This window comes from Neobacillus vireti (assembly GCF_036962345.1).
Classification (GTDB): Bacteria; Bacillota; Bacilli; order Bacillales; family Cytobacillaceae; genus Neobacillus; species Neobacillus vireti_A.
The window spans coordinates 452,533-510,203 of sequence record NZ_JBALNB010000007.1; the positions used below are offsets into that span (position 1 = coordinate 452,533).

55 protein-coding genes and 2 pseudogenes (2 of these 57 only partly in view) are annotated in these 57,671 nt (G+C 38.5%); 45 read left to right on the plus strand and 12 right to left on the minus strand.

The window, feature by feature from the left end:
• A protein-coding gene (locus V7108_RS09700; protein ID WP_335568050.1) for a cell wall hydrolase crosses the window boundary here: on the plus strand, positions 1 to 376 show its 3' portion. It extends 68 nt beyond the left edge of the window; only the last 376 of its 444 coding nucleotides appear in the window; its start codon lies off the left edge, out of view; its stop codon occupies positions 374 to 376.
• 77 nt (positions 377 to 453) lie between these two features.
• The gene (locus V7108_RS09705) at positions 454 to 1,230 is read left to right on the plus strand and encodes an arylamine N-acetyltransferase family protein (protein WP_335568051.1); all 777 of its coding nucleotides are present in this window, start codon (positions 454 to 456) and stop codon (positions 1,228 to 1,230) included.
• 87 nt (positions 1,231 to 1,317) lie between these two features.
• On the opposite strand, the gene V7108_RS09710 is transcribed toward V7108_RS09705, so the two are convergent.
• Positions 1,318 to 1,461 (minus strand): BA3454 family stress response protein, encoded by a 144-nt coding sequence (locus V7108_RS09710; RefSeq protein WP_335568052.1) that lies wholly within the window; start codon positions 1,459 to 1,461, stop codon positions 1,318 to 1,320.
• Positions 1,462 to 1,614: 153 nt separating this feature from the next.
• On the opposite strand from V7108_RS09710, the gene V7108_RS09715 reads away from it, so the two are divergent.
• A complete protein-coding gene (locus V7108_RS09715; protein ID WP_335520425.1) occupies positions 1,615 to 1,809 on the plus strand; it encodes a YbxH family protein in 195 nt (64 codons plus the stop codon).
• 74 nt (positions 1,810 to 1,883) lie between these two features.
• Positions 1,884 to 4,457 carry a helicase-related protein gene (locus V7108_RS09720; protein ID WP_335568053.1) on the plus strand — a complete coding sequence of 858 codons (2,574 nt, stop codon included), beginning with the start codon at positions 1,884 to 1,886 and terminating at the stop codon, positions 4,455 to 4,457.
• A 108-nt stretch (positions 4,458 to 4,565) separates the two neighbouring features.
• Here the strand turns inward: V7108_RS09720 and V7108_RS09725 are convergent, their stop codons facing one another.
• Entirely contained in the window at positions 4,566 to 6,002 is a 1,437-nt protein-coding gene (locus V7108_RS09725; RefSeq protein ID WP_335568054.1) for a purine-cytosine permease family protein, read from the minus strand.
• A gap of 505 nt (positions 6,003 to 6,507) precedes the next feature.
• On the opposite strand from V7108_RS09725, the gene V7108_RS09730 reads away from it, so the two are divergent.
• The 3 genes from V7108_RS09730 (at position 6,508) to V7108_RS09740 (ending at position 11,781) form a co-directional block, all read left to right on the plus strand.
• Positions 6,508 to 7,551 (plus strand): ATP synthase beta subunit C-terminal domain-containing protein, encoded by a 1,044-nt coding sequence (locus tag V7108_RS09730; protein WP_335568055.1) that lies wholly within the window; start codon positions 6,508 to 6,510, stop codon positions 7,549 to 7,551.
• Between the two features lie 286 nt (positions 7,552 to 7,837).
• Positions 7,838 to 9,181: a 3' terminal RNA ribose 2'-O-methyltransferase Hen1 gene (locus V7108_RS09735; RefSeq protein WP_335568056.1), complete on the plus strand. Its 1,344-nt coding sequence runs from the start codon at positions 7,838 to 7,840 to the stop codon at positions 9,179 to 9,181.
• Positions 9,181 to 11,781 carry a polynucleotide kinase-phosphatase gene (locus V7108_RS09740; RefSeq protein ID WP_335568057.1) on the plus strand — a complete coding sequence of 867 codons (2,601 nt, stop codon included), beginning with the start codon at positions 9,181 to 9,183 and terminating at the stop codon, positions 11,779 to 11,781. Before V7108_RS09735 ends, V7108_RS09740 begins: the two co-directional genes overlap by 1 nt.
• Positions 11,782 to 11,912: 131 nt before the next feature.
• Here the strand turns inward: V7108_RS09740 and V7108_RS09745 are convergent, their stop codons facing one another.
• Positions 11,913 to 12,218, minus strand: coding sequence for a monooxygenase (locus V7108_RS09745; protein WP_335568058.1), 306 nt, complete (start codon positions 12,216 to 12,218; stop codon positions 11,913 to 11,915).
• A gap of 303 nt (positions 12,219 to 12,521) precedes the next feature.
• On the opposite strand from V7108_RS09745, the gene V7108_RS09750 reads away from it, so the two are divergent.
• The 3 genes from V7108_RS09750 (at position 12,522) to V7108_RS09760 (ending at position 15,977) form a co-directional block, all read left to right on the plus strand.
• Positions 12,522 to 13,787 carry a glycosyl hydrolase family 18 protein gene (locus V7108_RS09750; RefSeq protein WP_335568059.1) on the plus strand — a complete coding sequence of 422 codons (1,266 nt, stop codon included), beginning with the start codon at positions 12,522 to 12,524 and terminating at the stop codon, positions 13,785 to 13,787.
• Positions 13,788 to 13,935: 148 nt separating this feature from the next.
• A complete protein-coding gene (gene dacB / locus V7108_RS09755) occupies positions 13,936 to 15,399 on the plus strand; it encodes a D-alanyl-D-alanine carboxypeptidase/D-alanyl-D-alanine endopeptidase (RefSeq protein WP_420489174.1) in 1,464 nt (487 codons plus the stop codon).
• A gap of 143 nt (positions 15,400 to 15,542) precedes the next feature.
• A complete protein-coding gene (locus tag V7108_RS09760; RefSeq protein WP_335513452.1) occupies positions 15,543 to 15,977 on the plus strand; it encodes a CBS domain-containing protein in 435 nt (144 codons plus the stop codon).
• Positions 15,978 to 16,091: 114 nt separating this feature from the next.
• On the opposite strand, the gene V7108_RS09765 is transcribed toward V7108_RS09760, so the two are convergent.
• From V7108_RS09765 to V7108_RS09775, 3 genes are all read right to left on the minus strand, one after another.
• Positions 16,092 to 16,250 carry a hypothetical protein gene (locus V7108_RS09765; RefSeq protein WP_335568061.1) on the minus strand — a complete coding sequence of 53 codons (159 nt, stop codon included), beginning with the start codon at positions 16,248 to 16,250 and terminating at the stop codon, positions 16,092 to 16,094.
• 53 nt (positions 16,251 to 16,303) lie between these two features.
• A complete protein-coding gene (locus tag V7108_RS09770; RefSeq protein WP_335513456.1) occupies positions 16,304 to 16,990 on the minus strand; it encodes a DUF421 domain-containing protein in 687 nt (228 codons plus the stop codon).
• Positions 16,991 to 17,118: 128 nt separating this feature from the next.
• Positions 17,119 to 17,619: an HIT family protein gene (locus V7108_RS09775; RefSeq protein WP_335568062.1), complete on the minus strand. Its 501-nt coding sequence runs from the start codon at positions 17,617 to 17,619 to the stop codon at positions 17,119 to 17,121.
• A 110-nt stretch (positions 17,620 to 17,729) separates the two neighbouring features.
• Between V7108_RS09775 and V7108_RS09780 the strand changes: the two genes are divergently transcribed.
• On the plus strand, positions 17,730 to 18,563 hold the full coding sequence (locus tag V7108_RS09780; protein WP_335568063.1) for a deoxyribonuclease IV: 834 nt from the start codon (positions 17,730 to 17,732) through the stop codon (positions 18,561 to 18,563).
• Positions 18,564 to 18,625: 62 nt separating this feature from the next.
• Complete coding sequence (locus V7108_RS09785; protein ID WP_335513462.1) at positions 18,626 to 19,351, plus strand: CBS domain-containing protein; 726 nt, start codon at positions 18,626 to 18,628, stop codon at positions 19,349 to 19,351.
• Positions 19,352 to 19,546: 195 nt separating this feature from the next.
• Here the strand turns inward: V7108_RS09785 and V7108_RS09790 are convergent, their stop codons facing one another.
• The 3 genes from V7108_RS09790 to V7108_RS09800 all read right to left on the minus strand — a co-directional run bounded on the left by V7108_RS09790 (position 19,547) and on the right by V7108_RS09800 (position 21,668).
• Positions 19,547 to 20,275, minus strand: a complete 729-nt coding sequence (locus tag V7108_RS09790) for a hypothetical protein (RefSeq protein WP_335568064.1) — start codon at positions 20,273 to 20,275, stop codon at positions 19,547 to 19,549.
• Positions 20,276 to 20,830: 555 nt separating this feature from the next.
• Complete coding sequence (locus V7108_RS09795; RefSeq protein ID WP_335568065.1) at positions 20,831 to 21,256, minus strand: acyl-CoA thioesterase; 426 nt, start codon at positions 21,254 to 21,256, stop codon at positions 20,831 to 20,833.
• Between the two features lie 22 nt (positions 21,257 to 21,278).
• A complete protein-coding gene (locus V7108_RS09800; RefSeq protein WP_335568066.1) occupies positions 21,279 to 21,668 on the minus strand; it encodes an SRPBCC family protein in 390 nt (129 codons plus the stop codon).
• Positions 21,669 to 21,974: 306 nt separating this feature from the next.
• Here V7108_RS09800 and V7108_RS09805 point away from each other — a divergent pair, with 306 nt between their 5' ends.
• Positions 21,975 to 23,219: a multidrug effflux MFS transporter gene (locus V7108_RS09805; protein ID WP_335568067.1), complete on the plus strand. Its 1,245-nt coding sequence runs from the start codon at positions 21,975 to 21,977 to the stop codon at positions 23,217 to 23,219.
• A gap of 144 nt (positions 23,220 to 23,363) precedes the next feature.
• Positions 23,364 to 24,881, plus strand: coding sequence for a M1 family metallopeptidase (locus V7108_RS09810; RefSeq protein WP_335568068.1), 1,518 nt, complete (start codon positions 23,364 to 23,366; stop codon positions 24,879 to 24,881).
• 83 nt (positions 24,882 to 24,964) lie between these two features.
• Here V7108_RS09810 and V7108_RS09815 read toward each other — a convergent pair whose 3' ends face one another.
• On the minus strand, positions 24,965 to 25,681 hold the full coding sequence (locus V7108_RS09815; protein ID WP_335568069.1) for a CPBP family intramembrane glutamic endopeptidase: 717 nt from the start codon (positions 25,679 to 25,681) through the stop codon (positions 24,965 to 24,967).
• Positions 25,682 to 25,936: 255 nt separating this feature from the next.
• Here V7108_RS09815 and V7108_RS09820 point away from each other — a divergent pair, with 255 nt between their 5' ends.
• The 3 genes from V7108_RS09820 to cls all read left to right on the plus strand — a co-directional run bounded on the left by V7108_RS09820 (position 25,937) and on the right by cls (position 28,857).
• Positions 25,937 to 26,581 carry an SDR family oxidoreductase gene (locus V7108_RS09820; RefSeq protein ID WP_335568070.1) on the plus strand — a complete coding sequence of 215 codons (645 nt, stop codon included), beginning with the start codon at positions 25,937 to 25,939 and terminating at the stop codon, positions 26,579 to 26,581.
• Between the two features lie 183 nt (positions 26,582 to 26,764).
• Positions 26,765 to 27,370 (plus strand): DedA family protein, encoded by a 606-nt coding sequence (locus V7108_RS09825; protein WP_335568071.1) that lies wholly within the window; start codon positions 26,765 to 26,767, stop codon positions 27,368 to 27,370.
• A 38-nt stretch (positions 27,371 to 27,408) separates the two neighbouring features.
• Positions 27,409 to 28,857, plus strand: a complete 1,449-nt coding sequence (cls, locus tag V7108_RS09830) for a cardiolipin synthase (RefSeq protein WP_335568072.1) — start codon at positions 27,409 to 27,411, stop codon at positions 28,855 to 28,857.
• A 152-nt stretch (positions 28,858 to 29,009) separates the two neighbouring features.
• On the opposite strand, the gene V7108_RS09835 is transcribed toward cls, so the two are convergent.
• A complete protein-coding gene (locus V7108_RS09835; protein WP_335519833.1) occupies positions 29,010 to 29,318 on the minus strand; it encodes a hypothetical protein in 309 nt (102 codons plus the stop codon).
• A 1,205-nt stretch (positions 29,319 to 30,523) separates the two neighbouring features.
• The gene (locus V7108_RS09840; RefSeq protein WP_335568073.1) at positions 30,524 to 31,279 is read right to left on the minus strand and encodes a 2-phosphosulfolactate phosphatase; all 756 of its coding nucleotides are present in this window, start codon (positions 31,277 to 31,279) and stop codon (positions 30,524 to 30,526) included.
• 647 nt (positions 31,280 to 31,926) lie between these two features.
• On the opposite strand from V7108_RS09840, the pseudogene V7108_RS09845 reads away from it, so the two are divergent.
• The 28 genes and pseudogenes from V7108_RS09845 to V7108_RS09970 form a co-directional block, all read left to right on the plus strand.
• Positions 31,927 to 32,139, plus strand: a pseudogene (locus tag V7108_RS09845) (sigma 54-interacting transcriptional regulator); the annotation flags it as partial.
• 87 nt (positions 32,140 to 32,226) lie between these two features.
• Positions 32,227 to 32,463: a helix-turn-helix domain-containing protein gene (locus V7108_RS09850; RefSeq protein WP_335568074.1), complete on the plus strand. Its 237-nt coding sequence runs from the start codon at positions 32,227 to 32,229 to the stop codon at positions 32,461 to 32,463.
• 321 nt (positions 32,464 to 32,784) lie between these two features.
• Positions 32,785 to 33,939: a thiolase family protein gene (locus V7108_RS09855; RefSeq protein ID WP_335568075.1), complete on the plus strand. Its 1,155-nt coding sequence runs from the start codon at positions 32,785 to 32,787 to the stop codon at positions 33,937 to 33,939.
• Positions 33,940 to 33,977: 38 nt separating this feature from the next.
• Positions 33,978 to 34,748 carry a 3-hydroxyacyl-CoA dehydrogenase gene (locus tag V7108_RS09860; protein ID WP_335568076.1) on the plus strand — a complete coding sequence of 257 codons (771 nt, stop codon included), beginning with the start codon at positions 33,978 to 33,980 and terminating at the stop codon, positions 34,746 to 34,748.
• Positions 34,749 to 34,900: 152 nt separating this feature from the next.
• Positions 34,901 to 35,686 (plus strand): enoyl-CoA hydratase/isomerase family protein, encoded by a 786-nt coding sequence (locus V7108_RS09865; protein WP_335568077.1) that lies wholly within the window; start codon positions 34,901 to 34,903, stop codon positions 35,684 to 35,686.
• A 75-nt stretch (positions 35,687 to 35,761) separates the two neighbouring features.
• The gene (locus V7108_RS09870) at positions 35,762 to 36,991 is read left to right on the plus strand and encodes an acyl-CoA dehydrogenase family protein (protein ID WP_335568078.1); all 1,230 of its coding nucleotides are present in this window, start codon (positions 35,762 to 35,764) and stop codon (positions 36,989 to 36,991) included.
• Positions 36,992 to 37,005: 14 nt separating this feature from the next.
• Positions 37,006 to 37,506 (plus strand): flavin reductase family protein, encoded by a 501-nt coding sequence (locus tag V7108_RS09875; protein WP_335568079.1) that lies wholly within the window; start codon positions 37,006 to 37,008, stop codon positions 37,504 to 37,506.
• A gap of 59 nt (positions 37,507 to 37,565) precedes the next feature.
• The gene (locus V7108_RS09880; protein ID WP_335568080.1) at positions 37,566 to 38,114 is read left to right on the plus strand and encodes an NADPH-dependent FMN reductase; all 549 of its coding nucleotides are present in this window, start codon (positions 37,566 to 37,568) and stop codon (positions 38,112 to 38,114) included.
• Between the two features lie 62 nt (positions 38,115 to 38,176).
• The gene (locus V7108_RS26880; RefSeq protein WP_420489181.1) at positions 38,177 to 38,362 is read left to right on the plus strand and encodes a riboflavin kinase; all 186 of its coding nucleotides are present in this window, start codon (positions 38,177 to 38,179) and stop codon (positions 38,360 to 38,362) included.
• 241 nt (positions 38,363 to 38,603) lie between these two features.
• Positions 38,604 to 39,671, plus strand: a complete 1,068-nt coding sequence (locus V7108_RS09885; RefSeq protein WP_335568081.1) for an LLM class flavin-dependent oxidoreductase — start codon at positions 38,604 to 38,606, stop codon at positions 39,669 to 39,671.
• A gap of 33 nt (positions 39,672 to 39,704) precedes the next feature.
• Entirely contained in the window at positions 39,705 to 40,502 is a 798-nt protein-coding gene (locus tag V7108_RS09890; RefSeq protein ID WP_335568082.1) for an alpha/beta fold hydrolase, read from the plus strand.
• A gap of 159 nt (positions 40,503 to 40,661) precedes the next feature.
• On the plus strand, positions 40,662 to 41,870 hold the full coding sequence (locus tag V7108_RS09895; protein WP_335513577.1) for an acyl-CoA dehydrogenase family protein: 1,209 nt from the start codon (positions 40,662 to 40,664) through the stop codon (positions 41,868 to 41,870).
• Positions 41,871 to 41,912: 42 nt separating this feature from the next.
• The gene (locus tag V7108_RS09900; RefSeq protein WP_335568083.1) at positions 41,913 to 42,674 is read left to right on the plus strand and encodes an SDR family NAD(P)-dependent oxidoreductase; all 762 of its coding nucleotides are present in this window, start codon (positions 41,913 to 41,915) and stop codon (positions 42,672 to 42,674) included.
• A 61-nt stretch (positions 42,675 to 42,735) separates the two neighbouring features.
• On the plus strand, positions 42,736 to 43,902 hold the full coding sequence (locus V7108_RS09905) for a CaiB/BaiF CoA transferase family protein (protein WP_335513573.1): 1,167 nt from the start codon (positions 42,736 to 42,738) through the stop codon (positions 43,900 to 43,902).
• Positions 43,903 to 44,513: 611 nt separating this feature from the next.
• The gene (locus V7108_RS09910) at positions 44,514 to 45,581 is read left to right on the plus strand and encodes an LLM class flavin-dependent oxidoreductase (RefSeq protein WP_335513571.1); all 1,068 of its coding nucleotides are present in this window, start codon (positions 44,514 to 44,516) and stop codon (positions 45,579 to 45,581) included.
• A gap of 93 nt (positions 45,582 to 45,674) precedes the next feature.
• Complete coding sequence (locus V7108_RS09915; protein WP_335568084.1) at positions 45,675 to 46,079, plus strand: nuclear transport factor 2 family protein; 405 nt, start codon at positions 45,675 to 45,677, stop codon at positions 46,077 to 46,079.
• Between the two features lie 142 nt (positions 46,080 to 46,221).
• Positions 46,222 to 47,391, plus strand: coding sequence for a thiolase C-terminal domain-containing protein (locus tag V7108_RS09920; RefSeq protein ID WP_335568085.1), 1,170 nt, complete (start codon positions 46,222 to 46,224; stop codon positions 47,389 to 47,391).
• A 54-nt stretch (positions 47,392 to 47,445) separates the two neighbouring features.
• A complete protein-coding gene (locus V7108_RS09925) occupies positions 47,446 to 47,871 on the plus strand; it encodes a Zn-ribbon domain-containing OB-fold protein (RefSeq protein ID WP_335568086.1) in 426 nt (141 codons plus the stop codon).
• Between the two features lie 76 nt (positions 47,872 to 47,947).
• Complete coding sequence (locus V7108_RS09930) at positions 47,948 to 49,531, plus strand: AMP-binding protein (RefSeq protein WP_335568087.1); 1,584 nt, start codon at positions 47,948 to 47,950, stop codon at positions 49,529 to 49,531.
• Positions 49,532 to 49,561: 30 nt separating this feature from the next.
• Complete coding sequence (locus V7108_RS09935; RefSeq protein ID WP_335568088.1) at positions 49,562 to 51,148, plus strand: AMP-binding protein; 1,587 nt, start codon at positions 49,562 to 49,564, stop codon at positions 51,146 to 51,148.
• 121 nt (positions 51,149 to 51,269) lie between these two features.
• Positions 51,270 to 51,647: a Rieske (2Fe-2S) protein gene (locus V7108_RS09940; protein WP_335568089.1), complete on the plus strand. Its 378-nt coding sequence runs from the start codon at positions 51,270 to 51,272 to the stop codon at positions 51,645 to 51,647.
• 123 nt (positions 51,648 to 51,770) lie between these two features.
• Positions 51,771 to 52,901 carry an amidohydrolase family protein gene (locus V7108_RS09945; protein WP_335568090.1) on the plus strand — a complete coding sequence of 377 codons (1,131 nt, stop codon included), beginning with the start codon at positions 51,771 to 51,773 and terminating at the stop codon, positions 52,899 to 52,901.
• 192 nt (positions 52,902 to 53,093) lie between these two features.
• Positions 53,094 to 53,321, plus strand: a pseudogene (locus V7108_RS26885) (thiolase C-terminal domain-containing protein); the annotation flags it as partial.
• 161 nt (positions 53,322 to 53,482) lie between these two features.
• Positions 53,483 to 53,620 (plus strand): hypothetical protein, encoded by a 138-nt coding sequence (locus tag V7108_RS26890; RefSeq protein ID WP_420489182.1) that lies wholly within the window; start codon positions 53,483 to 53,485, stop codon positions 53,618 to 53,620.
• Positions 53,621 to 53,914: 294 nt separating this feature from the next.
• On the plus strand, positions 53,915 to 55,273 hold the full coding sequence (locus V7108_RS09955) for an MFS transporter (protein ID WP_335568092.1): 1,359 nt from the start codon (positions 53,915 to 53,917) through the stop codon (positions 55,271 to 55,273).
• Between the two features lie 426 nt (positions 55,274 to 55,699).
• Complete coding sequence (locus tag V7108_RS09960) at positions 55,700 to 56,113, plus strand: nuclear transport factor 2 family protein (RefSeq protein WP_335568093.1); 414 nt, start codon at positions 55,700 to 55,702, stop codon at positions 56,111 to 56,113.
• A gap of 32 nt (positions 56,114 to 56,145) precedes the next feature.
• Positions 56,146 to 56,559, plus strand: a complete 414-nt coding sequence (locus V7108_RS09965; protein WP_335568094.1) for a nuclear transport factor 2 family protein — start codon at positions 56,146 to 56,148, stop codon at positions 56,557 to 56,559.
• Positions 56,560 to 56,695: 136 nt separating this feature from the next.
• Positions 56,696 to 57,671, plus strand: the 5' portion of a protein-coding gene (locus tag V7108_RS09970; RefSeq protein WP_335568095.1) for an AMP-binding protein. Its footprint extends 584 nt past the window's final position; 976 of the gene's 1,560 nt are visible here — the first part of the coding sequence; it begins with the start codon at positions 56,696 to 56,698; its stop codon lies off the right edge, out of view.

Genomic DNA, 57,671 nt, shown 5'->3' on the forward strand with positions numbered 1-57,671 from the left:
AGGCGAAGGAAAACTAGGGATGTTAATGGTTGGAAATGTCATCGTTAATCGTGTTAAAGCAGATTGTTTAGACTTTAAAGATGTAAGAAACGTTAACGATGTTATCTTTCAAGTCCAAGGAGGAAATTTTTCCTTTGAAGCTGTTCAAAAAGGAAATGTATTTTACCAAAGAGCGAGATCGGCTGAAAAGAGATTAGCCAAACAGAATTTGGATTATTGGAGAGAACACCCATCAAAATACTCCCTTTGGTATTTTAATCCATATGCTCCATGCCCTCCAACCTGGTATGGCCAACCTCATTCCGGACAGTTTAAACAGCATTGTTATTATGAGCCAAAAGCTAATACATGTGATAGTGTTTATAAGGGAGCTTAAGCTTACTCGTTGAGTAGGCTTTTTTACATATATGTGCAAGTGTGCCCAAACAATAATGAAATAAGGAGGCGGGAGGATTGAACAATTTAAACTTACTATTCCGTAGAAGAATAGGAATCCAAGAATATGAGGTCATTACCTTTGAAAAATTAGACAAGGTTCTTGAAAAGACAGCCAAAGCTATTCCATTTGAGAATTTGTGTATTATGGAAAATAGATCAACTGAAATCACAAAAGAAAGGATAATGAGTAAGATCCTCGAACAAAATGAAGGTGGACTTTGTTATGAATTAAATGCTATCCTTTACCTTTTTTTAAAGGAAAACAACTTTAGCTCCACGTTAATCCGAGCGGTGGTATATGACCATATGAAGCAACAATGGAGTGTAACTGGGAATACCCATGTTGCAAATCTTTTAACATTTGATGGTCAGGTATATCTAGTCGATACGGGTTTTGGGGGTAATTTGCCTTTAAAGCCGGTTCCTTTAAACGGGAAGACGGTAGAATCTAAAACTGGTGAATTTAGAGTGGTTCAAACTGATAGTGAACATGGTGATTACATTTTGTACATGAAGTTAAAGCATAAAGATGAGGATTGGAAAATCGGATACGCTTTTCGTTCTAATGAAGGATTTCATGATATAACGAATTTAAATGAAGTCCAAAAAATCATCATTGAACATCCAGGATCAGCATTTAATAAGAAGCCATTAATAACTAAAATCACAGACAAAGGGAACATCATTTTAACAGATTCCTCGTTTACTGAATGGAAGGATGGAAAAATGATAAAGGAAGAGATTGATGAAAAGAGATTCAGTAAATTAAGAAAAGGATATTTTAATCTATAATCTTTAAACTATAGAGCATTTCTTTGTGAAAAGGAATGCTCTATAACTTAGTATGTACATAAAGCAAGTAATGAGAAGTTTTAGCAATTATAAATGTTTAATTGCCCATTGTTTCATAACTTGTTCTTTTGCTATTTGGTAAATTTCTTCTTCTGATTTGTTTTTATTTGCAATTACATTGGTTTGATATTTTTTTCCCTTAAATTGTACATAAATAGTATACTCACACATTTTGTTCCATCTCCTTCTTTTATAGTAATGGGTTTTGTACTTCTATTGTAAAAGTAATTCTTTAAGTTCTGATGGATTTTATGTAAAGTTTTATTTAATAGTTGCAAGGGATTGTGGTAAATACTAAAAAAAACTCAAAAAAGGGGATTCATCATGGGAGCGATTGAACGAAACGGGTTTCGGTTTGTACCAGAATTCAGCGTCAGCCACCAAAACGGTGCCATTCATGTTTATAATAATAAAGAGCGTTTTATTGAAGAGATTAAGTTTGAGTTTTCAGGGGATTTTCCTGAACTTAATCAAATAGAGGATTTAGTAAATGATTACTGCAAACAGAAGGAAATTTAGAGACCGAATATTCGTTCGGTTTCTTGTTTTTTGTTATAATAAAATTACTACATAATGGATAAGGTGGGAAGAAAATGAATAAATTAACCGCCGTATACCCTCAAGCCGTTGAACATACGAAGGATAAAATCATCGAGGACATGAACCACTTTTTAGAAGCAAAAGAAAGTTTACCGGCCTTTAATGAATATTTAACCGCACGCGGACATTATCTAGAGCAAATTTGGATTAATGTCTGGTTAAATAAGGTGACAAATGATGTTCCGAAGAATGAGAAAAAAGAGTTTTTACGTGAAAAAGGCTATGAAGTCCAAGGTGTGGACCGAAAGCTTATTAACAAACTATTTCGGGATGAAATGAGAGAATATCAGCCATTTGATGTACTTAAATGGACGAAAGAAAACTTTACAGGCAAAGAAGTGGAATGGGAGCAAAGATACCAGCAATCCAAAGCTGATTTTTTAAAAAGACAGGAGATGTCCCGTCTTGAAGACGAGCGCCAACATATTCGTGCGGCCATTGTAGAAACCTCAAGTGATTTGCTTGAGAACGAGTATGCTCAGTTTTATCTTTATGTAAGGCATTTTACCGCCATTCAATTAGCTGCAGATATCAAGAACAATGTGAAGTTCCAATCGGTGGATACGTTTGCACTTGAAGAAAAATTAGTCAATGAGGGGCAGTTTAATCCGGATTCCTATACAACAGTTGCAACATTCTTTGAAGAATTAACAGGGGATATTCATAAGACGGTAAATTGGGGTCGAAGTTTATATGAGTACCAAACGTATTTTTTCGTTTATGAAAGCTTAATCTCAGACTATCTTTCAGAAATGATTCCACAAAAGGTTCTGGAAAAGCTTCCTGACCAAATAAAAAAACAGTTTCAAGAAACCTTTGGTGAAAAACTGACTCCTGCTTTCATTAAGGGCAGTATAAATCAGCTTCTTTTTGAAGTAGAAGACTATTTTATCGAAGATATTCAAGAGGAATATTTGTCGGATCTTTTGAAGATAGCTCAGATTCCTTTTGACCTTAATGTTCACCGGCTAATCTTTGAAAAGGATTTTGCTGATAGAGAACGAAAGAAGGCGGAGGAGGAAGCAGAGTTACAACAAAAAAGAGAAGAAGAAGAGCGGATGATGGAGGATATTTTCGGTCAGGAATACAATCCATCGTTCGGGAGACGGGTTCGTTATGTCCTTCATATTGGAGAAACGAATACAGGGAAAACACACCATGCCCTTGAACAAATGAAGAAGGCAAACAGCGGCTTATATTTAGCTCCGCTCAGACTATTAGCACTTGAGGTTTATGATAAATTAAATGCGGAAGGAACACCATGCTCGTTAAAAACGGGGGAAGAAGAAAAAATTGTACCTGGTGCTAATCACTTTTCATGCACTGTCGAAATGTTTCATGAAATGGAAAATTATGAAGTAGTTGTGATTGATGAGGCACAGATGATTACGGATAAAGACCGTGGCTTTTCTTGGTATAAAGCAATCACAAAAGCAAATGCGCGAGAGGTACATATTATTGGTAGCCGGAATTCTAAACCGATGCTTTTACAACTCTTAGGTGAATCGGATATCCTCATCCATGAGTACAGCCGTGAAATCCCACTCGAAGTCGAATCGAAGGAATTTCATATTAAACATGTAAAAAAAGGAGATGCGCTGATTTGTTTTTCGAGGAGGCGTGTTCTTGAAACAGCGTCTAGACTGCAAAATGATGGTCATACTGTCAGCATGATTTATGGGAGCATGCCGCCAGAAACTAGAAAAAAGCAAATTGAACAATTTAACAGTGGAAAAACAAAGGTAGTGGTTGCAACTGATGCAATTGGAATGGGCTTAAATCTGCCGATACGCAGGATTGTATTTTTAGAAAATGAGAAATTTGATGGAACAAGAAGGCGGCTGTTAACTTCACAAGAAGTGAAACAAATTGCCGGACGCGCAGGTCGTAAAGGGATTTATGAGGTCGGCAAGGTTGCCTTCACAAAGGATATTCGAATGATGAGACGATTGCTAAATCAAGAGGACGAGCCTGTTCATACGTTTGCGATTGCCCCTACCAACTCAGTTTTTGAGAGATTCCAACGTTATTACCGTGATTTAGGGACGTTCTTTGAGCTTTGGGGGAAATTTAACAGCCCGCCAGGTACAACAAAGGCTTCACTGACAGAAGAACGATCACTTTATCAATTAATAGCCGGAACAGAAATTGAAGCACGTTTACCTTTGATGGACCTATATGGGTTTTTACACCTTCCTTTTTCCAAAAACGAACCTACTTTAACAAGGCAGTGGGAAGATACTATGTATGCTATCATTCAGGGGAATTCACTACCCGAACCTCCATATAAGGAGCGAAGTCTAGAGGACCTCGAGCTGGCCTACAAAGCCCTTGGATTGCATCTGCTCTTTTTATATCGGTTGGGGGAACGGACAGAGGCAGTTTATTGGGAGCGGCTGCGTGAGGAAATGAGTGACAAGGTACAAGATAAATTAAAAACGGATATTAAAAAGTTCGTCAAGAAATGCAAAAACTGTGGCAAGAACCTCCCTTGGGATCACTCATTTCCAACTTGTGATGCCTGCCATCATGCTAAATATAGAAAGCGCTTTGCAGAGGATTTTTAAACCTTCGATTTCAGTTTCAACGGAAATCAATAATTGAAAAAAGCCCAAGAATCTCATCAAATTCATGATAGATTCTTGGGCCATTCATTTAAACATAAGCCATTTCTATTAAACTTGCTCTACTGTTCTTTCTTTTATTGAAGTGTTATTTTTCTTTGTCTTTGTTTGTCTTTGAATCATGTTTTTCGATTCGCTTTTACTGTAATATTTCCCTTTTGTGTAAATAGCAATGATTACCGTAAGAATCGAAGCTAAAATGGCCGCAAAGAAAGTTGCTGTATTTTGCAAGAACGTTCCCATATACCCTAGGGCAGCAATCGTTCCAAGAACACTTGACACAATTAATGGGACAACGCCAACTGGATTCCATTTGTATAATTTTTCTTGTCTTGCTTCATATTCTATCGGTACAATTTTTAATAATTTTTTAACGACTAAGGCATCCGTAACTAAAATGGCTGCCCATGCCATCAATAGGACCCCTTGGAATGTCATAGCACTTCCTAAATAATCAAGAATCCCACCTAACATTAAAGCGATCGATAGGACACCTGAGACAACAACCCAAAAACGTCGACTTGGTTTGAAATGAAATACATTCTCAAAGAAACTGGATAATGAAAGGGAGGCACTGTAAATATTTGTGACATTGATTCTAATTTGTGTCAACATCGTAAATACTACGCCGCCTAGCCCAATAAGTGTGACAATGTATACCCCAGGATTCGATTCAGCTAAACGGACACCAAACCATATTCCAAGTAACCCCATGACACCAAAGCAGAAAATTTGTGGAACAAATCCAATCATAATAGAGCCAAGTTTAATATCCTTTGGCTTTAGAAAGCGCGCATAGTCTGATGCAATAAGAGCAGTTAAGCCCATAATCCCGTGCTGCATACCAATACATAACAGTAAGGCAGTACCACCTGTTTGGACACCCTCTGGTAAGTAAGTCCAAAAATTACCGTCAAATTTTGAAGGTGTGTTGTAAGCAAAAATAATCGTGAGAATTAGAAATATGCCAAAAATCGGCAACGACCATTTCTGAAGCTTATCCAATTGTTTAATACCAAACCAATTTAATGGAATAACAATTGATCCGAATACAATAATTAGCAGCCATAATGGAATTGCGGGGAAATATGCATGTACTGCTGCGACGAGAATCATCCCTTCGAAAGCACAATACATGATAAAGTTAGATGCGTAAATGAGCGAAGTTAAAGAGGCGCCTATATAGCCAAACCCTTGTCTAGACATGAGATTGACATTCATTCCTGATTTTGCCGATAAATAAGCAATGACAGTACCTAATAAGCCGGCGATAATAATAGCGTAAATCGCTGAAATGATAGCGTTTTTCGCACCAAACTGAAGGGCCATTACACTACCTGTTTGAAAATAAAAAATGGCTGTCGCAATTCCGAACGTAATATTGGTGACACTAAACCAACCCATATTGCGCTTTGATTCTGGAACCTGTTCAAATGAATAATCATCTTTCTCTTTTTCTTGGAGACCTGTAGTTTGGTTTACACTCATGCAACCATCCTTTCCTTTCTGTCCCCATTTCTAAACGTAATTTTCACATTCATCTATCCTCTTTCAAGACTGAATGCTTGTTTAGAGGGTAACAGAATGTTTTTTTTTTTGGAAAAAATCCACTGTATTTTTAGCGAATTTCCATTTCATATATACTATTATATACACAGTTAGTTGACATAATCAACCCTTTTTCTTAAACAGTTATCAAAAACACCTTAACATCAATACTTTATTTCGTTTATCTAAATTTATTTATACATTATTTTGTATAAAAACACAGAGAAATGAAAAATACCAAAAACCTATCTCAATAAATTTTGAATCTTTATACTCTTTAACAGACTTCTTACTTAAAAAATTACCACGATAAAATTACACCAATTGGAGCTGAATATCCAAAATGTTTTTTACGCTTAAAATGAAAATAATTACTCTTTAGCATAATTATTTATTGCGTTTTAGAGTAATATAAATTACTATATAAAGTAAGGAGGTGGTAATGTTGGAAAATATTAGATTGAACGTCCCATTATTGAGAAGAAGGGTGCCGAACCTTACAAGTGCAGCGCGTGATGTAGGTTTACGGCCGGCAACCGTCTCGAATTTATGTACGGGGAAAATTCCAGTAGGACGCTCTGAAGTTCGCACCATCGTAGCATTAGCAGAATTAGCCCAATGTAGTCTAGATGAGTTGATTTTAAGAGGGGAGAACGTAGAGATGATCGAAACCAAAATAAAAACTTTAGATTTGTTTGCGCCAGTTGTTAAGGGAGGAACCATAGGGCTTGTAGCTCGACCAGGAATGGGTCAGCTTGTTGTACTAGCGGAATTATTCTATCGCTTTAAGAAGGAGGGGTATGCAACAGTTTTATTGAAGCCTGAAGGAAATCATCCTGAAATTAGTGAAGTAATGGATGATGTAGAAATCATTGCTGATACGATTGAAAAGGCTTTCTTGGAAATGTCAGTAGTTGGAAAAAATAAAGACATTATTTTTGTTGCTGACCGTTCGCATGTCTTAACGGGGGAAATTTATGAGCTTCAGGAAAAATTACATGATGTTGATATCAAGAGTGTTACCACGTTTTTACTCGATTTAAAAGGTGCATCAGTGGATGAAGACCTTCCATACGGACCACTTGAAACCTTTTGGCAGTTTGATATGGATCTTTCTGTTAGACATCGTTACCCTGCGGTGAACCCAATCTACTCTACATCTTCAGTGTTAGAGGGTGCACATGTATACCAAAATCATCTATCTATCCAACAAAAGGCTCAAAAGCTGTTACGCCGCTATCGTGAATTACGTTCCCTTGTGAATGTGAAAGGGATTAATGGGATCCCAGCAGCTGAAATTGAAACCTTTCATCGAGGAGAGCGCCTAGAAGCCTATTTGACACAGCCATTCTATGTAGCTGAAACCTTTACGGGGATCAAAGGAGAAGAGGTAAGTTTGAAGGATACATTAAATGACGTGAAAAAGATTTTGGATGGGGTTGTGGATTCAAAGGATATTGCTTCTTTGAATTATATAGGAACGATTTGATTATGGAGTGACCGAGACGGAAGACAAAATGATATTTCGGTCAATGCAACGGGTCTGGAGTGACCAGGACGGAAGACAAAATCGAATCACGGTCATAAAGCGGGTCTGGAGTGACCGAAACCAAAAATATACAGGCCACTCGGTTAATGCAAGCAATACAAACTACAACAAATAACACTTTTTATTAGGAACATACTGAACAAGCGGTATGTTCTTTTAAATTTTCCATTTTTGTGCAATTATGGTAGATAGAGAAAAGTACTTCAGAAGAAGTGGAGTGTGAAAAATGCAGCTATCTTTAACCATTAAAGGGTCGGGTGCAGATGTTGTTTCTTATCTTATCGCCAAAAACCCCAATAATCCATATGAGCGGGATGAGAAAGGATTCAAAGTTCGACTTGTCTATCCCATTTTTACCAAAGAGGAAGTTCAGTTTGTCATTTATGTGAAGCCAGATCCCATTGATTTAGTTCGAAATTCATCGGATTTATTTGATATAACTCATTACATAAACGACCGCGAGTTTGCTGTCAGCAGCTTGTTTATCACCACCATCCGCAAAGCATTAGGAACAGCGTTAAATGGGAAACCAGATGAAGCGTATCTGCATTGGGTGGATCACCCATTTGATATGGAACTGGCTTTTGGTCCTGTATCAACGGATTTACGAGATCAAGAAATCGCTGATTTGTTTGAACCAATAGGTTACAAAATTGAAATTGAGCGTGGAGATAGTGCTTTCCGTGAAAAAAGCTCGGCACGATTTGTCACAATATCCGGCAAGCAAAGCGTCCAAAATGCACTTAAACATGTTTCCATTCTCATACCTGTTATCGATAACTATAAGCACTATTTTTTAGACGAACGAGAAGTGGAGAAACTCGAACGCTATGGGGAAGGATGGCTGGAAACTCATCCGTTAAAGCAGATGATCGTCAAGCGTGCCCTTCGATTTAATGCGTTAATTTCTCAGTCTAAATACTATGACAAGAAACCGTACATTCGTAACCAGGGAGAAGGCACGAAGATTCGTTTAAATGACCTGCGTTATGAAGCAATCCTAAACGTTATTCGCGCATTGCCACAAAAGGAGAACATTGTCGACCTTGGTGCTGGGGAAGGAAGACTGTCTGTACAGCTAGGTTTTGTCGAAGGTGTTAAAGAAATTTTATCGATTGAGCCCTCGAATAAATCCCGCCTTAAGGCGATCGAAAGATTCGGACAAGTGATTGATAGAGAGGGATATGTGGAACCACAATCACTCCCTGGCTCATTATATTATTTTGATATCCGGCTGCAAAATAAAGATATTATCATTTTGTGTGAAGTAATTGAACACATAGATGAAGAAAGGCTGCCTGAAATTTTTAATACCATCTTGAATGATTATCGACCCAAGACACTAATTGTGACAACACCAAACCAAGAATACAATGTCCTCTATGATATGGATGAAGCCATGCGTCATGACGATCACCGTTTTGAGTGGACAAGAGCTGAATTTGCTCAACATGTGGAAGCGTGGAGTAAAGGATATCCTTATCAAGTTAACATTCAAGGGATCGGTGAAGAACATCCAACATATGGTCAGCCGACACAAATGGCTATATTTAGAAGGGAGGAGATTTGATGACAACAATAAATTTACCACATGCAGGGATTGTGCTATTGGTCGGCCCCTCTAATACCGGTAAAACGACTTTATTAAATCAGTTAATCCAAGAAAATCAAATTCTTGCTTCTGAAGTTATCAGCTCTGATCAATTCCGCGTTCTTGTTAGTGATATCGAATTTATTAGCTGGAATGGGCGACCAAAAGACGAAAGTGACGCACTGTTTCATGAATACCAGCAAATATCTAGCGCAGCCTTTGATGCAATGGATTATGTCATCTCAAAACGATGTAAACTCAATAAATTAACATTCATCGATGCAACCCATTTACGTGAAGAAGAGCATGAAAAATACCTTCAAATGGGGAAGAAATATCATGTTCCAGTCATTGCTATCGTCCTTAATATCTCGGAAACTGAATTGCTAAGACGTGATGCGGAGAGGGATTTTTCTCGGGGCAGAAACCGAATAAAGCAGCAGTATCAACATTTTAAAAATACTCTTCGCTTCATTAAAAAGAAACATTACCGAAGGGTTTACTTGTTGGGTGAAGATGAACTTGAAGTATTGAATGTAAGTCGATTGGAAAATCCATTATTTATTGAGCTGGATAACGGAATCGATTTTATCGGTGATATTCATGGCTGCTATGAGGAATTTCTTGAAATCCTCTCAAAACTTGGATACCAAGAAAATGATGAAGGATATTACATCCATCCAGAAGGGCGGAAAATTCTTTCACTTGGTGATGTGTTGAGCCGTGGATCCCGGTCGATTGAAACACTACAATTTTTCCAAAAGCATGTAGCTGCAGGACATGCCTATATGATTGACAGCAATCATGGCTGGAAAATTGCACGCTGGCTGGAAGGAAAAAATGTGAAGATGGCACATGGGGATGAAAATGTTGCTGCTGAGTTTGAAGAATATGAGCGAAAAAATGGTACAGAAGAGACAGAGAAGTTAAAGGAACAAATAAAAGAGTTATTATTAGAAGCCAAATCACATTATATTATTCGGAAAAATGGTGTAAATGCTGTTGTCGCCGTTCATGCAGGAATCAAGGATCACTATATTGGGAAGCAGTCCCACCGTATTTCTGATTTTTGCCGATACGGAGATACTGATGGGCTTGATGAAAATGGGAAGCCAATTCGAAAAGATTGGTCCATCTCTCACAAATCTAGTGAACTCATTATCTGGGGGCATGATCCAAAGCCGCAGCCCTTACTGGTTAACAATACACTGAATATTGACCAAGGTGTGGTTTTCGGCGGCACTCTGACCGCCTATCGTTACCCCGAAAAACAATTCGTTTCGGTGAAGGCTAAGCAGGATTATGCAAATGTACCGGACAATCCATTGAAAGAGTGGGAGCTAAAGCGGCTCAATCCGCCAAATATTATGAAGTTCTTAGAAGGATATTCTGTGCTGACGGAGCACTATGGGGAAATCATGATTTATGATGATGGAGTGAAACCAGCTATAGATGACTTTTCCCATTACACACTGCCGCTTGAAGATATCGTTTATCTGCCGCCGACGATGAGCCCGACACCAAAAGCTTCTCGTCTTGAGGGATACCTTGAACACCCAATGGAAGCATTTGAATATTATCAATCGAATGGGGTGGAGACCATGGTTGTTGAAAAGAAACATATGGGCAGCAGGGGAATTCTATTTTTATTTAAAAATAAGGAAGTCGCCAAGGAATATATCGGCAGGGAAACATTAGGAAATATTTATACCCGGACAGGCAGGGCATTCTTCAAAAAGGAAGTAGAAGAACAAATTGTTGGTGTACTGAATGAGGATCTAGTGAAGAGTGGCTATTTCGAAACCTACAACACAGATTTTGTGCTGCTAGATGCTGAAATTCTTCCCTGGAATTTAAAGGCGAAAGACTTGATTTTAAATCAATATGCACATGTGGGGGAAATGGCATTGCTTGATCGTAAGAAGTTACAGGATTCGCTTCAACAAGCTTTTGAAAGCGGGAAGGGTGTTGAACACTGGATACAAGAAAACGAGATGGGAATAGAGAACGCAAAGGTTTTTAATGAAGTCTATCAAAAATACTGTTGGGAAATAGAGGGGTTGGATGGCATTCAAATTGCACCCTTTCATACGCTGGCACATAGCAAAGAAACCTTTTTTGACAAGCCGCACAGATGGCATATGGAGAAAAACAAAGAATTCAACGGGATATCCCGGTTATTTCTGGAAACAGAGTACCGGGTTGTAAGTGATGAGGCTTCGATGAAAGCAGCGATTGAGTGGTGGGAAGAAATAACCGAGGCTGGACATGAAGGATTTGTTGTCAAACCAGATTCGTTTATTACCCGTCACAAAGGAAAACTGTTGCAGCCAGCCATAAAGGTGAGGGGACGAAAGTATCTGCATATTATCTATGGAATGGACTATCTGCTTCCTGAAAATTTATCTCGGTTAAAAAAACGGAATGCAGGCAAGAAACAGCGTAATGCGTTGAAGGAATTTGCGCTCGGTGTCGAGGGTGTGAATCGATTTGTAAAAAAAGAATCATTAGAACGTGTTCATGAATGTGTTTTGGGTGTACTTGCTTTAGAGGCAGAACCTATTGATCCAAGATTGTAGTTGAGTAAAAAGGAACTGTGCACACTTGTACACTTTTAATCAAATAGAAAAAGAGCAGCTGCTCTTTTTCTATTTGATTAATGGGAATACCAAACCTGTAAACTTTATTAATAAATGAACAGGCTTTTTATTTATTTTACTGGACCTTTGGTGATCTCAGTGAGTTTAGAATTAATCGCAAAGATTTTTGCATTTACATCTGCTATTCCAAAGCCAGCCAATCTTTTTGAGTGCATATCTAAATATTTTTCAGCTGTTTGTTTTGTTTCGAAAATATAAATTCCGCCTGCTTCGTTTGTTTCAGGACTCTCTGTCCAGATTTTCCACATGAATCCTTCTTCTTCATTTATACTTTTTGCTAAACCCGAAAACTCTTCTCCCATTTCATCTCCGAATGGTCCATTCATTTTAAAATCTACTTGTAATACGTAGGCCATTATTGTCATTCTCCTTTAATTTACAATTCCTTAGAATCTCATTTTTATCATACAATTGCATTCTATCCATAACGAAACCATGAAAATACCAATAATTGATTGAATCTGTTGTTTATACAACAAATTGGCAAAAATGTCTTAAAAGTACGAATGCCATTAATAACTCATTCAAAGACGGACCCCGAGTTCTTCGTACTCGCAAATTCTTCTTCATTTACCTCGTACCAGTTTGTTTTTTTCATACAAAGAGCCATATTCCATGTGTATTCCCCATATGATGTAGGTAAAAAGGAGCGTGAGAGTATGGCTGTTCATATAGTAAGTGCGGGGGAAAATTTGTGGGCAATTTCAAACCGTTATGGTGTGTCTATCCAAACCATTGTCGAGATAAATGGTCTGTCGTCGGCTAACGCCCTTGTCCCTGGTCTCGCATTGTACATTCCCGACAACCAGCTTCCCATCCGCTCCTATCAAATAAAACCAGGAGATCAAATTCGGAAATTGGCTCGGCGGTTCAATACGGATATTTCCTCGATTTTAGGGGCAAATTCCGGGATAGACCCGAGCAGGCTTTTCATCGGACAAAGGATAAACATTCCTTCTCCTAAAAAGTTGGAGATCTCCACTCTCGGGTTTCTTGTTCCATCAGGTTCAAGTACAGATCTCACGGTATTAGATTCCCTCGCCGGGCAATTAACATATTTAGCGGTAGTAGCATATGCGTTTACGTCAGAAGGTTATGCCTATAACTTGATTCAGGATACAGCGATTGTTGCACGAAGTAAGCAATTAAATATCACCCCTTTACTGATGATCCGTAATTTTACAGGAGTAGATTTCAGTGCCGAGCTGGCGGGGCAAGTGCTTAGAAATCCTGCCCACCGCCGAAATTTGGTCCTAAGTATTGTAAATTTAACGAGACAAAGAGGGTTTGGCGGTGTCAGTATTGACTTTGAGTTTATTCCGCCCCCACAACGCAATGATTTTAATCTGTTTTTAAGAGAATTAAAGAGCGCTCTGAGAGAGTTGTTATTACATGTAAATGTGCATGCGAAAACAGCAGATCTTCCAACCAATCGAATTGTTGGAGCATACGATTATGCAGCGATTGGATCTATAGCCGACATTGTGGCCGTTATGACGATTGATTATGGATACCCGGGCGGACCACCGGATCCGATTGCCCCTATCTGGTGGATAGAAGAAGTAGTTCAATACGCCCTTGCAAACATTAATCCTCGTAAACTACAAATTGCGCTGCCTCTCTATGGATATGATAAAGTCGTCGGGACGAGTACGACACATGCCATGTCTGTTCTAGCAGCCCAGAATCAAGCTATTAGAACGGGTTCGCCGATTGAATTTGATCAAAGATCCATGTCTCCTTGGTATCGGCATTGGAGTACGGGGCTAGAACATATCGTTTGGTTTGAGGATATTCGAAGTTTCATAGCCAAATATCGTTTGATCGATTTATATAACTTATCAGGAACAACCTTCTGGCAAATTAGCTTGGCAGCACCACAAAATTGGGCGTTTATGAGTAAAAATATTACTGTTTTGAAATAGTATTTTCGAGCATCGCGGATATATTGGGAATAACGCAGATATATTTAGTTTATCGCCGATAAATATGAATTTACGCAGATAAAACCCGATTAACGCAGATATATTTATTTTTTCTGGAAAGACTTTATAAAAAACGAGAAAGTTGGAAATGGTTTTGCTGAGAAGATTGAATTTGATTATTTTTATAAGTGTATTTACAACAATACTACCACAAACACAACCAGTTCTTGCAGAGGACAATCTAGGACACCAATTAAATCAGCTGTTAAATGAGGAACCGGATTTACAGGGGGCTATTGCTGGGGTGAGCATACGAAATGCGACAAATGGTGAAGTTCTATATGACCACCTAGGAGATGTCCGCCTCCGCCCTGCTTCAAATATGAAGCTGTTAACAGCTGCCGCAGCATTATCTGTATTAGGGGAAGACTACACTTTTAAAACCGAAGTACTCATGGATGGGACCGTAAAAAAGAAAACCCTGCATGGGAATCTATATTTAAAGGGAAAGGGCGATCCGACTCTCTTAAAGGAAGACTTTGATAACATGGCCGCAGAACTCAAAACAATAGGGATACAAAAAATTACGGGTCAGTTAATTGGCGACGATACATGGTATGATGATATCCGTTATTCGGTTGATTTACCGTGGAGTGATGAACAAACCTATTACGGTGCACAAATTTCCGCCCTAACAGCATCGCCAACAAAAGATTATGATTCGGGATCGGTGTTGATTGAAGTAAAACCGGGTAACGTCGAAGGTGATAAGGCGGAAGTAACACTTACGCCAAATACTGAATTTGTAAAAATCATCAATCAAACCGAAACGGTTGCTAAGGATGGAAAAAAGAAGCTGACCTATGAACGGGAGCACGCCAAAAACACGATTACCATTACGGGGACTTTACCGGTTACATCGAAAGGTGAAAAGGAATGGATTGGTGTCTGGGAACCGACTCGGTACGCATTAGCGCTTTTTAAACAATCACTTGAACAAAAAGGCATTCATCTAACAGGAAAAATAAAAATAGGAACCACTCCAACAGATGCGAAAATCGTACATACACGGAGCTCGATTAAGCTTTCAGAATTACTTGTTCCTTTTATGAAACTGAGCAACAATGGTCATGCAGAAACCTTGGTAAAAGAGATGGGAAGAGTGGTAAAAGGGGAAGGCAGCTGGGAAAAGGGCATTGAGGTAATGGAAGCAGAGCTAGCCAAATTTGGGATCAACACGGAAACATTGGTCCTGCGGGATGGTTCTGGAATTTCACATGTTAATTTAGTTCCTGCTGCACAGCTGTCTCAATTATTAGTTGCTGTTCAGCAGCAAACGTGGTTTCTTGCCTTTCTTCATTCACTGCCAGTAGCAGGAGCTAGTGAAAAAATGGAAGGTGGCAGCTTACGAAGCAGGATGAAGGGTCCGGATGTAAAAGAGAAGGTATTTGCAAAAACAGGGACGATTTCTACAGTAAGTACCATATCCGGCTATGTAACCACGAAAAGTAGACAAACCTTGGTCTTTTCTATTATGTTAAACAATCTAATGGAGGATGCCAAAGGTAAGAAAATTGAAGATAAACTAATTTCGATTATAGCCAATCATTGATGAGTTGTGTCTTTTGATACAACTCTATTTTCGTCTTCCAGGTAAGGATAAAAAAATATTCATATAAATAAAAAATTTAAATTCATAATATCGTAAATATTCCCCATCCTATAAAAGTAAAAAGATACTTAGGAGGAAATTTTATGGCACAATTAAGAGATATCATGACATCAGATGTTGTAACCGTTAATGAAACACAGACCGTACAGGAAGCAGCAGCGTTAATGAGCAAATATAATATCGGAGCGATCCCAGTAGTAAATAACAATCGACAAATCGTTGGAATTGTAACGGATCGTGATATTACCCTCCGTACGACTGCACAAGGAGAAAATCCACAAACGCCTGTTTCCGAAGTTATGACTGCGCAGCAAATCGTACAAGGTACACCTGATATGGATGTGCATCAAGCTGCAAATTTAATGGCAGAGCAGCAAATTCGCAGATTGCCAGTGACTGAAAATGGTCAATTGGTAGGAATGGTAGCTTTAGGCGATCTTGCAGTGCAAAATCAATATGCAAATGAGGCAGAACAGGCATTACAAAGTATCTCAACTCCATCAGCACCTCAACAATAGGAAGAGGTTACCGGGAGAAATGGAACCATAAGTACACTTTTTGAAAATAACAAACTTTTTTAATACGTGTCCCATACAAATTGCCGTTAAAAAACCACTTGGAAAAGTGGTTTTTTAATCGCGCATTGCTCCTGCCTCTCGGGAAGTCATGGCACCTTCACCTTGGCTTATATCTTTTTGAATTTCTTGTTTTACTTTTTGTGGATCCGTTCCGGCAAAATTTGGTTTCATTATAGAATCGATATTCCCTTTAACTTGCTGATTCTGTTTCATATAAGTCCTCCTTCATCCATTCCATTATTGAAATCATCTGAACGAATGTGTGATTATTTCCTTTTGATATCAATAAAAAGTGTACCATCGGGTTGAATTTCTGCATAAAAAACTTCAGATACCGAGGTAACCCCTGCTTTTTGAAGGTTTTGTTGTAACCAGTCAGTATTTAGATTCAATTTTTCCAAGCTTTCAGAGGTAATTTTCCCATCCAACACGACCCCGGTTGCTATAGGAAATACTTTTTTCCTAATACTTATGTTCATATCCTCTTTCGTTACAGGCTGTCCCGATTCCTTTTTCATCACCGAAAGTTTACCATCTGTTTCAAATATGGCGTACTCTACCTCTGCCATAGAAAAGACGTTTTTTTGTCTTAGGATAGCCCTTAAGGAATCTAAATCTAATCGACAGCTTCGGAGAGCTTGTTCCATAATCTTTCCTTCTTTAATCAAGATGACAGGTTCACCTGTCAGCAATTTTCTAGCGTGTACAGATTTAATATCGATATAACTCATGATCAATGTGTAAATACTCCAACCAGCCAATGCGATAAGTCCATTGCGAATACTTAATTGGTGGTCAACTACAAGGCTCGCTGCTATTTCACCAATCGCAATAGCTGAAACAAAATTGAAAAAAGTCATTTGACTAATCTCTTTTCTGCCCATTATTCTTGTTAGTAAAAATAATACAAAAAAGCCCAATGTTATCCTTAGCAACAATGTGTGTAATTCCATAGAAACCACCAACCTTTGTGATTCTTCAATGAACTGGCCTTTCACCTCTTTATTGTTTCATTATAACTTGCGGATTTTTACATGTTGCTATTCGTTAGCTGATCAGTTTTTGATTTTTATTTCACTTTTCAATTAAACCCGTTACCTTCATTCAATCCTTTTCTTAATGCCTCGATAGCACGCAAAACATTTTTATGATTCTCCTCTGTGTTTCGATGATTTCTTGCATGAAGCAGGACCGGACGAACGGATTCAACGGATCGTCCAAGGTCGTTCATCCACTCATATCGGGGTACTAACCAGGTATGGAAATGATGTGTGGTATCTTCGTTGTAGAAATAATAAACATGGTTAATGCCTAGAATCTCGCGTTGTGCTTTCCTGATTTTCGTAAGTATATTTATGTAATCCAGTCTTTCTTCATCCGTCAATTCATCCAAGCATTTTATATGTCTTTTTGAAGCCAGTATAACTAATCCTTCAATCGGATAGGCAACATCCTGGTGGGCATGGAAATGTTCTGTTTCTACTATCACGCCGCCATCTGGCACCACCAGCCCGCTCGTCAAAGCACAACTCAAGCATTCAACTTCAACCGTTTTCCCATTTGATAATGTAATTTTTCTCATCCAATTTCCCCCTCTGCAAGTATCCTGAATTATCTTACAACACACTCATCAATAAAAGAATAGTAAGAAGTTTTTTTGCGAAAAATAAACTAAAAAAACGGTGGGATACGATGATTTTTGGTTGTCATGTTAGCATTCGAAACGGGTATTTAGGTGCGGCAAAACGAGCAGAGGCTTACGGAGCTGAGGCATTTCAATATTTTCCGAAAAATCCACGGAGCCTTTCAATCAAAGACTTTGACCGAGGAGATGCGGGAAGCTGTAAAGAATTTTGCCAAGAGCATGGGATGGTTTCCGTTGCACATACACCTTACTCAACAAGTTTGACGCCTTCTGAGGATAAAAAAGAGTTAACGATTGCGTCTCTCTTAAATGATTTAGAAATTGCAGATTCCTGCGGCTCAGTTGGAGTAATTGTCCACTTTGGGAGTCAAATAAGGAAAACAGACCCACTTGCTAGTTATCATTTAATGTTAGAAATGCTTAATTCTGTCCTCAGTCAATGGAGCGGGGAATGTTTACTATTAATTGAGAATAACGCTGGAACAAAAGGAGCCCTCGGCACAACGTTTGAGGAATTAGTTCAAATTCGGAACCTGGCGGATTATCCAGAGAAAATCGGTTTTTGCCTCGACACTTGTCATATGTTTGCGAGTGGACTTTGGAATGGGGAAAATACAGAAGAATTTTTCGCAAAAGGTCAAGAACTCCATTACTTTAAACATCTTAAAATCATTTATCTCAATAATTCTAAATATCCGACTGGATCGAGAAAGGATCGTCATGCGAATATTTTTCAAAATGGACTCATCAAAGATGAGCACCTAAAGGATATCGTAACCTCGCCAATTCTAAAACAGATTCCATTTGTGTTAGAAACGCCAGATGATGAAGGAATAACACATCGAGAAGAAATTAAGCAGCTCTATCAAAAATGGGGATAGTTAAATTGTCACAATAAATATATAATTAATAAATAAGTAAACAATATTGGCAGGGATAGAAGATGAAACAAATGAAAAAAGGACCAATCCTATCAGAACGTTTTGAGGTTGCCTTCAATCAAGTGCATGATGCGATGAAGGATATTGTCAAAATTAATGATGATAGATTTGTAGTGTTGGTAAAGGTGGGCGCAAAGAAATACCAAATCATCGAAACCTTTAAAAAGGATCTCGAGCAATATGCGAAACTAAGGAATGCCATTGTTCATGAAAAAATGGAGGTCGGCTATTATATTGCGGAACCGAATGCAAAAGTGGTTGAACATATTGAGAAAATCGCGCATGTGTTTAACCGTCCGAATTATGCAATGACCATTGCGACGAAAAATGTGGTTTACTTTGATTATAATGATAGTATTTTAAAAGTGACGGAGGCAATCCGTCAGTATAATTATTCCAAATTTCCAATCTATAAGAATAAGGAATTTGCAGGCCTTTTGACGGCAGGGTCGATCGTGAAGTGGATGGCACAAAACATGGTGAGCAGTTCTGTGAATCTAGCACATACCCAAATATCTGATATTATGAAATATGAAAAAGAACATCCCATTGATTTTGTGGCGAAAAGTACCAATATCTTTGATGTTGAAACCATTTTTGAAAAGTCTCATAAAGTAAAGAAAAAATTAGAAGCCGTTATTATTACTGAAAACGGAAGAAAAGATGAGACCCCGCTTGGAATTGTCACTCCGTGGGACTTAATTGAAATTGATTATACAGTTGATTAAAAAAAAGAAAGGAGCACACCAAAAAAAGGTATGCTCTTTTTCCTATTGTCTAGCTACATCGCCCAGCGGCTAGTGTACTTCGCTCTTCTCCCTACGATAAGTCAACATCGAAACGCTACGCTCTTCGTGTTTCCTTTATCTCAGTCGAAGTGCTCCAGTCCATACGCCGCTGAACGGGCGCTTCCGCTTTTCCTATTACATATCATCAAAATGAAACTCACTTAATTGATCCATATGACTGGCAATCATCGCGATAATTGTACTTGCTTCTTCTTTGCTGAAAATGAAATGGGATTCGTCTTTAATTAATTCATCATCGGTTGTCCAAATCCGGTTAATTCTTTTTAAAACACCGTCACCTGTTTCAGGAACGACTCCAAATTGATAGGTCACTTCAACCTCATCATCGTGCTTGAATGCCGTTACCTCCGGTGTGTTCCAATCTACATCAATTTCTTCAAAGATATCATCACTGCTTACTTGTTCAGCCTCATAATACTCGACACCATCATCAACCATTTCATCATAACATTCGTCGCTGTCTGCATACACTTCGGTTGAAGTCAAATAGACACCGTCATCGGTGTAGTGATCCTCATCATTCATATAATCATGAAGACTTGCATGGACTTCATCGACGATTTCTTCTATGTCCGAAAGGATGATTTTAGCAGTATGCCCACTGTCAACATCAAAGGTATCGATGTAGAATTCTTCGTTCCCTGGATCAAAGAATAATGTACAAAAATAGTCTCTATCGATATCTTCTGTATGCACATCTTCCGTTTCTACAAAAAATTCGATCCTCGGGTGTTTGGCAGCTCTTTCAATCGACATTTGACCAACCTGATCATACTCTTCACATATCGATTCTAGGTGATCCTGCAGCTCACTGCAAACTCTGTCAAACCATTCTAACGACATTAACATCCCATCCTTTCAAGGTAATCGAAGTTATTATCTCCAACATGCACATTAATATGTCTAACCTGTGCATTTTTGTAAAAATATGGATTTCCTATCTAACCTACATTGAGAGCGATATTATTTTGGAATCAGTGATCAAGAGCTATATGAATGGAAGGAGGCAAACGGAAGATTCTCAGTGTATAGTGTCTTCCGGAAACACTTTCTCCAGCCATTAAGGAAAAGTTTGAAAATAAATTAAACATAATAAGATTATGTCAACAAAATGAATGTAGTTAGCAGCTACCGCTGCCATTCAAAAAATCATCGAGGGTGTTGGTTTTTATCCATTGCTAGTAAAGAATGGTCGAAACAAGCATACTTACAAATGACTGCTTCAAATGTTGGAACCTCTTCGTAAACAAGAAATCATGGGGAACACAACTATAAGCAAATCCTTGATTCCTTAAAAATCTTGCTTTTTGAAAAGACAATGGTCGCTAATATGCGCAAGTCTTTATTTTCTAGAGCCTAATGTATTGGTACTCGGATAAAAAGAAAAATTCCTCATTTTTAAAATGGGGAATTTTTTTGATAATCAAGCTCAAATTGTTCGATTCGTTCTCGGACAAAGTCAGGCACAGGGCAGGGTGACAGAGTATCGCGGTTTACACTCACATAGATAATCTCAGCCAGCAGAACGGGCTCGATTTCATCTTCTCTCGTAATCATAAAATTCATGGTCATGCTTGTGCTGCCGACTTTTTCCATTCGGCACCAAATGGTCAGCCAATCATTTAAGTATGCGGATCGTTTATACTCGATGGTCGATTTGGCCAGAACAAAATCAAAAGCTTCATCGTGTTGCAGAAGCTGCTGGAAATATTCTGTGACGGCCACATCTATATACGTTAAATAATGCGAATTAAAAACAATCTTTTGCCCATCAATTTCCGAATAGCGCACCTTTAATCGGTGAGAGAAACGATAATCTATCATTCTAGACTCCCTTCCTTACAGCCTATTTCACCAAGGCATTCTCTTCCTCGGCTAGGGTTTTAACCCTCTCAACAAATTTAACTACCGTCTTATCACTCGCAAACCATAAAAATAGTTTTAAAAAGGCCTTTAATGGTTTATTGGTCGTTGTATATTTGAACATTGTTTTATGTTCCGTTATTTTCGCTAACTCATAGGCAGCTGTAATTTCAAACATGTTGGCTAAGGTGAATCCAACCTTCATTTTTTTGTGATCAGCTGTGTTCATATATTCTAATGTTTCAACATCATATTCTTCAATACGCTTTCCTTCCTTATACTGCTGACGATAAATGGTACCTACTTTTTCTTCTGTAATTTTAACAGGTGAATGACCCACAACTTGCGGCATCATTTTTTGCGTTTTTTCCAATGTACCATCAAATAAATCCCAAATATTTTCGATGGGAGCGTCAATTTCTATTTCCTTTGTCCATTCTCTCAGTTTGGAACACCTCTTTGTATATATAATTATTTTAATTTTTTCGAAAAAATACCTAGTAAAAATAATATTCTATTTATAATGGTAAAACACCTTTTCATTGTACCAAACTCCATGAGTAGTGCTGAAATTATCTATAATTTTTAGAATTTTTTATATCTAAGTTGTATCATTTGATGTAAAGTAGAAATAATTGCTAAATTAGATATAGGAATAATGGAAAGGAATGGTGCACGATTGAGTTCATCATTTAATAGTTCAATAGATAATTCAAATACGATTACCCGTTCCAAACGGGTATGGATAGCCATTATTTTAGGTTCTTTAGGGGCTTTCGCTCCCTTATCCATTGATATGTATCTCCCAGCGCTTCCAATCTTAGCGGATTACTTCCATACTAGCGCTTCTTCTATTCAGCTAAGTTTAACATTTTTCCTGCTAGGAATTTCCTTAGGACAGCTATTTGCAGGACCCATTAGTGATATTCGCGGGAGACGAAAACCACTGCTTATTGGATTAATTATTTATGGTGTCGTTTCAATACTGTGCGTATTTAGTCCATCCATTTGGACCTTCATATTGTTACGTTTTATTCAAGGACTTGCCGGATCATTTGGAATGGTTATCTCAAGGGCGATTGTCCGTGACTTATATTCCGGTACCGAACTAACCAAATTCTTTGCACTTCTTTCATTAGTAAACGGAGCGGCACCGATTCTAGCTCCAGTATTTGGTGCTATACTACTAAGATTTGTTCCTTGGCAAGGGATATTTATTGTATTAGGATTAATCGGTTTTATTATGTTTATTGTTGTCCTTTTTGGCTTAATGGAAACATTGCCAGCTGAGAAACGGGTAAAAGCTGGAATCAAAAATACACTTATTACCTTTCAAAAATTGATTGTTGATCGAAGTTTCATCGGGTATGCCCTTACACAAGGACTGGTCAGTGCATCAATGTTTGCCTACATAGCAGGCTCTCCTTTTGTGGTGCAAAGCATCTATGGTGCTTCACCGGAAACCTTCAGCCTTATTTTTGCCATCAATGGAATCGGCATTATGATTGCTAGTCAATTAACAGGCAGGCTGTCTGTCAGATTCCGGGAGTCAAAGCTATTGGCCATCGGCTTATCTATGTCTGTTTTTGGTTCAGTGATGTTACTTATCTTATTGTTGTTTCAGGCAAAGTTATGGACTATTACCATCCCGTTATTTTTCGTCATATCCAGTGTGGGTATGGTCAATACGGCAGGATTCTCGCTTGCCATGCAGGAGCAGGGGAAAAATGCAGGAAGTGCCGCTGCGCTGTTGGGGGTTCTCTCCCTCTTATTTGGCGGTATCACTTCTCCTTTAGTCGGATTAGGAGGAGATCAATCCGCGATCCCAATGGGGCTTGTCATCGCCTGCGCTTCCATTGGCGCTGTGATTACGTATATATTCTTAGTGCTAAGAAAATCCTCAAAGCAAAAAGCTTATTCATAAAAATTCATTTAGTAGTGGTAGTCAGCATTCGGTGCATTAGGGCATCGAATGCTTTTTTTATATGGATATTTTTGGTTAATTTGAAACTATTTGCGAGAAAAGACGTCTAGAAGTTAAGTAGAGAGTACATAGTAGGAGGTCACTATGAATAAAGGTGAAATGAAAAAGGGAAGAGGATATTGGATAGCCGCTATTTTGCTAGTATTGGCAGTATTACTCGCAGGGTGTAAAGAAGAAAATTCAAAGGAGACAACTGGGGCTAAAAAAAGTGAGGTTCAGAAGTCAGAGGCGCAGTTTATACCAACAGAATACGATGCAGATGTGAAGGTAAATGCAGCGGAAAAATCCTTAACCGGTACACTTATAGTGAAGTCAACAAACCAAACAGGAAAAAGCCAAGACGAAATTTTACTGCATGTGTACCCGAATCAATTTCGTGAAGGTGTAGATTTATTGGGTGGGTTCTGGCGTCAAATCATTGATGAGAATTCTGAACCTGGAACTATGGAAATTTCAGAAGTTCAAGTCAATGGAAAGGCAAATAAATTTGAGATCAAAGACACAGTCCTTGAAATCCCTTTGGATAAATGGGATAAGGGTCAAGCGATTACGATCGAATTTAATTTTTCAATGAAGGTCCCGAAAAATAACGGACGATTTGCGTATGATGAGCATGCGATTTGGCTGGGAAACTGGCTTCCTATTCAAGCTGTTTATGATAAGAGAGGCTGGGTTACAGATCCGTATCATTCAATGGGAGATCCATTTTATAGCCAGGTTGGGAAGTATACTATGAATGTATCAGTTCCGGGAAATTATAAAATCGCCAGTACTGGCAAGGAAACAGAGGGTATAAAGGAACAAGATGGAACTCTGCGGTACACTACGTCCATTGAAAATGTAAGGGACTTTGCCATGGTCATAATGGATGAATCGTATCAAAAGTTATCTGAACAAGTAGGAGATACAATCGTTCATACATGGTTCCTAGCAAGTGACAACCAGGAGGCAGTAAGGCAAAACCATGAAGCGGGAAAAAAGGCATTAGCTTATTTTAGTGAAATTTATGGTCCTTATCCATATCCTGAATATGATATCGTTCGGACGGGTATGTTTACCGCAATGGAATTTCCAGGCATAATTTACCTTCCAAAAAACATTCTTGAGAGCAATGAAACGGAAATTGGTTCTGTGGTCCATGAAACCGCACATCAATGGTGGTATGGAATGGTAGGAAATGATGAAGTAAAAGAGCCTTGGTTGGATGAGGCATTGGCAACGTATACTACAACGAGATTTATGTTAGAGGAATTTCCGGAACATGGAGCGGCAAATTTAGAGAATAGAAAGCAAATGACAGCTGGAACGGAAATGTTTGAACGAGATGGCATATTTATTGGGAGTCCTGTTGATCAATTCAAAAGCATTGGCAGCTATTCACAGCTTGTCTACCAAAAGGGTGCTTTAATGTTGGAAAACCTTGAGAAGGTAATAGGGAAAGAAAAAATGGACCAAATCCTACAAACATATTTTAATGAATATCAGTATGGAATGGCGTCTGGAAGTGACTTCGTTGCTGTCTTTGCCAATGAACTAGGTCCAGAGGCAAGGGTTTATTTTGAGGGATGGCTGAAGGGTAAAGAACCTGAGTTTAAGAAATAAATCGATGAAGACCATCACTTAGTGAAAATTCCTGAGAAATGGTCTTTGTTTACCTAATTTTCTTAAATAGGGAATAATCACCTTTACATCCTTCCACTCCAATCGATGGGGATGTTGGTCTTTTCGTAGGTAGACTGGCTGTAGAACTTGATTACCAAAATGACAAAGATAAACATTAACCCAGGTATCAAGTAATAAACAACCTCTGAAACTAGCGATTCATTCATAGTAGCTTTCACAATAAAAATTGAGGTGCCAGGACTGCCGACCATTCCGAAGAACAGCCCATAGGCAACATTTAATCCGTAATGAATACCCGTATTCGCCCAAATCGAACCTGTTTTGTAGAAAGCATAAGTAATTGAAAGCCCTAGAATCAATGAAAAGATAAAGTTACTTAAACTGAAGCCAGCATACCAGTAATCATCCAAAGCGTAAATCAAAATACTAATCGTAAAAACCCATCCTATTTGCATTTTATCCTTTAAAAGATTGACCACAAACCCCCGAACAATCAAATCATTAATAAATGACCCCATGAAAAATCCTACAATAATCATTAAAACTGGCATAAGTAATTCTGAAGGTTCTCTCGTGCCATTCCACTGTAAATCGCCACTTAAAAGCTGAATTCCAAACATCAACATCCAAAAACAGAATCCAATTCCAAAACTTAAAAAGAAGTTTCTTAACCATCCTTGATGAAAAACTAATCCTAACCCTTTTAACCCATTCAAACCAACCCATTTTGTAATAAAAGATGCCAGTGGGAAAAAGACAAGCAGAGCGACAAATTGCAAGATGGGATTACCTAGTAGTGAAGGAGCAAATACAAAATATAAATCTAGAGCGAGGAAACCAATCACAGCTTTAATAATTCTATTAATAGTAACGCCCCCTCCAATATATAGAGCACAATTTTATTTTAGCATTTTCAGGAAAAATCATCCGAATTTATTAAGCATGTTAATAAGATTTTTAGCCTCAATGTCTTAGTGAATAAGTTATTCACACTATGAAATAATACTCATAAACAAGCTAAGGAGCTAACATCTATGAAAGTATTAGTGGTTGGGGCAAATGGACAGGTGGGAAGGCTTCTTGTTCATCTGCTAAGGGATAGTAAGGAACATACGGTCAAAGCGATGGTAAGGGAAGATGAGCAAGCAGCCGCTTTGAAACAACTGGATATCGAAGTAGCTGTGGCCTGCTTAGAGCAAAGTGTAGAAGACATTGCTCAGGCAGCGAGAGGCTGTAATGCCATCGTGTTTACTGCAGGTTCTGGCCGGCATACGGGATATGATAAAACCTTGCTCATAGATCTTGATGGTGCCGTGAAAACCATCGAAGCAGCTGAAAAAGTTGGGATTAAACGCTTCATCATGGTCAGTGCGATCCAGGCGCATAGAAGGGAAAACTGGCATGAAAAAATGCTTCCTTATTATGCAGCAAAATACTATGCGGATAAAATGCTAGAAAAAAGTGATTTAACCTATACGATTATCCGTCCTGGAGGGTTAATGAGTGAGTCTGGAACTGGTAAGGTTACAGCTGCGACGGACATCCGAAGTGGAAAAATTCCTCGTGAAGATGTGGCAAAAACAATAATCCAGTCCCTAACGGAAGAAAATACATATTACCAATCATTTGATCTTATTAGCGGTGAAGTTCCAATTGAAAAAGCATTAAAATTGCTCTAAATGATATAACTAAACAATAATGGCGAAAAGCATTTGATCCTTTCAAATGCTTTTTTTTATGGTTATGGTTTTAATTCTTTCTCGTAAAAATATAGTAATTAGAAGAGGATGTCCAGGTTTGAAACTTTTCAGTAAGTGGAACGTAAATCAATAAAGTTACTTTTTATTTGGTTGGAGGGTATTATGGACTTATGGATAAAAGAATTTATTGAACAGTTTGGTTATTGGGGAGTCTTTCTTCTCATTGCACTTGAAAATATTTTCCCTCCGATTCCATCGGAAGTGATTCTTACATTTGGCGGCTATATGACAGTTCAAACCAACTTGACTGTTCTCGGGGTTATTGCTGCATCCACGATAGGCTCCGTGTTCGGTGCTGTTGTCCTATACCAGATTGGCGCTATCTTAGATGTAAAAAAATTAGAGGGACTGATTGAAAGGTATGGACGCTACCTCCGCTTAAAAAAGGATGACCTCTATCGAGCGGAATCCTGGTTTGAAAAATATGGTATTTGGACGGTCTTTTTTTGTCGTTTTATTCCACTTATCCGCAGTTTGATTTCAATCCCTGCGGGTATGGCGAAAATGAATTTCTGGCATTTCATCAGTTTTACAACCATCGGCACGATCATATGGAATACAGTGTTGATTAATTTGGGTGCAGGAGTAGGAGAAAATTGGGAACTCATTGTGGAAAAAATGGACCAATATTCTAACCTGATGTACATACTACTCTTCATTCTCCTTATATTCGTTATCGGATGGCGAAGAAAAAGGAAAAGATATTAGAAGAAACTACGGATAAATTCTATGAGAGGGTTATTACCATGAATATTACGTCTATATTATTAGGCTTTCTCCTTGTATTGAATATCATGTTGGCCCTCATTGTCATTTTTCAAGAAAGAAGGGACGTCGGTTCTACGTGGGCCTGGCTATTAGTACTATTTTTCATTCCAATCCTTGGATTTGTTATGTATTTATTATTAGGACAAAATTTGAGTCGAAAACGACTATTCCAATGGGACGATCTCAAAAAGACAGGTTTTGAAAAAGTATTAGAAACACAATTGACCAAACTTCGTTTAAATCAATTCTATTATCGCAATGATGTCACGAGAGATAACCATGATTTGATTTACATGCATATGATTAACAATCAAGCGATTTTAACAGAGGATAATGCTGTCGAGATTTTTACAGACGGTAAAGAGAAATTTAATCAGTTATTTAAGGATATTAAGGCTGCTAGGAATTATATTCATATCCAATATTACATTATAAAAAATGATCATCTCGGTAAAAAATTAATTGAGGCTTTGACGGCAAAAGCGAAGCAAGGTGTTAAGGTTCGTATTCTATATGACGAATTGGGGTCTCGAAGCTTACCGAAAAAATCATTTAAAGAATTTCGGAAAGCTGGAGGACAAGTGGAGGTCTTTTTCCCTTCTAAATTTCGGTTTATTAATCTTAGATTGAACTATCGAAACCACCGGAAGTTAGTCATTATTGATGGGAAAATTGGCTATGTGGGCGGCTTTAATGTGGGCGATGAATATTTAGGTCTTAATAAGAAATTTGGCTATTGGCGTGATACGCATTTACGCATTCAAGGGACGGCGGTTTATGCGCTTCAGACCCGTTTTATACTTGATTGGAATCAAGCATCAGACGATCAAGATGTTGACTATGTTCCGAATCTTTATCCTGAAGATGTATCTCATGGTAATATCGGAATACAAATTGTAACGAGCGGTCCAGATTCTGAGTTTCAACAAATTAAGAATGGCTATATAAAAATGATTATGTCCGCAAAAAATTCTATTTATATTCAAACCCCTTACTTTATACCGGATGAAAGTTTGTTGGATGCTCTTCGAATTGCCTGCTCATCTGGTGTGGAAGTCAATATCATGATTCCTGATAAACCCGACCACTTGTTTGTCTATTGGGCAACTCTCTCTCATGTAAGTGAATTATTAAAAGTTGGCGCCAAGGTTTATATATATAAAAATGGGTTTATTCACGCAAAAATGATTGTGGTTGATGAAGAAATAGCCTCAGTTGGCACTGCGAACATTGATTATCGAAGCTTTAAACTTAATTTTGAAGTAAATGCCTTCTTATATGATGAAGGAATATCTAGAAAACTAACGGAAATCTTTAAAGATGATATAAAGGTATCGATGTTACTTTCATTTGAAAATTACCAAAGACGGTCACTGGAAATTCGTCTGAAGGAATCTATTTCTAGACTGCTTTCACCTATTTTGTAAAAATAGAATTTGTTAGTAAACAGGTGCTATCCCTTAGGGAGGAGACTTTTTTTAGCAAATCCATTCTAGTACCAGAATTTGAAAAAAACATATGGAAAACGCTTGGATAAATAGTTCCAAGCGTTTATTTGGATTATAAATAGTTTAATGGATTAACGCTTCAATCGTTTAAGCACGCTTTCTTCAAAACCAGCTTGATCTATATCTAATCCGATGATTTCATTTCTAAAGGACTTGAAACGTCCATTCTCAACCTCAAGTGTGAAATATCCCCTAGGGCTTGATGGATTAATATCCCCAATGATGTTTTTTCGACGCGCAGGGTCAAATAGGTTCACTAAATTTGGATTGCTTGGATGTGGCTTGAACCGACAGCCCTGTTCCACACAAACTCTAACAATATTTCGTACCTTTGGATGAGTAATACTTTCGATTTTTTTAATTACATCCTCTTTGACCATAGGTGTGAGTCTCCTTTCCATTCTTAAAACAGTATGCTGGTGCTAAGGGAAATATGCATAACTACTAAAGCAACATATTAGTCTATGTAGCTTAATCTTAAAAAAGAATAGGGTTCTCTTATTTTCAGGCTATTTTCGCAATCATTAATGCTTTTTGAAATTATTTTCAAACAGCGCCGAATGAGACCGGTATTCGGACAGCTAAAGCCTTATTGGATCTTGCCTAGTCTGAATGAGACTGGCATTCAGACAGGTTAAGCTTTTGGAGGTAAACTTCGTCGATAAAGATAGAATCCTATATGCTGAAACGTCCTCCAAAGCATTTGCAAATGAACATGCAATAGAAATTGCTTAGTCGGTAAAGAGGTTTACAATGACATTACCTAGAATATTTCCAATAAAGAATTTAAAAAAATCATTGAAAATTATTCAGAATACTTTCTCCTATAAGAAAACAAATGATTTATTAGTTGCTCATCCATCGGTATGATAATATAAAAAAAAGTGCAAATAGGTGATTTGCAATTGGTTAGATAACAGAAATTAGTGAATAGGGTCAGTCTCAAATGGGACTGACCTTTTGTTTTTATTATAGTTTGTTTATTGGTGCGTTTAATCTAGTTAAAAAAAATATTTTAACTCACTTCTAGGAAGGTATAGATAATAAAGTTTAACTAATCCTAGACTATACAATAAAAATTGAAGGGTGATTCAAATGTGAGAAACAGATCAAAAGATATAGTGAAGGATGTGAAAGAGAAATACTTCAAGTAGCGAGTGAAGATGCTTTAGAAATACAATATCATTGCACAGAATGGTAATAATGATGAAAATGTGATTAAGTCGTTTTTTTTGAGTTTATTAAGTGTAAATTTGTTTCAAACTCTCTTAAGTAATGAATGATACTCGTAATATACACCTCCAAAAATGAAAATTGAAGGTGGTGAGATCTTATAATGTTTATTAATTATCAGAATTTCCACTATAATCTGCAGCATGAATCAAATAACCTCCAATGAAAAAGATCGCAAAAAATATCAATAGGACAATAAATTGCATGCGTATTCACCCGCCCATTTATAGTAATGAATCAATCGTTCTTATTAATATAATGAAGGTCCTAAAACCTTTCATTGTATGATTTTCGATTGCTCTATTGCTCTGCCCAAATTTCAACTGTATACTCTTTTTTATCATTTTTTGAATCATAAAGAGCTTTCAAGTTCCAAGTAAGGATATTCCCCGGTTTTTAAAATTGGTACGGCATTATAGATATCCCGTTGAACAGAATGATAGATTGAAGACTTGTATCCTAAAGATGTTAACAATTTACCAGTATGTGACGTGAAAAAATGCTTTACCAGTGACTCTTCGTGACATTGTTCGTAAAATTGAGCGGCCACTTTTGCGGAATCTGACAATTGGAATGCGGTTCCAGAAAATTTGTGCAAATGGTGTATAAAATGACCCGCACCGATAAAATCTTCCATCGAAAAACACCCATGGTTTCCTGAACAAACAAGGAGAATGGATTGCTGGTTATAGTTTTGTAAAAGCTTCTGCGCAACAAATTTCCCATTTAACAAACACGAGGCGTAAACGAATGGGGCCCCGAGTGATTTTTTTAAAGCTACAGTTCCGTTTGTCGTGGATAGAATAACGGTTTTTCCGTCAACATTTGATTCAAGTAGTTCCAATGGGCAAGGGTATATAAATTGATTAAGGGAGTACCCGTTTTTTTCACCAGATAAAATACAGGAATCTTGGGGTAAATTAAGATTTTTGCTAACTTCAAGCGCTTCATCACTGTTTAATACGGGAATGACTTTTTTAGCACCGTATTGTAAAAGAGTGGTAATTGTCGTTGTTGCTAACAGGACATCAAAAATAACCACAACACAATTTTTTAGTCTACTTGGATCAATCAATTCTTTTTGTAGTAAAACATTGATTTTTGTCATTCTGTGTCCTTTCTTATCTTTTATTAAAAAAAATCACATCATAAGATAATGTCATTAAATTTTGTATGCCCTCATTTAAATTACTAAATCGATTATCTGTAAGATGTCCTTCCTTCCATTTTAATAAGGAAGGTTAAGTTTGAATATCCTTCTGAAAATTGTTTTACTTCCATATTAGCGCTTTTATCAAGTTCGATTTGATTTTTAAGAAAGGCTTCAAACTTAGCACAGTTAATTTCTTGTTCGGATTGAGTCGAAACATTGATCTTTTGTTTTAATATCGTTAAGCCTCCTAAAAACATTTATTTGTGTAAAAAACATGCAAGTACCATGCCAATATTAAAAAATTGTTTACCTGCCTTGAAAAGAGTATAAATAGGTTTTATGATGTGGGGTTTGTAGCATCCTATCTTTTAAGATGATAAGTTTTCGTACAATACGCTATTAGTAGTGTAGTTATATCATACAATTCCATAGATTCGAGCAATTATCGGCTTGACTATTCTTAATTTTCAAACGGTAATTTATAAAAAAGCTATATCTGCTTAGATAAGGGGATGAATGATGTGGAAATTATTAAGGACTTTATGACGATTTTATGAAGTGAAAGGCATTAACTATATTGTTCACCGGATCCGCTCGATGTTCGAATAATAACAGCGACTCATCAGAAATTAGAAGAAATGGTCGAGGAAGGAAAGTTTAGAGAGGATTTGTTTTATCGATTAAATATCATCTCGATTGAAATTCCTCCACTCAGGAAAAGAAAAGAAGATACTTTAATGTTAAGTCATGTATTTATGCGAGATTTAAACAAACAAAATGGAACTAGTATTATTGGTTGGAATCCCTTAGTATAAAATGCTTTATTAGAGTATGATTGGCCGGGTAATATTCGTGAACTCCGCAATGTATTTGAACGAGCAATGGTTTTTGCAGAAAATGGAATGATCTCTTTGGAAGATTTACCCGAATATTTACTCAAGAAATTTGGGATGGATCGATTTATAGAAGAAGAGAATGAAGACTGTGAGAAAACAATGTTAGAGAAGGCCGAAGAAATGGCGATAAAGGCAGCTTTAAAGATAGCGGATGGAAACAAGAGTCAAGCGTGCAAGCTATTAGGCATTAGTCGCTCCTTTCTATACGATAAACTAAAAAAATATAAAGATATAAAAATCTGAGCATTTAGTCAAAAAGCACTCTAGTGTGCTTTTTTTGTTGGTCAAAAAGACATTACAATCTACCACCTGTTTGAATTTCAAACACAATGATAAACCTATTCATATTTTTTCCTAACTTGGTTATGGTTTGTTTAAGATTATTTTTACATAATTAATAGTCTTAAAGCTCGTCATTTCAAGAGATTAAGAAATAAAATTTCAAAGAATTGCGATTTAATTTAAAAGTTGGCACAGATATTGCATTATGTATTGATGACTGGCTAAGAAACTCCAAATAAAATAGGAATCTTATATTAATAAATTGTTACAGGGAGGAAAAGTATGCGTGAGGTAGTAATTGTTGAGGCTGTTCGAACCCCGGTTGGAAGAAGAAAAGGTGTGTTAAGTAATATCCGTCCTGATGACTTGGCTGCTGAAGTGCTAAAAGAATTGGTGAACCGGGCGGGAGTTTCGCCTGATTTAATAGAGGACGTGATTTTAGGGTGTGTTACTCAAATTGGCGAGCAGGGGGTGAATGTCGCCCGAACAGCTGCACTAACTGCTGGTTTCCCAATTCATGTACCTGGGACGACCATTGACCGCCAGTGCGGCTCAAGTCAGCAGGCAGTTCATTTTGCGGCCCAAGCGATTTTGAGTGGAGATATGGATATTGTGATTGCAGGTGGCATCGAAAGCATGACGCGTGTTCCAATGTTATCCAATTTCCAAGGAATTTCCTGGAGCGAAAAGCTTACCTCTCGACACGAAATCATTCATCAAGGATTATCTGCAGAGCGTATTGCCGAAAAATGGGGAATTACCCGTAGCAAGGCAGATGAATTTTCATTAGAAAGTCACAATAAAGCAATAAAAGCTCAAGAAGAAGGTCGGTTCGATCGAGAAATCATGCCGATTGAGGTGACACTGGAAGATGGGACAAAGCAAGTGATTACCCAGGATGAAGGCCCCCGCCGTGGCACGACCATTGAAAAACTTGCAAGCCTAAAACCAGCATTCACTGAGGACGGTATCATTCATGCAGGGAATGCTAGTCAGATGAGTGATGGAGCAGCAGCATTACTGCTTATGTCAAAAGAGAAGGCATTAGAATTAGGTCTTAAACCACGTTTTAAAGTACTTGCTCGTACTGTAGTAGGATCTGACCCAACCTTAATGTTAACGGGACCGATTGAGGCGACGAAACAGGTACTTAAAAAGGCAAATATGGAAGTTTTAGATATTGATATTTTTGAAGTTAATGAAGCTTTTGCTCCTGTCCCAATGGTCTGGTTGGAAGAGCTCGGAGCGGATCCATCTAAGCTGAATCCAAATGGAGGTGCCATCGCCCTCGGTCATCCATTAGGTGCAAGTGGAGCTCGAGTGATGATTACCCTTATTCATGAATTGGAAAGAACAGGCGCCCGGTTTGGACTTCAGGCTATCTGCGAAGGAAACGGCATGGCTAATGCGACCATCATTGAGAGAATAGAGGAATAAAGAGAATAAATTTTAACCTAACGAAGGAGGAATATTGAATGAAAATGAAAGATGTGATTGCAGTAGTAACAGGTGGAGGTTCTGGATTAGGAGAAGCGACTGTCACGCGAATTGTCGAAAACGGCGGCAAGGCAGTTATTATTGATTTATCTGAAGAAAGAGGAGCAATTGTGGTTGAAAAATTAGGCTCAGATAATGTCCTCTTTACAAAAGCAGATGTTTCAAATGAGGAAGAGGTTTCACAAGCTTTATCCCAGGCAATTGAAAAATTTGGTCAAATCAATACCGTGGTGAATTGTGCTGGAATCGGCCCTGCTAAAAAAGTATTGGGACGTGATGGCGTTCATGATTTAACAGGATTCAACAAAATTATTCAAGTGAATTTGGTGGGAACATTCAATGTCACACGATTAGCAGCTGAAAAAATGGTAAACAACGTACCGAATGCAGAAGGGGAGCGCGGAGTCATCATCAACACAGCTTCTGTTGCTGCTTTTGATGGACAAATCGGTCAGGCTGCTTATAGTGCTTCAAAAGGCGGAGTCGTAGGGATGACGTTACCGGTCGCAAGAGAATTTGCACGCTACGGGATACGAGTGATGACAATCGCACCAGGGTTAATCCAGACGCCATTATTCGATACTCTTCCGGAAAAAGCAAGAGAGTCCCTTGGTGCGATGGTTCCATTCCCATCTCGACTTGGATACCCATCTGAATATGCTCAACTCGCAGAAAGCATTATTCAAAACCCATTGCTCAATGGAGAAACTATTCGTTTAGATGGAGCGATTCGAATGCAGCCGAAATAAGAACCTAGTAGAAATAGATATTGATAAATGGTAATCGGTTACATCCAAACATTGCTCGATTGTTGTTTTAAAACTTGTGGTAAATGAATGTTCCTACCTTAAAGTCAACAATCTTTACGAATAGAGCCAGCAAATAAAATAGGAGGTTTAAGATGAGTCAACTGGTTCAATTAACTAAACAAGATGGTGTTGCCACAGTAATTATGGATAATCCACCAATGAATGTTTTAAGTAGTCAAGTCTCACAAGAGTTGAAGGAAGTTTTTACACACCTAAACGAAGATTCAGAGGTTATTGCAGTCATTGTAACAGGAACCGGTGAGCAGGCATTTATGGCTGGCGCGGACATTAAGGAATTTCCTAGTTGGGTGGGATTAGAAAAAGAAGAGATTAGAAAGATTGCTAGAGGGAATCAAGAGGTATTCAATTTGATTGAAAATCTACCAAAGCCCACCATAGCTATGCTAAATGGTTTTACACTTGGTGGAGGCTGTGAGTTAGCATTGGCTTGCGATATTCGTATTGCTGAAGAGCATGCAAAGCTTGGTTTACCTGAGATTAAATTAGGTCTATTTCCTGGGGCTGGGGGGACTCAAAGGCTTCCGAGGTTGATTGGACCGGCTAAAGCGAAAGAGTTAATGTATTTAGGAAATTCAATTTCCGCAGAGGAATGCTTGAAAATAGGGTTAGTTAACCATGTTGTTCCGAAAGGACAAGGCATGGAAGCGGCAAAATCAATGGCCAAAAAGCTTGCTAGTCATTCTTTGCAATCTTTAAGCAGAATCAAGAAGGCTGTGAACGAGGGGACAGATCAATCTTTTGATTCCGGTCTTGATCTAGAGTTAGCTCTTTTTGTAGATGTATTTGGTTCAGATGATGTTAGAGAGGGCGTTCAAGCCTTTATTGAAAAACGCCAAGCAAAATTTACGCATAAATAAGCTAATTTTAAGCTGAAGGTAGTGTATATGAATTTACTTAAATGATTTTAAAAATTGTTACTGGAGGGGTATTTTATGATATTTGAAAAGAGTGCAAAAGTGCAAGAGTTAGAGGAAAGAGTATCGGCTTTTATGAAAGATATTGTATTACCGAACGAAAGTGTGTATGAAGAACAATTAAACGCAGGGAAAAGCCGCTGGGAAATACCACCAATTATTGAAGAAATGAAAGCGCAAGCAAAGGAAGCTGGACTTTGGAATCTATTTATACAAAGCAAGGAGCATGGGCCAGGTTTAACAAACCTTGAATACGCGCCGTTAAAGGAAATCATGGGTCGCTCGCTAATTGGACCAGAAGTTTTCAACTGCTCTGCTCCAGATACAGGAAACATGGAACTTTTAGAACATTATGGTTCCCCTGAACAAAAGCAACAATGGCTGGTTCCACTTTTAAATGGAGAAATTCGTTCTGCCTATGTCATGACAGAACCTGACGTCGCTTCTTCTGATGCAACAAATATTTCGACTCGCATTGAGCGTGATGGCGATGAGTATGTAATAAATGGTAAAAAGTGGTGGATTTCTGGTGTTAAGGACCCGCGTTGTAAGCTCATGATTTTAATGGGAAAAACCGATCCGAATGCTGAAAGACATAAGCAGCAATCAACGATTATTATCCCAATGGGGACACCTGGTGTAGAAATAAAAGAACATCTTCCTGTCTATGGTTATGATGATGCACCACACGGACATGCATTTGTTGACTTCAACGATGTTCGTGTTCCGGTTGAAAACATGATTCTCGGTGAAGGTCGAGGCTTTGAAATTGCCCAAGGCCGTCTTGGACCTGGTCGGATTCACCATTGTATGCGCCTGGTCGGGATGGCGGAACGTGCTTTAGAACTGATGATCGACCGTGCGCAAAAAAGGGCTACCTTTGGAAAATCAGTCATTGAACAAGGTGTCATCCGCAGGTGGATTGCAGAATCACGTATTGAAATTGATTCAGCAAGATTGTTAACTTTAAATGCTGCTCAAATGATGGATACAGTTGGAAACAAAGTAGCTCGAAAAGAAATCGCGATGATTAAGGTGCTTGTACCAAATATGGCTGTAAATGTAATTGACCGTGCGATCCAAGTTCATGGAGCAGGCGGCGTAAGTGATGTTTTCCCATTGGCACAACTATGGGCGCATGCTCGTTCGTTAAAATTTGCTGACGGCCCAGATGAAGTACATGCTGAAGCTGTTGCGAAATTAGAAATCAGAAGTCAGAGTAAAAAAGTCGAGGTTTTAAATAAATAATTGAAGGATGCAATATGACAGGAACAATAGAAAAAGCAAATGTTTTTAAGCAAATTATGGGTCAATATCCTACTGGAGTAACCATAGTAACAACGATGGATGAAGTGGGGAAACCTGCAGGTTTGACAGTAAATTCCTTTGCATCTGTATCCATAGATCCTTTAATTGTGCTATGGAGTATTGATAAAAAGGTCTCTTCTTTAGATAAATTTGTGAAAGCGGAAAAATTTGCTGTCCACACCCTTTCTACAGAGCAAGAAGCCGCATGTTGGGCATTTGCCGGCAAAGAAGCAGATCGCTTTTCAAAGGTGGATTGGAAGGTATCGGAGAATGGTTTACCAATCATTGCAGATTCGTTGGGAACGTTTGAGTGTAAAACCATTCAGCAAATTGATGCAGGGGATCACATCATCCTTTTAGGAGAAGTAATTGATTTAAATAAGGCAGAAAAGAATCCACTACTTTACTACAACCGAAATATAGGTCCAATTCCAGTTAATTGGCCGAAAAAATAGAAAGATATTGGAACTCAAAAATAGTTTTGATGAAAAAAATGTTAGGAGTGGGGCTTACTATGAAAATATTAGGAATCTCTGGCACAATCACAGGCTCTAAAACGTTAATCGTGGTAAATGAAGTAATCAATATGATTAAAAAAATGAATCCTGAGGTTGAGACGGAAATTTTAGACCTTAAGCAATATGATGTTCAATTTTGTGATGGCCGTCCACCCTCAGAATATACAGGTGACACAAAAAAGGTAATCGACATGATTTCATCTGCAGATTCTTATATTATCGGGACTCCTATTTTTCAAGGGTCCTTCAGTGGGGCGTTAAAAAATTTGATCGACTTGGTGCCTCCATCCGAATTTAAAAATAAAGTGATGGGTTTTGCTGCTACGGGAGGAAACTACCAGCATTATCTTGTGGTTGAAAATCAGTTAAAACCAATTGCAGGTTATTTAAATGCCTATGTTCCTCCAAGCTTCATATTCGCCCATAATGAGCACTTTAATTCGCATAATGGAATTATTAATCCTGATTTATTAAGAAGCATTGAGGTTCTTTCAGAACAAATGATTCATATGCAAGATAAATTAATCTACTCTAATAGAAAGTAGTTGATCAAGATGGGGGTGTTATCATCAGTTAAACTTCCAATTGACCAATTAAAAGATGGTGGATTAACCACTATGAGGTTCATATCTTGGATTTTGATCAGGACTTATATTGGAAAAATATCGAGGTGAAAGTTTGTTTCTACTTAAGAAAGGAAATCGCTTTTTCAAGTATTTCATATTTAGTTTCCCAAATCAAAAAAGATATTGAATTAGTAAAAAAACGTTTTAATTTATATGTTTTAAAATAAGTGAACATGAGGATTTTAGAAAACGCTATCATTTATGTTGGCGTTTTCTAGTATGTTATTAATTTAATAGAAATAGAGTTATTTAATATTTCGGAAAATTATAAAATTGTTATTGAAACCTCCTTTGAAGCTTGTTATAATAAAATCAAACAAACGGTTGATTTTATTATTAGGACATTAAACAACTAAACCTATTTGATCGTTTGACTATATAAAATATCAAAAGGAGTGGAGATAGTAGATGAAAACAGGTCTATTTTATGTAAACGAATGTCATGATGGGAACTATGAAAGGGCTTATTCGGAAATGTTGGAACAAATCCAGTATGCAGAAGAGATTGGCTTTGAAAGTGTATGGCTGGGTGAGCACCATTTTAATGAATATGGAAGTATGCCTTCTCCACAGGTTGCAGCGGCTGCAATCTCACAGATTACGAAAAAAATGGATATTGGTATTGGGATCAGCATTCTAAACTTTGATAATCCAGTGCGAATTGCTGAAGATTATGCAATGGTTGATATTTTAAGTAATGGTCGCTTAAAGTTTGGCGGAGGACGTGGATATCAGCCGCATGAGGCAAAAGGTCTTGGCGTAAGCATGGAAAAAACAAGGGAAAAGTATTGGGAGTATGTTGAGATCATTCAAGGTTTATGGGCGAATGATAGCTTTAGTTATAACGGAGAATTCTATCAAATTGAAAACTTGAGGCTTACTCCAAAACCTCTTCAAAAAAGAATTCCATTCTATCATGCATGTATTAGCCCTGCGTCTTTTGACTTAATGGTAGAAAAAGAGGTTCAAGAGTTTATGGTAACACCAACACTAATGGTGATGGATGATGTTCTAGCTTCTACGAAACGGACGAGGGAACGTTTGATCCAAAAGGGAATTAACCCATCCATCCATCTAAACCTGCAAATGAACATTGCAGATAATACTGATCAAGCCATTAAAAATGTAGAAAAAGAAATGGATGTGTATTTTAACCGAGTATTGGATATTATCCCAGGTGCAAAAGGTCAACAAGCTCCGGAAACATATGAACGATTTGCAGAAGTAGCTAAAGAAATGGAAGGACCGATAAATATTGCTGGTTTAAATCAATCAGGTATTGCTTTATTAGCAGACGCAAAAGAAGCAGTGAATCGGTTAGAGGTAGCGGAAGAAGCTGGGATTAACAGCCTATCTTGTTGGTTCCGTATGGGTGGGATGGAGCACCGTAAAGTAATGAAAGCTATGAAACGTTATGCTGATGAGGTTTTACCTTATTTCAAGGCCGTTCAACGGAGACAAAAGGTAAGTCTATAAAAATCTAAATCAATCACTTGGGGGGCGTTTACGATGCCATATATTGAGGTGGAAAAAGGGATACAGTATTACTATGAAGACGTGGGACAAGGGAAACCTATTGTTTTTGTTCACGGTTGGGGCATGAATCGCCAGGTTTGGGAAAGACAGGTTGTTGATTTTAGTGACACATTCAGGGTCATCACGATCGATTGCCGTGGCTGCGGGAAATCAGATAAACCTACTCATGGCTATGAAATCTCTAAACTAGCAGATGATTTGAACCAAGTGGTTCAAAATTTAGGTTTAGAGGATACAACCCTTGTTGGCTGGTCGGCTGGCGGATCGATTGTGATGGATTATGTGACTCGTTTTGGCGGGGGAGCGGTTACAAAAGCTGTTTCCGTTGGAGGAGCAGTACCGAGATATACCTCTACAGAAGGTTTTGATTTTGGTGTTCCACAAGAGAATGTGACACAAACTCTAGCAGCAATGCGAGCGAACCGACCAGCTTTAGTCCGTGCCATTGCTGATGGTTGTTTTCATCAGGATGTTGGGCAACCGATGAAAGATTGGTTTTTTAATAACTTCATGGAGCAATCTTGGTTTACGGAAAGGACAATGGAGGACTTAGGTAAAATTGATTTAAGGGATAAGTTAAGTGACATTTCAATTCCAGTTGCTTTCTTCCATGGTCTTCATGATGGAGTTGTACCGCTTTCATTATCTGAGTATTGCGTGAAAGAGGTTCAAGGAGCGAAACTGGTTGTATTTGAAAATAGTTCTCATGCTCCATTCATTGAAGAAATTGACCGTTTCAATGAGGAACTAATGTCATTTATCCAAAATTAAAATCAATTCAGTTCCAAGAGTATAAAAGATGTAGGTATGGAGCAGATGGAATTGTTATTAAAAAAGACCTTTCTTTGATATAAATGGTATACCTTTTACTGCTCCCATGGTCTATTTCTTAAAATGTAATGTTGTTAAAAGAAAAGGAGTGTCCAAAATATGTACGATTTCAGTCCAACAGAAGAGCAAAAAGAGTTGTTAGCTAGAGCAAAGAGAATAATGGAAGAAGATGTTTATCCTGCTGAAAAGCATATTGTTCCAGGAGTAGGTCTTCCAGATGAAATATTGAAGCCGATTCAACAAAAAGTTAAGGATCAAAATTTATGGGCCGCTCATTTACCATTAAAAGTGGGCGGGTTAGGATTAGGAAATGTATTTTTAGGTTTATTAAATGAACTATTGGGCTCTAGTCCAATTGGTCCTAGAGTGTTTGGCACAGCTGCCCCTGACACTGGGAATACTGAAATTCTGATGAAGGCAGGAACACCAGAGCAAATCGCACGTTTTCTGCAGCCTGTTATAAATGATGATATTCGGTCTTGCTTTGCGATGACAGAGCCTGATGTTTCAGGTGCAGATCCTACCGGTTTACAAACAAGAGCAGTAAGAGACGGAGACGAGTGGGTAATCAATGGAAAGAAGTGGTTTATCAGTAATGCTGCTCTTTCATCCTTTGCGATTGTTATGGCTGTTACCGATCCAGATGCCCCTCCGCACGAACGGGCAACGATGTTTCTCGTTGAAAAAGGAACCCCAGGCTTTGATCTTATCAGAGATATTGGCGTAATGGGGGACTACAGTGAAGGTGGACATTGGGAAATCCACTTTAACAATTGTCGGATTCCTGCTGAAAACATATTAGGCAAGGTAGGGGAAGGTTTTAAACTTGCTCAAATGAGATTAGGACCTGGTCGTATTACACATGCGATGCGCTGGTTAGGGGTGATGAATCGCAGCTTTGACTTAATGCTTGATTATGCCATAAAGAGAAAAACTCGTGGGCAAGCATTAGCAGAGTTCCAGACCATTCAAAATTTCATTGCTGATTCAGCAGCTGAAATCTCTGCATCACGTCTTATGACGCTTCATGCTGCTTGGAAAATGGATCAAGGGGAAGATGCGAGAAAAGAAATTGCACTTATTAAGTTCTATGGAGCCAAAATCCTAAATGATGTGATTAGTAGAGCCATTCAAGTCCATGGTTCATTAGGTTACTCAAAGGATACACCATTAGAAGCGTTTTACCGTGAGGCAAGAGCCGCACATATTTATGATGGTCCAGATGAGGTTCATCGAATGGTGGTAGCCAAACGCTTTTTAAAAGAACACAAGAATAAATTGAACAAAGAATTGACAGAAGTGCTTTAAAAATAGATTCCTTTCCGCTGTTAAAATTTAGGGGGTGAAACCATGGGGAAAGTATTAGATGTTACGGACAAGATAGTATTAATCACTGGAGGAAGCCGCGGGATTGGAGCAGAAATGGCGCGGGAGTTTGCTGCAGCAGGCGCTGACCTAGTGCTCGCGAGCAGGAATAGGGAAAGTTGCGAGATGGTTGCCAATGAAATTCGTGAATTGGGAAGAAGAGTCTTAACGGTTTCATGTGATGTATCGAAACGATCAGATATTCAAAACCTATTTAAAGTGACAATGGAAGAGTTCGGCAGGCTTGATGTCCTTGTCAATAATGCGGGTGCAAATGTTACGAAATACGCAGTAGAGTTTACAGAGGAAGATTGGGATTTTATTTATGACGTAAACATTAAAGGATTATTTTTCTGTTGTCAGGAAGCAGCAAAAATCATGATTCAACAAAATTCGGGGAAGATCATTAATATATCTTCCGTTGGTGGTGCGAAACCGTACAAGCGGATTGCTCCCTATACAGCTTCGAAAGCAGCTGTTATTCATTTAACGAAATCATTGGCTGCAGAATGGGCACGTTACAATATCCGGGTTAATTCCATTGCTCCAGGACTAATTGGTACAGAAATCAATGCAATGGAAAGAGAAAATAAGGAATGGCTTGAAGGAGCAGTGAAGGCAATCCCATTAAGGCGTCTAGGGGAACCAAAAGACATCTCTCAAATTGCCTTGTTTCTACTAACAGATGCAGCTGATTATATTACAGGGCAGACTTTTTATATTGATGGAGGCACACTTGCAGAGTAACAGTAATAGGCAATAATAGATTATGCTGACAATTTATAAAACAGAAAGGAGGTAATGTAGAATGATTTCACCACTTCAATCGATTAGAGTTCTTGATCTTTCTCGCCTGTTGCCAGGTCCATATTGTACAATGTTTTTGGCGGATTTTGGAGCTGAAGTGATTAAAATTGAGGAACCGAATTTAGGGGATTATGCTAGATTGGGAGAGCCAAAACTCGACACAGACAGTGCAATCTTCTCTTCGCTAAATCGAAATAAAAAGAGTATAACCATTGACTTGAAATCAGAAAAAGGAAAAGAGATTTTTTTAGAATTAGTAAAAACAGCTGATGTATTAGTTGAATCCTTTCGACCAGGAGTGATGGAACGACTTGGTTTAGGGTATGAGACGTTAAAGGCTCTTAATCCAAAGTTAATTTATTGTGCCATTACTGGCTATGGCCAAACAGGACCATATGCAAAATTACCAGGTCATGATCTAAATTATATAAGCTACGCTGGTTTACTAGACTTGCAGGGGGAGCGTAATCGAAAACCTGTTGCACCATCCGTTCAGATAGCCGATATTGGCGGAGGATCTTTAATGGCGGTAACAGGGATTCTTTTAGCCATTCAAGCTAGAAATATAAATGGGAATGGACAGTTTGTCGATATTTCCATGTTAGATGGTGCTGTGTCTTGGTTACAAACCACATTACCAAATTATCTAACTGATAACCAACTTCCGACCAGGGGAGAGTTGCCTTTATCAGGTGAAAAAGCATGCTATGAAGTTTATGAAACACAAGATCACCGGTATATAGCCGTTGGTGCTTTAGAATACAAGTTTTGGAAAGAGTTTTGTAAAGCAATTAAGAGGGATGATCTAATTGATTCTTTAGACGCACCACAAAACATACAGGATGAACTTAAAATTGAAATCGGGAACATTATTAAGAAGAAGACTTTAGATGAGTGGACCGAAATATTTAACCATTATGAGGCGTGTGTATCTCCGGTTTTAACTTTTCAGGACATGGTCAATCATCCTCAAATAATAAACCGTGAAATGATACAAGAAATTCCAGGTATGATCGGAAAACAGATCGGAATTCCTATTAAGCTTTCGGATACCCCTGGTTCAATCTATAAAAATGCTCCTAAATTAGGTGAAAACAATCAGGAAATTCTTGAAGAACTTGGGATTAGGGAGAAGAAAGAAAAGGGTAAAATTGAAGAAGTTATCTAAAAAACTTTCACTTTCATCGATTGTGTTTTTAAAAGAAAAAAAACTCTTGAAAACAACAAAAAAATATTCAGAATATTCTTGCCTAAGTAATGTAAACCAGCTATAATATGAATCAAATGGTTGTTTGTTTTATATTATAGCTTGCATTTAATATTAATAGCTCACAGTATTACGTTAACGAAAAACACCAACATGATACTAGATTTCATCCTCACAATATTCATTTTATGTATTAAGTTGTAAGCGCTTAATAACAAAGTTGATAAGACCTCATAATACCGTTTCACCTCAGCTGCTAAACTTCTAAGAGTAATAATTTGATTTAAATCAATTATCTTAAGTTGAGCAAAAACAGCCTTACCAAGCAAAATGCGAAAATCCTTCTATATTGTTTTCACAAAGTTAAGTTGCGTTCTTTTTAAGGACTTAATTTATAAGATTGTTGGTCACTTGAAGGGAGTGATGGATCAAGTCTACGAAAAAAGAAATTTTAAGAATGTAGTTTTAAAACAAACGTTTGATTTTACGGGTAAAGATTCAAACAAACGTTTGTATGTTATATGGTAGTTCAAATATTTTATATAAAAACAAAATGAAGGAGTGTTTACAGTATGGGTATTAAAATGGGTCTTTTCTATGTTAACGAGTGTCATGATGGAAACTATGAGCGTGCATATGGGGAAATGCTAGAGCAAATTCAGTACGGAGAAGAACTTGGTTTTGAAAGTGTTTGGTTAGCAGAACACCATTTTAGTGCCTATGGAAGTATGCCTTCTCCTCAGGTTGCAGCCGCAGCTATTTCACAAATTACAGAAAAAATGGATATTGGAATTGGTATTAGTATACTTAACTTTGATAATCCTGTTCGTATCGCTGAAGACTATGCAATGGTTGATGTCTTGAGTAAAGGCCGTTTAAAGTTTGGAGCTGGACGCGGCTACCAGCCGATGGAAGCAAAAGGTCTTGGAATTAGTTTAGAAAAAACAAGGGAACGCTATTGGGAGTATGTAGACATTATCCAAGGTTTATGGAACAATGATACGTTCAGCTATAATGGTGAATTCTATTCCTTTGAAAACCTTATGTTAACTCCAAAACCGGTTCAAAAACGAATTCCATTCTATCATGCATGTATAAGTCCAGAATCTTTTGATTTAATGGTTGAAAAGAATGCGCAAGAGTTTATGGTAACTCCAACTCTTATGGTTTTAGATGACGTATTAGAATATACAAGACGTACAAGGGATCGTTTGCTTGCAAAAGGAATTGATCCAAAGATTCATATGAACTTGCAAATGAATATTGCTGATGACACAGCTCAAGCAATTAAGAATGTTGAACAATCCATGATCACTTATTTTGATAAAGTACTTGAATTAATTCCAGGAGCAAAAGGTACACAAGCTCCTGCAACGTATGAGCGCTTCGCAGAAGTGGCAAAAGAGTTTGATGGCCCGCTAAATATTGGTGCTCTAAACACAGGTGGTGTTGTGATATTAGATAGCCCTCAAGGAGCTGTGAACCGTCTTGAACCTGTAGAAGATGCAGGAATTGACAGCATGTCTTGTTGGTTCCGCATGGGTGATTTAGAACACCGCCAGGTTATGAAAGCAATGAAGCGTTTCGCAGATGAAGTAATGCCTTACTTTAAGTCTCCTGCAAGAAGAGTAAACGTATAAGCAACCCGTATGTTTCGTATACTTACTGTTTAATTGTAGGAATTTAATGCCGTGTAAAGAAGCAATTTTTCGTTTAAAAAGGAGAGGGTCCAATTGGGAAAAATTGAAGAACAAAACAAAGAAGTAGTCACTAATTTTATGAAAACATTCTCGACTGGGAATATTGATGCCTTTATGGAATATATGTCCGATAAAGCCACTTGGTGGGTTGCCGGTACAATTGAAGGTATTTCTGGAGAAAAGGATATGAAGGAATTCAGAGCAATGAATTCTGGAATTGCAGAAGGAACAAAAACTGGTGCTATTACTTTAACTCCTCTTGCAATCACAGCGGAGGGAAATCGAGTAGCGGTAGAAACAGAATCATATGCTGAGCTAAACAACGGACGTGTCTATAACAATATCTATCACTTCCTATTTGAAGTGGAAAACGGGAAGATTGAGAAAGTAAAAGAATACTTAGATACTGAACATACACGAAAAGTATTCCTAGATTAAAGAAAACGCCTCAAAGAAATGAAATAGATTAATAGAACAATTAAGACAGGGTGAATGGAAAGACATTTACCCTGTCTTCATGACTATTAATCATTTTGATAAAATGCTAGATTTATTAATTTCAAATAAAGGAGGTATAAAAATGAGTTCCTTACGAGGAAAAGTAGCCATTGTCGGTGCGGCAGATACTGAGGTCGGAATTGTCCCTCATATGAGTGCTACACAGCTTTGTGTCGACGCAGGTCTGCGTGCAATAAAAGACGCAGGGATTAGCAAGGATCAGATTGATGGGTTAATCACCTGTAATTCTTTTGCTGAACCATACATGTATCATGCGGAAGCCATCGCAGAATACATGCAAATTTTCCCACGTGTTTGTTTAAGTGTAAACACAGGGGGAGGAACAACTTTTTCTGTTCTTCATCACGCCGCTTCTGCGATTTTATCAGGTATGTGTGATACGGTGTTGATCACGATGGCAGACAGTTTGAAAAGCGGATTAACCCGTGAACAAGCAATGTCCATGCAAGTCTCTGCAGGTCATGGTCAATTTGAATTACCATATGGACCATCAGTTCCATCATTATATGCCCTTATTGCCAAAGCGCATATGAATCAATACGGAACAACAGAAGAACAGTTTGCAGAGATCGCCGTTGCCTGCCGTAAACACGCTAGTCTGAATCCCACTGCCCAGATGAGAGAATTAATTACCGTCGAGAATGTGGTGAATTCAAGAATGATTGCTGACCCGCTGCATCTTTTAGATTGCTCATTAATATCTGACGGAGGTTCGGCGGTTATTCTCACTTCTGCGGAACGAGCAAAGGAATTCCCTAATCAGCCTGTTTATCTATTAGGGATTGGAGAAGGTCATAGTCATGAACATATTAGTCAGGCACGCAACCTTACCACTTCCGCAGCGGTTGAATCCGGACAACGTGCCTATGAAATGGCAGGCTTAGGTCCAAACGATATGGATTTTGCCCAGTTATATGATTGTTTTACCCCTACTGTCCTGATTGAAATCGAAGATCTCGGATTTTGTGAAAAAGGAGAAGGCGGAGCCTTTGTTGAAAATGGGGAGATTCAACTAGGCGGAAAATTACCGATAAACACTCATGGCGGATTGTTGTCTCATTGTCATCCTGGTAATCCTGGTTCCATGTTTGCCCTCACGGAAGCCGTTCTTCAACTTCGTCATCAGGCTGGTGATCGTCAAGTTCCTGGGGCACAGTTGGGTCTTGTCCATGGCCAGGGCGGCATAATGTCAAGCCATACTACAATGATTATAGGAAGAGAGCAAATTTAAGGTTCAATTGTTATTGCTAGAAAAGAGATTGTAATTAATGTGAGGTCGATACTTATGAAAGATCATTCTGGAAAATTATTTCCCTGTCCAACCGTTGAAACCACTCCTTATTGGGAAGGCTGCCGGAACCATGAATTGCTAATCCAGCAATGTCAGGATTGTGGGCACCACCAATTTTATCCGCGAATTATGTGTACGAATTGCTCGAGTGCTCATGTTGAATGGGTGCCTGCAACTGGGAGGGGAAAGGTAAAAAGCTTTACGATTATGCACCGAGCGATAACAAAAGCCTATTTAGCGGAAGCACCGTATGTGATCGCCTTAATTGAACTTGAAGAAGGACCAACGATGATGAGCAATGTGGTGGAATGTGATGTGAATTCTGTTGAAATTGGGTTGGAGGTTGAAGTCGTTTTTGATGACTGGTCTGAAGAAATCTCCATTCCAAAATTTAAACCTTTAGCACTCCAAGAATCTTGATCAGTAGTTCATAGATTTTATTCTTTATCACTTGCATGATAAATGATCGATATCCTTATTAGGAGGAAAGGGACAAATGTATACTGGAACTCAAACATTTGGAAAAATTGTTGAATACCGTGCTGAAAAGGCCCCAAATTCACGATTCGTCCGCTTTTCATCGATTGATCTCACCTATGGTCAATTTCATCGCGAGGGAAATAAAATAGCTCATGTGATGAACTCGTTAGGATTATCAAAGGGACAAACCTGCGCGGTAATGTTGCCAAATAGCCCTGAATTTCTTGCCGCTTGGCTTGGACTTGCCCGTCTTGGTGTCATCGAAGTACCAATCAATGTGGCGTATCGTGGCGATTTATTGGCCTATATTTTGAATAAAGCAGAATGTAAAGCGATCGTTATCTCTTCTCAATGGGTGGAACGATTAGAAAATATCTCGAAAGAACTGGAACATCTTCAGCATGTGATTGTCGTTGGAGAGGATATTGAGCCATTGCCGGACCCCATGATAGGTCATTCATATAAAAACTTAATGGAGAATGCAAGCAGTGTTTCCTTAAATATTGAGATTTCACCTAATGATCCTTCATTAATTTTATTTACTTCTGGAACGACGGGACCATCAAAGGGCGCGATCTTAAGCCATCGAGCAAACTTTGCCCTCGCATCTACGTGTTGTGACCTAATGAATTATGGTCCAGACGATCGTCTATTTACCGTGTTCCCACTTTTTCACGTGAACGCTCGTTATGCTACGATTTTGCCTGCGTTAATCGCTGGTAGTGATGTTGTTATGCATGATAGATTCTCTGCTTCAAGATTTTGGGATATTTGTCGAGCAGAGCAAATTACAACCTTTACGTATATGGGTTCGCTTCTGACGATGCTGATGAAGCAGCCTGAACGGCCGAATGATGCTGAAAATCCAGTACGAATGATTCAAGGAGCACCGGCACCATTGGAAATATTTGAGGATTTTGAAAAACGGTTTAATCTGAGAATTACTGAAGCTTATGGGTCGACAGAAGTAGGGTTAGCAATGGTCAACCGTGCGGAATCCTTCCGTAAAGGCTCCTGTGGAAAAGCTGTTCCTGTCTATGAAGTGGCCATTCACGATGAAAACGATCAACCCTGCCCTGTCGGGGAAGTCGGGGAAATTGTAGTTCGTCCTAAGGAACCCGGAGTATTATTTTCAGGGTATTATGGAATGCCTGAAGCAACGGTTGAAACGTGGCGTAACCTATGGTTCCATACTGGAGACCGTGGACGTATCGATGAGGATGGATACTTCTATTTTGTCGATCGAAAAAAAGATGTTATTCGAAGAAGAGGAGAGAATATTTCTTCGTACGAAATTGAACGTGTTATCAATACGCATCCAAAGGTTGCGGAAGCTGCACTCGTAGGTGTTCCTTCAGAGCTGTCGGAAGAAGAAGTAATGGCTGTTGTGATTTTACGTGAGGGTGAGCTAGATCCAGAAGAGCTATTAGATTTTTGTCAGCCGCGAATGGCTCATTTTGCTTTACCTCGGTATATAAGGTTTGTGAAAGAGTTTCCAAGAACACCTTCGCAACGAATTGAAAAATATAAGCTTCGTTCAGAAGGAATTACTCCAGATTCATGGGATCGTGAAAAGATAGGCTATAAAATTCATCGTTAAGATTTTGAATGCTAGGAAGGGGATGAATAAATGTATAAAGGAGTCGAAACATTCGGGAAGATTGTTGAGCATCGTGCGGAAATAAAACCTTATACTCGGTTTGTTCGTTTTGAAAATCAGGATCTTACGTATGACCAACTTCATCGAAGTGGAAACAAAGTGGCAAATTTTATCACGTCACTAGGATTATCAAAGGGCCAAACCTGTGCGGTCATGCTACCGAATAGTCCTGAGTTTTTAGCAACATGGTTAGGTCTGTCGCGTCTTGGGGTCATCGAAGTTCCGATTAACACGGCATTTCGAGGAGACCTGCTGACGTATATTCTAAATAAAGCAGAGTGTCAAGCGGTGGTTGTTTCCTCTCAATGGGTGGAACGTGTGAATCAAATTTCTAGTGAACTTACCCATCTTCGACATGTCATTGTTGTTGGCGAAGATTATGAGGCAATCGATCCTCAACTAGTTTATCATTCTTATGCGGACCTTTTTGCTATGACGAGCGATGCAGCCGTTGATGTAAAAGTGGAGCCAAAGGACACCGCCCTTATTCTGTTTACGTCTGGAACGACGGGTCCGTCAAAAGGGGTCATTCTCAGCCATACAGCGACTTTTAGTGTGGCGAAAACGGCATGTGAGTTGATGAAGTATGGACCAGAAGATCGGTTATTTACCGCATTTCCTTTGTTTCATGTTAACGCTAGATACACATCGATTCTAGTCGCGTTACTAGTGGGTGGGGATGTTGTGATGCATAGTCGATTTTCGGCATCAAGGTTCTGGGATACCATGAGAAGGGAACAAGTAACCGCCTTCAATTTTATGGGCTCTCTCTTAACAATGCTGATGAAGCAGCCCGAACGTTCGAACGATGCTGATAACCCGGTGAAAAAAGCATTTGGTGCCCCAACACCGGTGGAAATTTATGAGGATTTTCAAAATCGATTTCAGTTGAAAATATCTGAAGTGTATGGTTCAACGGAATTAGGAACAGCTCTATACAACCCAGCGGATTCCTTTAAAAAAGGTTCCTGCGGCTTTCCTGTTCCTGTTTATGAAGTTGAAATTCATGATGAAAATGACAATCCATGTCCTCCTGGAGTGGCTGGTGAAATTGTCGTTCGTCCAAAGAAACCTGGTATTCTTTTTACAGGATATTACGGCATGCCTGAGGCAACCGTGGAAGCTTGGAGAAATCTTTGGTTTCATACGGGCGATACCGGTAAAATGGACGAAGACGGATATTTCTATTTTCTCGACCGAAAGAAAGATGTTGTTCGCAGAAGAGGGGAGAATATATCGTCTTATGAAGTGGAACGTGTCATCAATGATCATCCAAAGGTTTTCGAATCTGCGGTCATCGGCGTGCCTTCTGAACTTTCTGAAGAAGAGGTGATGGCAGTCGTGATTTTGCAAGAAGGTGTGGAGCTAAAACCCGAGGAGTTACTGGATTTCTGTCAAGATCGCATGGCACACTTTGCGGTTCCACGCTTTATTCGTTTTGTTAAGGAACTACCGAAAAACACCTCTCAACGAGTGGAAAAATACAAGCTTCGCCAAGAGGGAATTACAGAAGATTCTTGGGATCGTGAATGTGTTGGGTATGAAGTAAGGAGATAAATAGGTAAAATATCCCCTTTTTGAATATTTAGAATTTTTAGAATTGACTTGTGATAATTTCACACTTATAATGTGGTCAAGTACGTAGAATGTAATATATTAACTGAGGGAGGGTTCATCTTTGAATACTAATGTGAAGAACTTAGAAAGAACTGTAATTTGTAAAAAAGATGAGATGCAGCCGGGAGATCGGAAGGTTATTCAGGTTAGGAGATTGTCCATTCTAGTTGTTCGAAAAGAAGATGAGTTTTATGCAGTTCGAAATGCTTGTCCTCACCAAGGCGCAGAATTTGAAAAAGGAGTTTTAAGAGGTGCTGCAAGACCAACAACGGAGTTTAAAGAAATTTGTTATGAAAAACCAGGTGGATTTATCTATTGTCCATGGCACCACTGGAGTTTTGATGTCGAAACAGGGTGCTCAATGCATGACCCAGAAAACACAAAAATTAAAACGTTCGATGTTAAAATAGAAGATGGCGAGGTTGTTGTTTACGCTTAAATTTTTTTGATTTGATAAAATCAAACAACCATTTATTTTATTTTTATAAATAAAACAACCATTTGTTTGAATAAGTGATAAAAATGAGTTTTGAAAGTGCCTAAGTTGAAAGGGGATAAAAAAATGAGTAAAACTCTTGAAAAAAGTAAAATACAATCAGCCGTTAATAGTAAAGTCATTCCTGTTATTGATTGTGATGTTCATCCAAATCCTAAAAGCTATGAAGATCTTAATCCTTATTTAAGTGATTATTGGAGAGATTTCTTAACTGATTGTAAATGGAAAGGTGTATTCCCAGGGATTCCAATTATGGCGATTGTTGCAAATGCTGGTCATCGCATGGATAGTATTCCTCCTGAAGGGGGCCTAGGGTGTTCTTCACTTGATTTCTTTAGAGAACAAGTCGCTGATAAATACAATTATGCAAACGCTATTCTCTTCCCAGACTCAAGCTTTATGTTAGCCGCTTCAGCACAGCATGAAATGGCAACAGCTGTTGCGAGCGCTTATAACGACTGGCAAATTGATACTTGGTTAGCAAAAGATCCTAGTCTTCGCGGTTCTGTTATTATTGCCCCTCAAGATCCGGAAGCTGCTGCGCGTGAAATCGATCGTGTTGGAAGTCATCCGCAAATGGCTCAAGTTGGATTTTCGATTCATTCACCATATGGGGGATGGGGAGATAAACGCTATCATCCAATTTGGGAAGCAGCAATTCGAAATGGACTTGTTTGTACATTTCACGTATCGGTTCCAGGAGGATTATTTAGGCAGGGACCAGTTATAGGAAACTATTATCCTGAGGCGCAAACAAATAATGGATTAACCTACCAAGCACAGATTAATAGCATCGTTTTTGGCGGTGTATTAGAAAAATATCAAGATCTTAAAATGGTCTTCGTTGAAGGCGGATTTGCTTATCTACCGAACTTGATGTACACAATGGATACTCATTGGAGAAATCTGAAACGAGAAGTTCCTTGGGTAAAACGTCCTCCAAGCCAGCAAATTAGAGAACAAATGTGGTTTGGTACACAACCGTTTATTGAACCAGAGCGTCATGAAGATGAAGAACATGTCGTCCAGATTATTAAAATGATTGGGGAAGACAGAATTCTATTTGCGAGTGATTATCCGCATTGGGAATTTGATGCACCGCATGCCGCTTTTAAAAGCATTCCAAGAGACCTGAAAGAAAAAATTCTTTATAAAAATGCAATGAAGGTGTATGGACTTCCAGATCCAACAAAGTAATTTAGACAGCAGCTTATCCTATCCACTTATTATCTTTAAAAGTGGATAGGAAAGTGCTAGGTGTAGAACTTAATGCCTGTTATAAATGATGATATCGTTCATGTTTTGCAATGACGAACCTGATGTCTCAGGTGCAGATCCAACTGGATTATAAACAAGGGCTGTTCTTGATAGAGACATTGCTTTACCCCGACCGTTCTGTTTGAGTTGGAAGATCTTGGCTTTTGTGGAAAAGGAGAAGGGGGATCTTTCGTTGAAAGTGGTGCAATTGAACTGGGGGGCAAGATTCCGGTGAACCCCCACGGAGGCTGGCTGTCTCATTGTCACCCAGGCAATCCAGGATCAATGTTTGCATTAACGGAAGCTGTCATGCAGCTTCGCCATCAGGCTAGAGAACGTCAGGTTCCTGGTGCAAGATGATGATAAGTAATGAGGTTCAATGTGATCCTAGGTACGGAGGTTGAAGTCGTTTTGAGAATTGGTCCGAAGAGATTTCGATTCCAAAATTTCGTCCCAAACATAACAAAAAAAATAACGAAATAAATAAAACGGTTGTTTGTTTGATTTATGAAATAGAACGGGTGATCAACACTCATCACAAAGTCCTGGACTCAGCGGCGATTGGCGTTCCCTCAGAAATCCCAGAGAATGAAGTACTGGCAGTTGTGATCTTGCGCGAAGGTGAAAAGCTTAACCCAGAAGAACTACTCGACTTTTGACAGTCCAGAATGGCCTATTTTGCTGTTCCTCGTTTTAAACGTTATGTAAAGGAATTTCCAAGAACCCCATCCCAAAGGATTGAAAAATACAAGCTAAGGGTCGAAGGTGTAACTGGCGATACGTGGGTCCCTGAACTCGTCGGGTATAAGGTACTCCGTTAAGGGTGGTAAATGATAATGAATAATCGTTAAGATTATCTTTTTATTAACTTTACTTGTCTAACAACCTCTCAAGTTCATTTGAAAAATTGTAATGAATATGGAACGCGATTCTACTATTCTAGGAGGAATACTATGCGAAAGATTAACGTAGCGCAAGTAGTTGATGAGAGCAAATTTAACTCTCTACATTTGGGAGTTGTTGCATGGTGCGCCTTTATTATGTTATGTGATGGTTATGACATGATCGTATTCGGTTCTGTCATTCCTAGTATTAGCGTAGAATGGGGAATCACGACAAGTACAGCTGGTGCTATAGGAAGTTTAGCCATGTTTGGAAGTTTAATAGGATCACTGGTTTGTGGAATTCTAGCTGATTTTTTGGGGCGAAAGAGGGTAATTATCTTTTGTTTCATTATTTTTAGTTTTTTTACCTTGTTAACTGGATTTGCTCAAGGACCCGTTGATTTTACCATTTACCGCTTTATTGCTGGCTTGGGATTAGGTGGGATGCCACCACTTCTAGTCGCAATTACTTCTGAATATGCACCAAAGCCTAGTAGAAGTATGCTTGTTGGTTTAATATCGTCAGGTTTTGCTATTGGAGGGATTGGGGTAGCGTTATTAGGAATATTCATTATTCCAAGATTTGGTTGGGAATGGATGTTTTTTATCGGTGGACTACCTTTATTAGCCGTTCCATTCATGATTAAGTTTATGCCTGAATCGTTAGCATTTCTTGTTGTAAGAAAAGAAAATGAAAAAGTCAGTTCCATATTAAAACGATTAAATCCATTATATATACCTAAAAAAGATGATAGCTTTGAAGTTTATTTACCTAAAACAGGTATGCCCGTAGCAAAGCTTTTTGACGAACGGCGAGGGTTTTCAACAATCATGTTCTGGACTACATCATTTATGGCTTTATTAGTGATATATGGATTGGGTACGTGGCTTCCTCAATTAATGGTTCAAGCTGGCTATCCTTTAACATCTAGTTTAATGTTCTTGTTCGCTTTAAATATTGGAGTGATGGTAGGTAATATTTCTGGAGGATTGTTAGCTGATCGCAAAGCACCAAAAAAGGTAATTGCCGGTATGTTAATACTGGGTTCTATTAGTTTAAGTTTACTTGGACTGAAGCCAGGGACGATCATTTTGTACTTATTGGTAGCCATTGCAGGAGCATGCTCCAATGGTCCGGGAACTACGAACTACGGTTACGCCTCCAAGTTCTACCCAACTCACATAAGATCTACTGGGGTCGGCTGGACTAGCGGAATGGGCCGTATTGGTGCAATGGTAGGACCGGTTTTTGGAGGATTGTTACTTGAATTAAGCTTACCAACACATATGAATTTTATCAGCTTTGCGATTCCGGCTCTTTTAGGAGCAATAGCCATATCGTTTATTCAAGATAAGTACAGTGACTTTAATATGGTTACGAATAAGCCTGTACAACAATTTGGGAAACAGCAAGTAAACCTTAAATAAATTATATAGAATCATAACCTATATGATTGATACGGATCAAAAGGGGATGAAAATGTGTACTGTTGAATAGAAACGTTTGGGAAAATAGTTGAACACTGTTGCCGAGTTGAAAGTTCACAGGAGTGAATCATTCCTGAATTTGTGCCTGCGTTGGCTACGATTTTACGAATGTTAGAGGCAGAGCCTTTAAAATCATATTCTTCTTGTAATCTACTAAAGATTTTAAGGGCGGTATGCTTTTGTTTTCTCTAGTTCTTTTGATCGTCTTTTAACCATTGGTCAATGATTGGGGATGACACGCCTTGTTTCTGAAGAATATTCTTTTGTTCCATAAACGTTTTTTCTTAAGACTGTTGTCGAGGTAAAAGGCGGCAAGGAATTAATTGTGGCCCTCGGAGAGATTGAGTCAAATAAGGAGTGATGAAAGTGAATCAAGGAGAAAAGCTTGCCATTCATGAAGTATTATATAGAGCTGCACATGGATATGACTCACATAATGTTGACATGTTAACAGAATGTTTTACGAAAGATGCAGTAATGACGATACGTGTTGGAGGCGGTGATTTGATTGGTCCTTATGATGGTCAAGACGCGGTGCTGAATTTTATGAAACGAGCAATGAAACGGCAAACAGATATGCGCTTGCACCAGATCTCGAATATTTTCTTTGAGAGAGAAGGAAAAGAAGAAGCAGTTGCTCTTTCCAGTCTAACTCTTATGGCAGCGGAGAATGGAGTTTGTCAGCTTTTGTCAACCGGTATTTACCGCGATGAAGTAGTAAAGGTTAATGGGCGTTGGAAAGTTAGCAAGCGGCATCTTGATATTGAGCTGCCTGTTTAACAAAAGAGTTTAAATAAAAGGAGCGGATAAGGATGAATTCAAACGAAAAATTAGCCATTCATGAATTATTGTATAAATCGGCATACGGGTATGATTCACGTACGATTGATATGTTAGCAAATTGTTACGCAGAGGAAGCTGTAATGACCATGCGCATTGCAGATGGAGAGTTAATCGGACCTTTTGAAGGCCATAAAGAAATCATGAAAATGATGATAGGTGCAATGGAAAGTCAGACAGACAAGAGAATGCATAATATTTCCAATATCTTTTTTGAAAAAGAAGGGGATGAAGCGGCCACAGTCCTTTCAAGTTTAACATTGACGGCGGTGGAAAATGGAAGCATTCAGCTGTTAACAACAGGGATTTATCGTGACGAGGTTGTAAAAGTAGGAGGAAGCTGGAAGATCTTAAAACGCCATTTAGATTTGGAATTGCCGTTCTAAGGGTGTTCCTAGAAGCTTATAAGAACACGAAATCTCTTTTCAAAAGACCAAAGGTGTTCTTAGAAGGTCTATAATGGAATTCTTTATATTTACGCACCACAAATATAAACCAAATAAAGTTGTGGAGGCAGAGGCTATGGTAAATATCGGACAAATACCAGCCAAATACGCAAAGCTTGATCCTACAAAACCAGCATTAATCGATATTCCAAATGATCGCCGAATGAATTATGGCACATTAGACGAACGCGTTCGCAGAGTAGCAAATGGATATATAAATGATTTAGGTCTTAAAAAAGGAGATCGCGTTGCGGTTATTTCGAAGAACAGCACCGAGTACATTGAAAATTACTTTGCTTGTGCCCGTGTTGGATTAATTATTCAGCCGCTAAATTGGCGTTTGGGTATTGGTGAATTAAGTCGTATCCTATCAGATGGAAAACCTTCTGTCCTTGTCAGTTCTGATGAGTTCGATGAAGTCCAACAAGAACTTCAAAAGCTCGTAGATATTGACCATTGGTTAGAGTATGGAGAAGATGGGGATGGATCATATGAACGGCTTGTTGAGGCTGCCTCCTCCGAAGAACCAAAACAGTCCGCAACCGTCGGCGATAACGACCCAATGTTAATTCTTTATACAGGCGGGACTACGGGAGAATCTAAAGGAGCTCTACATACGCATAAAGGTTTTTATGCTGGGATGTTAAATCAGACAGTTGGGGAGCGTATTGTTCCTACAGATGTCTACATGCTGACAGGACAGATGTTCCACATCCCAATTGTTCTTGCGGTTAATTACATGGCTCATGGCTGTCCTTTAGTTCTAATCAACTTTGATGCAAAATTAGCACTTGAAGTCATCGAGCAAGAACGTGTATCCGCTTTCTTGGGGATCACAACTATGCTCAATTGGATGATGTCGGTTGATCATTTTGATCAGTACAATCTTAGCAGTCTTCGTAACATTCAATATGGTGGCGGACCAATGGGAATGAAAGTAGTAAAAGCAGCACTTGAATCTTTTCCTTGTACCTTAATCCAAGGATACGGACAAACAGAAGGAATGGGAATGACGTTTCTTTCTCAGGAAGATCATTTAAATGCAATCAATG

What these genes read in the sequence shown, in the direction of transcription:
- V7108_RS09710 (WP_335568052.1), bottom strand. Translation starts at nt 1,461, where the DNA reads ATGTGTGAGTATACTATTTATGTACAATTTAAGGGAAAAAAATATCAA.
- V7108_RS09715 (WP_335520425.1), top strand. Translation starts at nt 1,615, where the DNA reads ATGGGAGCGATTGAACGAAACGGGTTTCGGTTTGTACCAGAATTCAGC.
- V7108_RS09720 (WP_335568053.1), top strand. Translation starts at nt 1,884, where the DNA reads ATGAATAAATTAACCGCCGTATACCCTCAAGCCGTTGAACATACGAAG.
- V7108_RS09725 (WP_335568054.1), bottom strand. Translation starts at nt 6,002, where the DNA reads ATGAGTGTAAACCAAACTACAGGTCTCCAAGAAAAAGAGAAAGATGAT.
- V7108_RS09735 (WP_335568056.1), top strand. Translation starts at nt 7,838, where the DNA reads ATGCAGCTATCTTTAACCATTAAAGGGTCGGGTGCAGATGTTGTTTCT.
- V7108_RS09740 (WP_335568057.1), top strand. Translation starts at nt 9,181, where the DNA reads ATGACAACAATAAATTTACCACATGCAGGGATTGTGCTATTGGTCGGC.
- V7108_RS09745 (WP_335568058.1), bottom strand. Translation starts at nt 12,218, where the DNA reads ATGGCCTACGTATTACAAGTAGATTTTAAAATGAATGGACCATTCGGA.
- V7108_RS09750 (WP_335568059.1), top strand. Translation starts at nt 12,522, where the DNA reads ATGGCTGTTCATATAGTAAGTGCGGGGGAAAATTTGTGGGCAATTTCA.
- dacB (WP_420489174.1), top strand. Translation starts at nt 13,936, where the DNA reads ATGGTTTTGCTGAGAAGATTGAATTTGATTATTTTTATAAGTGTATTT.
- V7108_RS09760 (WP_335513452.1), top strand. Translation starts at nt 15,543, where the DNA reads ATGGCACAATTAAGAGATATCATGACATCAGATGTTGTAACCGTTAAT.
- V7108_RS09765 (WP_335568061.1), bottom strand. Translation starts at nt 16,250, where the DNA reads ATGAAACAGAATCAGCAAGTTAAAGGGAATATCGATTCTATAATGAAA.
- V7108_RS09770 (WP_335513456.1), bottom strand. Translation starts at nt 16,990, where the DNA reads ATGGAATTACACACATTGTTGCTAAGGATAACATTGGGCTTTTTTGTA.
- V7108_RS09775 (WP_335568062.1), bottom strand. Translation starts at nt 17,619, where the DNA reads ATGAGAAAAATTACATTATCAAATGGGAAAACGGTTGAAGTTGAATGC.
- V7108_RS09780 (WP_335568063.1), top strand. Translation starts at nt 17,730, where the DNA reads ATGATTTTTGGTTGTCATGTTAGCATTCGAAACGGGTATTTAGGTGCG.
- V7108_RS09785 (WP_335513462.1), top strand. Translation starts at nt 18,626, where the DNA reads ATGAAACAAATGAAAAAAGGACCAATCCTATCAGAACGTTTTGAGGTT.
- V7108_RS09790 (WP_335568064.1), bottom strand. Translation starts at nt 20,275, where the DNA reads ATGTCGTTAGAATGGTTTGACAGAGTTTGCAGTGAGCTGCAGGATCAC.
- V7108_RS09795 (WP_335568065.1), bottom strand. Translation starts at nt 21,256, where the DNA reads ATGATAGATTATCGTTTCTCTCACCGATTAAAGGTGCGCTATTCGGAA.
- V7108_RS09810 (WP_335568068.1), top strand. Translation starts at nt 23,364, where the DNA reads ATGAATAAAGGTGAAATGAAAAAGGGAAGAGGATATTGGATAGCCGCT.
- V7108_RS09820 (WP_335568070.1), top strand. Translation starts at nt 25,937, where the DNA reads ATGAAAGTATTAGTGGTTGGGGCAAATGGACAGGTGGGAAGGCTTCTT.
- V7108_RS09825 (WP_335568071.1), top strand. Translation starts at nt 26,765, where the DNA reads ATGGACTTATGGATAAAAGAATTTATTGAACAGTTTGGTTATTGGGGA.
- cls (WP_335568072.1), top strand. Translation starts at nt 27,409, where the DNA reads ATGAATATTACGTCTATATTATTAGGCTTTCTCCTTGTATTGAATATC.
- V7108_RS09835 (WP_335519833.1), bottom strand. Translation starts at nt 29,318, where the DNA reads ATGGTCAAAGAGGATGTAATTAAAAAAATCGAAAGTATTACTCATCCA.
- V7108_RS09840 (WP_335568073.1), bottom strand. Translation starts at nt 31,279, where the DNA reads ATGACAAAAATCAATGTTTTACTACAAAAAGAATTGATTGATCCAAGT.
- V7108_RS09850 (WP_335568074.1), top strand. Translation starts at nt 32,227, where the DNA reads ATGATCTCTTTGGAAGATTTACCCGAATATTTACTCAAGAAATTTGGG.
- V7108_RS09855 (WP_335568075.1), top strand. Translation starts at nt 32,785, where the DNA reads ATGCGTGAGGTAGTAATTGTTGAGGCTGTTCGAACCCCGGTTGGAAGA.
- V7108_RS09860 (WP_335568076.1), top strand. Translation starts at nt 33,978, where the DNA reads ATGAAAATGAAAGATGTGATTGCAGTAGTAACAGGTGGAGGTTCTGGA.
- V7108_RS09865 (WP_335568077.1), top strand. Translation starts at nt 34,901, where the DNA reads ATGAGTCAACTGGTTCAATTAACTAAACAAGATGGTGTTGCCACAGTA.
- V7108_RS09870 (WP_335568078.1), top strand. Translation starts at nt 35,762, where the DNA reads ATGATATTTGAAAAGAGTGCAAAAGTGCAAGAGTTAGAGGAAAGAGTA.
- V7108_RS09875 (WP_335568079.1), top strand. Translation starts at nt 37,006, where the DNA reads ATGACAGGAACAATAGAAAAAGCAAATGTTTTTAAGCAAATTATGGGT.
- V7108_RS09880 (WP_335568080.1), top strand. Translation starts at nt 37,566, where the DNA reads ATGAAAATATTAGGAATCTCTGGCACAATCACAGGCTCTAAAACGTTA.
- V7108_RS09885 (WP_335568081.1), top strand. Translation starts at nt 38,604, where the DNA reads ATGAAAACAGGTCTATTTTATGTAAACGAATGTCATGATGGGAACTAT.
- V7108_RS09890 (WP_335568082.1), top strand. Translation starts at nt 39,705, where the DNA reads ATGCCATATATTGAGGTGGAAAAAGGGATACAGTATTACTATGAAGAC.
- V7108_RS09895 (WP_335513577.1), top strand. Translation starts at nt 40,662, where the DNA reads ATGTACGATTTCAGTCCAACAGAAGAGCAAAAAGAGTTGTTAGCTAGA.
- V7108_RS09900 (WP_335568083.1), top strand. Translation starts at nt 41,913, where the DNA reads ATGGGGAAAGTATTAGATGTTACGGACAAGATAGTATTAATCACTGGA.
- V7108_RS09905 (WP_335513573.1), top strand. Translation starts at nt 42,736, where the DNA reads ATGATTTCACCACTTCAATCGATTAGAGTTCTTGATCTTTCTCGCCTG.
- V7108_RS09910 (WP_335513571.1), top strand. Translation starts at nt 44,514, where the DNA reads ATGGGTATTAAAATGGGTCTTTTCTATGTTAACGAGTGTCATGATGGA.
- V7108_RS09920 (WP_335568085.1), top strand. Translation starts at nt 46,222, where the DNA reads ATGAGTTCCTTACGAGGAAAAGTAGCCATTGTCGGTGCGGCAGATACT.
- V7108_RS09925 (WP_335568086.1), top strand. Translation starts at nt 47,446, where the DNA reads ATGAAAGATCATTCTGGAAAATTATTTCCCTGTCCAACCGTTGAAACC.
- V7108_RS09930 (WP_335568087.1), top strand. Translation starts at nt 47,948, where the DNA reads ATGTATACTGGAACTCAAACATTTGGAAAAATTGTTGAATACCGTGCT.
- V7108_RS09935 (WP_335568088.1), top strand. Translation starts at nt 49,562, where the DNA reads ATGTATAAAGGAGTCGAAACATTCGGGAAGATTGTTGAGCATCGTGCG.
- V7108_RS09945 (WP_335568090.1), top strand. Translation starts at nt 51,771, where the DNA reads ATGAGTAAAACTCTTGAAAAAAGTAAAATACAATCAGCCGTTAATAGT.
- V7108_RS09955 (WP_335568092.1), top strand. Translation starts at nt 53,915, where the DNA reads ATGCGAAAGATTAACGTAGCGCAAGTAGTTGATGAGAGCAAATTTAAC.
- V7108_RS09965 (WP_335568094.1), top strand. Translation starts at nt 56,146, where the DNA reads ATGAATTCAAACGAAAAATTAGCCATTCATGAATTATTGTATAAATCG.